The organism is Streptomyces sp. PU-14G, from assembly GCF_041028275.1.
Lineage (GTDB): Bacteria > Actinomycetota > Actinomycetes > Streptomycetales > Streptomycetaceae > Streptomyces.
In genome coordinates, this window is the sequence record NZ_JASKYT010000001.1 from 57672 (window position 1) to 100803 (window position 43132).

38 protein-coding genes and 4 pseudogenes (1 of these 42 running past the window's edge) are annotated in these 43132 nt (G+C 70.4%); 15 read left to right on the forward strand and 27 right to left on the reverse strand.

Translation table 11 applies throughout. The annotated features are described in order from the left end of the window. Nucleotides 1–2585 carry the 5' portion of a tetratricopeptide repeat protein gene (locus AB8Z75_RS00210; protein WP_369199245.1) on the reverse strand. It extends 175 nt beyond the left edge of the window, so 2585 of the gene's 2760 nt are visible here — the first part of the coding sequence; the start codon lies at nucleotides 2583–2585; its stop codon lies beyond the left edge, outside the window. A gap of 246 nt (nucleotides 2586–2831) precedes the next feature. Here AB8Z75_RS00210 and AB8Z75_RS00215 point away from each other — a divergent pair, with 246 nt between their 5' ends. The 3 genes from AB8Z75_RS00215 to AB8Z75_RS00225 all read left to right on the forward strand — a co-directional run bounded on the left by AB8Z75_RS00215 (nucleotide 2832) and on the right by AB8Z75_RS00225 (nucleotide 4333). Then, complete coding sequence (locus AB8Z75_RS00215) at nucleotides 2832–2990, forward strand: hypothetical protein (protein ID WP_369199246.1); 159 nt, start codon at nucleotides 2832–2834, stop codon at nucleotides 2988–2990. 303 nt (nucleotides 2991–3293) lie between these two features. After that, nucleotides 3294–4061 (forward strand): hypothetical protein, encoded by a 768-nt coding sequence (locus tag AB8Z75_RS00220; RefSeq protein ID WP_369199247.1) that lies wholly within the window; start codon nucleotides 3294–3296, stop codon nucleotides 4059–4061. Nucleotides 4062–4096: 35 nt separating this feature from the next. Then, the gene (locus tag AB8Z75_RS00225; protein WP_369199284.1) at nucleotides 4097–4333 is read left to right on the forward strand and encodes a helix-turn-helix domain-containing protein; all 237 of its coding nucleotides are present in this window, start codon (nucleotides 4097–4099) and stop codon (nucleotides 4331–4333) included. Nucleotides 4334–5671: 1338 nt separating this feature from the next. Here the strand turns inward: AB8Z75_RS00225 and AB8Z75_RS00230 are convergent. Both AB8Z75_RS00230 and AB8Z75_RS00235 read right to left on the reverse strand, forming a co-directional pair. Continuing rightward, nucleotides 5672–6064 carry a type II toxin-antitoxin system death-on-curing family toxin gene (locus AB8Z75_RS00230; protein WP_369199248.1) on the reverse strand — a complete coding sequence of 131 codons (393 nt, stop codon included), beginning with the start codon at nucleotides 6062–6064 and terminating at the stop codon, nucleotides 5672–5674. Next, the gene (locus AB8Z75_RS00235) at nucleotides 6061–6255 is read right to left on the reverse strand and encodes a ribbon-helix-helix protein, CopG family (RefSeq protein ID WP_369199249.1); all 195 of its coding nucleotides are present in this window, start codon (nucleotides 6253–6255) and stop codon (nucleotides 6061–6063) included. The genes AB8Z75_RS00230 and AB8Z75_RS00235 overlap by 4 nt, the downstream gene beginning before the upstream one ends. Before the next feature lie 1068 nt (nucleotides 6256–7323). On the opposite strand from AB8Z75_RS00235, the gene AB8Z75_RS00240 reads away from it, so the two are divergent. Further along, on the forward strand, nucleotides 7324–7833 hold the full coding sequence (locus AB8Z75_RS00240; protein ID WP_369199250.1) for a hypothetical protein: 510 nt from the start codon (nucleotides 7324–7326) through the stop codon (nucleotides 7831–7833). 143 nt (nucleotides 7834–7976) lie between these two features. Here the strand turns inward: AB8Z75_RS00240 and AB8Z75_RS00245 are convergent, their stop codons facing one another. The 3 genes and pseudogenes from AB8Z75_RS00245 to AB8Z75_RS00255 all read right to left on the reverse strand — a co-directional run. Continuing rightward, nucleotides 7977–8108 (reverse strand): hypothetical protein, encoded by a 132-nt coding sequence (locus AB8Z75_RS00245; protein ID WP_369199251.1) that lies wholly within the window; start codon nucleotides 8106–8108, stop codon nucleotides 7977–7979. 63 nt (nucleotides 8109–8171) lie between these two features. Then, a pseudogene (locus AB8Z75_RS00250) lies at nucleotides 8172–8293 on the reverse strand (IS5/IS1182 family transposase); the annotation flags it as partial. Nucleotides 8294–8356: 63 nt separating this feature from the next. After that, nucleotides 8357–8559: pseudogene (locus tag AB8Z75_RS00255) on the reverse strand (transposase family protein); the annotation flags it as partial. Between AB8Z75_RS00255 and AB8Z75_RS00260 the strand changes: the two are divergent. After that, entirely contained in the window at nucleotides 8558–9019 is a 462-nt protein-coding gene (locus tag AB8Z75_RS00260) for a hypothetical protein (protein ID WP_369199252.1), read from the forward strand. The pseudogene AB8Z75_RS00255 and the gene AB8Z75_RS00260 sit on opposite strands and share 2 nt — an antisense overlap. 10 nt (nucleotides 9020–9029) lie before the next feature. On the opposite strand, the gene AB8Z75_RS00265 is transcribed toward AB8Z75_RS00260, so the two are convergent. From AB8Z75_RS00265 to AB8Z75_RS00290, 6 genes are read right to left on the reverse strand one after another with little or no spacing between them, the layout of a single operon-like run. Then, entirely contained in the window at nucleotides 9030–10757 is a 1728-nt protein-coding gene (locus tag AB8Z75_RS00265; protein ID WP_369199253.1) for a CocE/NonD family hydrolase, read from the reverse strand. A 19-nt stretch (nucleotides 10758–10776) separates the two neighbouring features. Continuing rightward, on the reverse strand, nucleotides 10777–11718 hold the full coding sequence (locus tag AB8Z75_RS00270) for an MBL fold metallo-hydrolase (RefSeq protein WP_369199254.1): 942 nt from the start codon (nucleotides 11716–11718) through the stop codon (nucleotides 10777–10779). Between the two features lie 20 nt (nucleotides 11719–11738). Continuing rightward, nucleotides 11739–12662, reverse strand: coding sequence for an alpha/beta hydrolase (locus AB8Z75_RS00275; protein ID WP_369199255.1), 924 nt, complete (start codon nucleotides 12660–12662; stop codon nucleotides 11739–11741). Between the two features lie 4 nt (nucleotides 12663–12666). After that, complete coding sequence (locus AB8Z75_RS00280; protein ID WP_369199256.1) at nucleotides 12667–13779, reverse strand: FAD-dependent oxidoreductase; 1113 nt, start codon at nucleotides 13777–13779, stop codon at nucleotides 12667–12669. 12 nt (nucleotides 13780–13791) lie between these two features. Then, complete coding sequence (locus AB8Z75_RS00285) at nucleotides 13792–14748, reverse strand: phosphotriesterase (RefSeq protein ID WP_369199257.1); 957 nt, start codon at nucleotides 14746–14748, stop codon at nucleotides 13792–13794. 50 nt (nucleotides 14749–14798) lie between these two features. Then, nucleotides 14799–15773: a phosphotriesterase gene (locus tag AB8Z75_RS00290; RefSeq protein WP_369199258.1), complete on the reverse strand. Its 975-nt coding sequence runs from the start codon at nucleotides 15771–15773 to the stop codon at nucleotides 14799–14801. A 244-nt stretch (nucleotides 15774–16017) separates the two neighbouring features. Here AB8Z75_RS00290 and AB8Z75_RS00295 point away from each other — a divergent pair, with 244 nt between their 5' ends. Genes AB8Z75_RS00295 through AB8Z75_RS00310 form a run of 4 tightly spaced genes read left to right on the forward strand, consistent with a single transcriptional unit; the run spans nucleotide 16018 to nucleotide 19448 of the window. Beyond that, entirely contained in the window at nucleotides 16018–17190 is a 1173-nt protein-coding gene (locus AB8Z75_RS00295; RefSeq protein WP_369199259.1) for a cytochrome P450, read from the forward strand. Further along, nucleotides 17187–17375, forward strand: coding sequence for a ferredoxin (locus AB8Z75_RS00300; protein WP_369199260.1), 189 nt, complete (start codon nucleotides 17187–17189; stop codon nucleotides 17373–17375). Before AB8Z75_RS00295 ends, AB8Z75_RS00300 begins: the two co-directional genes overlap by 4 nt. Further along, nucleotides 17372–18514: an NAD(P)/FAD-dependent oxidoreductase gene (locus tag AB8Z75_RS00305; RefSeq protein ID WP_369199261.1), complete on the forward strand. Its 1143-nt coding sequence runs from the start codon at nucleotides 17372–17374 to the stop codon at nucleotides 18512–18514. The genes AB8Z75_RS00300 and AB8Z75_RS00305 overlap by 4 nt, the downstream gene beginning before the upstream one ends. Nucleotides 18515–18524: 10 nt before the next feature. Next, complete coding sequence (locus AB8Z75_RS00310) at nucleotides 18525–19448, forward strand: LysR family transcriptional regulator (RefSeq protein ID WP_369199262.1); 924 nt, start codon at nucleotides 18525–18527, stop codon at nucleotides 19446–19448. 7 nt (nucleotides 19449–19455) lie between these two features. Here the strand turns inward: AB8Z75_RS00310 and AB8Z75_RS00315 are convergent, their stop codons facing one another. The 8 genes and pseudogenes from AB8Z75_RS00315 to AB8Z75_RS00350 all read right to left on the reverse strand — a co-directional run bounded on the left by AB8Z75_RS00315 (nucleotide 19456) and on the right by AB8Z75_RS00350 (nucleotide 26599). After that, nucleotides 19456–20064, reverse strand: coding sequence for a TetR/AcrR family transcriptional regulator (locus AB8Z75_RS00315; protein WP_369199263.1), 609 nt, complete (start codon nucleotides 20062–20064; stop codon nucleotides 19456–19458). Nucleotides 20065–20152: 88 nt separating this feature from the next. Continuing rightward, entirely contained in the window at nucleotides 20153–20815 is a 663-nt protein-coding gene (locus AB8Z75_RS00320) for a 3-oxoacid CoA-transferase subunit B (RefSeq protein ID WP_369199264.1), read from the reverse strand. Beyond that, entirely contained in the window at nucleotides 20815–21507 is a 693-nt protein-coding gene (locus AB8Z75_RS00325; RefSeq protein ID WP_369199265.1) for a 3-oxoacid CoA-transferase subunit A, read from the reverse strand. The genes AB8Z75_RS00320 and AB8Z75_RS00325 overlap by 1 nt, the downstream gene beginning before the upstream one ends. Next, a complete protein-coding gene (locus tag AB8Z75_RS00330; protein ID WP_369199266.1) occupies nucleotides 21504–22697 on the reverse strand; it encodes an acetyl-CoA C-acyltransferase in 1194 nt (397 codons plus the stop codon). The genes AB8Z75_RS00325 and AB8Z75_RS00330 overlap by 4 nt, the downstream gene beginning before the upstream one ends. Continuing rightward, nucleotides 22694–23948, reverse strand: a pseudogene (locus AB8Z75_RS00335) (FAD-dependent oxidoreductase). The gene AB8Z75_RS00330 and the pseudogene AB8Z75_RS00335 overlap by 4 nt, the downstream one beginning before the upstream one ends. 28 nt (nucleotides 23949–23976) lie before the next feature. Continuing rightward, nucleotides 23977–24612: a maleylpyruvate isomerase N-terminal domain-containing protein gene (locus AB8Z75_RS00340; protein WP_369199267.1), complete on the reverse strand. Its 636-nt coding sequence runs from the start codon at nucleotides 24610–24612 to the stop codon at nucleotides 23977–23979. Then, nucleotides 24609–25436, reverse strand: a complete 828-nt coding sequence (locus AB8Z75_RS00345) for a fumarylacetoacetate hydrolase family protein (RefSeq protein ID WP_369199268.1) — start codon at nucleotides 25434–25436, stop codon at nucleotides 24609–24611. The genes AB8Z75_RS00340 and AB8Z75_RS00345 overlap by 4 nt, the downstream gene beginning before the upstream one ends. A gap of 2 nt (nucleotides 25437–25438) precedes the next feature. After that, nucleotides 25439–26599 (reverse strand): cupin domain-containing protein, encoded by a 1161-nt coding sequence (locus tag AB8Z75_RS00350; RefSeq protein ID WP_369199269.1) that lies wholly within the window; start codon nucleotides 26597–26599, stop codon nucleotides 25439–25441. A 74-nt stretch (nucleotides 26600–26673) separates the two neighbouring features. Here AB8Z75_RS00350 and AB8Z75_RS00355 point away from each other — a divergent pair, with 74 nt between their 5' ends. The 3 genes and pseudogenes from AB8Z75_RS00355 (at nucleotide 26674) to AB8Z75_RS00365 (ending at nucleotide 29659) form a co-directional block, all read left to right on the forward strand. Then, on the forward strand, nucleotides 26674–27450 hold the full coding sequence (locus AB8Z75_RS00355; RefSeq protein ID WP_369199270.1) for an IclR family transcriptional regulator: 777 nt from the start codon (nucleotides 26674–26676) through the stop codon (nucleotides 27448–27450). A gap of 261 nt (nucleotides 27451–27711) precedes the next feature. After that, nucleotides 27712–28178 (forward strand): annotated as a pseudogene (locus AB8Z75_RS00360) (MFS transporter); the annotation flags it as partial. Between the two features lie 230 nt (nucleotides 28179–28408). Beyond that, the gene (locus AB8Z75_RS00365) at nucleotides 28409–29659 is read left to right on the forward strand and encodes an MFS transporter (RefSeq protein ID WP_369199271.1); all 1251 of its coding nucleotides are present in this window, start codon (nucleotides 28409–28411) and stop codon (nucleotides 29657–29659) included. A 410-nt stretch (nucleotides 29660–30069) separates the two neighbouring features. Here the strand turns inward: AB8Z75_RS00365 and AB8Z75_RS00370 are convergent, their stop codons facing one another. The 3 genes from AB8Z75_RS00370 to AB8Z75_RS00380 all read right to left on the reverse strand — a co-directional run bounded on the left by AB8Z75_RS00370 (nucleotide 30070) and on the right by AB8Z75_RS00380 (nucleotide 32276). Further along, the gene (locus tag AB8Z75_RS00370) at nucleotides 30070–31158 is read right to left on the reverse strand and encodes a tyrosine-type recombinase/integrase (RefSeq protein WP_369199272.1); all 1089 of its coding nucleotides are present in this window, start codon (nucleotides 31156–31158) and stop codon (nucleotides 30070–30072) included. Nucleotides 31159–31224: 66 nt separating this feature from the next. Next, complete coding sequence (locus AB8Z75_RS00375) at nucleotides 31225–31431, reverse strand: helix-turn-helix domain-containing protein (protein WP_369199273.1); 207 nt, start codon at nucleotides 31429–31431, stop codon at nucleotides 31225–31227. 233 nt (nucleotides 31432–31664) lie between these two features. Next, the gene (locus AB8Z75_RS00380) at nucleotides 31665–32276 is read right to left on the reverse strand and encodes a tyrosine-type recombinase/integrase (protein WP_369199274.1); all 612 of its coding nucleotides are present in this window, start codon (nucleotides 32274–32276) and stop codon (nucleotides 31665–31667) included. A gap of 204 nt (nucleotides 32277–32480) precedes the next feature. Here AB8Z75_RS00380 and AB8Z75_RS00385 point away from each other — a divergent pair, with 204 nt between their 5' ends. Next, nucleotides 32481–33506 (forward strand): hypothetical protein, encoded by a 1026-nt coding sequence (locus AB8Z75_RS00385; protein WP_369199275.1) that lies wholly within the window; start codon nucleotides 32481–32483, stop codon nucleotides 33504–33506. Here AB8Z75_RS00385 and AB8Z75_RS00390 read toward each other — a convergent pair. From AB8Z75_RS00390 to AB8Z75_RS00405, 4 genes are all read right to left on the reverse strand, one after another. Next, on the reverse strand, nucleotides 33467–36928 hold the full coding sequence (locus tag AB8Z75_RS00390; protein ID WP_369199276.1) for a hypothetical protein: 3462 nt from the start codon (nucleotides 36926–36928) through the stop codon (nucleotides 33467–33469). The two genes, AB8Z75_RS00385 and AB8Z75_RS00390, sit on opposite strands and share 40 nt — an antisense overlap. Before the next feature lie 11 nt (nucleotides 36929–36939). Further along, nucleotides 36940–37293, reverse strand: a complete 354-nt coding sequence (locus AB8Z75_RS00395) for a hypothetical protein (protein WP_369199277.1) — start codon at nucleotides 37291–37293, stop codon at nucleotides 36940–36942. Between the two features lie 557 nt (nucleotides 37294–37850). Then, the gene (locus AB8Z75_RS00400; RefSeq protein ID WP_369199278.1) at nucleotides 37851–39206 is read right to left on the reverse strand and encodes a class I SAM-dependent RNA methyltransferase; all 1356 of its coding nucleotides are present in this window, start codon (nucleotides 39204–39206) and stop codon (nucleotides 37851–37853) included. 85 nt (nucleotides 39207–39291) lie between these two features. Next, nucleotides 39292–41382, reverse strand: a complete 2091-nt coding sequence (locus AB8Z75_RS00405) for an APC family permease (protein WP_369199279.1) — start codon at nucleotides 41380–41382, stop codon at nucleotides 39292–39294. A 69-nt stretch (nucleotides 41383–41451) separates the two neighbouring features. Here AB8Z75_RS00405 and AB8Z75_RS00410 point away from each other — a divergent pair, with 69 nt between their 5' ends. Together AB8Z75_RS00410 and AB8Z75_RS00415 are read left to right on the forward strand one after the other, a co-directional pair. Continuing rightward, entirely contained in the window at nucleotides 41452–42111 is a 660-nt protein-coding gene (locus AB8Z75_RS00410) for a TrkA family potassium uptake protein (RefSeq protein WP_369199280.1), read from the forward strand. Between the two features lie 25 nt (nucleotides 42112–42136). Further along, nucleotides 42137–42799 carry a TrkA family potassium uptake protein gene (locus tag AB8Z75_RS00415; protein WP_369199281.1) on the forward strand — a complete coding sequence of 221 codons (663 nt, stop codon included), beginning with the start codon at nucleotides 42137–42139 and terminating at the stop codon, nucleotides 42797–42799. The last annotated feature ends 333 nt before the right edge of the window (nucleotides 42800–43132 follow it).

Below are 43132 nucleotides of genomic sequence, written 5' to 3' on the forward strand. Positions count from 1 at the left end.
TCGCGGTAGATGTCGGAGGCCTGCCGGTACAGGGTGATGGCCTCGTCCCGTTCGGAACGGGCCAGGTGCACCTTGGCCAGGGTGAACAGCACATCGGCCAGGCCGCTGCGCTCCGTCGTGCGCTCCACCACGCCCAGGGCGTCGGCGCACCGACGGAGCGCCTGCTCGTGCTCGCCCCGGTCGAGGTCGATCGCGCCGAGGACGTTCAGAACAGCCGCCTCCCCGACCCGGTCGGACACCTCCCGGCACAACTCCAGTGCGCGGCCGAGCGCTTCCTCCGCTCCCGTCCGGTCGCCCTGCTTGCGCAGGGTGAGTCCGAGCCGGTGCAGCGTACGGGCCAGACTCAGCCGGCCTTCCGCGCTGCGGTCCTTCTCGCTGAGCCGGACGGCCCTGCGCAGGGCGCCCACCGCCAAGTCGTACTCACCGAGCCGCCAGTGGGTCCCTGCCAGCGACCGGTAGACCATGGCGCGATCGACCGGGCCGGCGACGGTTTCCGCCGCCTCGGCGGCGTACCGGAGGTTCTGCCGCGCATCATCGAGCAGGCGACGGCGCCACTGGTAGATGACCAGGGTCATCGGAAGCAGCCATACGTACCGGTCGATATGCCGATTGATCGCCAAGTGAATGCCTCGCTGGACGGTGGCGTACTCCTCGTCCAGGAACGCCATCGCCTCCACGAGGTCCGCGGGGTCGGTGACCCCGACCGCTCCGGGCTCGCCGGTGGGCAGGGTGCGTTCGCGGTCGAGCACCCGGTCGCAGGCTCGGACGCTGTGCAGCTGGTGTTCCAACACCTGCCGTACGGTCGCCCGCTCGATCTCCGCGTTCTCTCCGTCCGACACCGGCCGCACGTGCCGAAGGGCGAAGGCCCGCACGAGGTCGTGCAGCCCGAAGCGGTCGCCGTGATGTTCTACGAGGTTCGCCGCCACGAGGTCCACCAGGGCCCGGTCGGTACGCGTCCCTTCGTCCACTGCCCGTCCCAGATCCATCACCGCCTCCCAGGAAGCGCTGGGCCCGGGGTGGACGGCGAGCTGCCACAGCAGCAGCCGGGCTTCCTCATTCAGCACGCGCACGGAGCAGTTGAGCGCGGCGCGGACCGACAGTTCGTGCTCGGGCAGGTCCAGGGTGTCCAGCTTCGCCCGCTCCAGCTCCTTCTCCATCTCCCGCACCAGGGCAGGGAGTGTGTGCAGCGGACGCGGACCGACGTCCAAGAGCCGGGCCACCACCACGAGGGCCAACGGCAGCCGACCGCAGAGGTGGACCAGCTTGCTGAAGGGCACGGCGTGCTTGGCCCGGTCCTCAGCCGACACTTCCTTCTGGAGTACCTCCAATGCGTCCGCCTCGCGCAGCGGCTCCATCTTGCGGAACAGCACCTTTCTCTCGGACTGCAGCCGCAAGAGGTCGTTACGGCTGGTGACGATTACGGCGCAGGTACCGTCTCCGGGAAGCAGCGGCAGCACCTGCTGGGCGCTGAGCGCGTCGTCGAGGACGATGAGCACCGACCGGTGGGCCAGCGCCGACCGCAGCGCGTTGCTCTTGCTCTCCGTTCCGGTCACCGTGGTGTAGGGCGGCAGCGCGGCCAGAAAGCCGTCCAGGACCTCGTCCGGTTCGGCGGGCCGCACGTCTCCGCCGGCGAATCCGTTCAGTTCGCCGCGCAGCACCCCGTCGGGAAACCGCTCCCGCAGCCGACCGGCGAGGTTCTCGGCCACCGTGGTCTTCCCGACGCCCGCCATGCCGCTGATCAGGACCAGCGCCAGACTGCCGGCGTCCTGTTCCTCGCACACGGCCTCGAAGAGGTCGCCAATCAGCTCGTCCTGCCCGATCGGCTTGTGCCTGCCGCCGGGCAACTGGTCGGGAACGGGGGGCAGGAGCGCCCCGCCCGGCCGGCGGCCCTCTCCCCGGACCTGGTCGATGGCGCCCTGTACATCGACGTCCGCTCTTCCGTTGCGCTTCTCCCACTTCTCGATGAGCCGCTCACGTCGGGACTCCGGCAAGTCTGCGTGGGCGAGCAGGTAGAACCGGAAGATCTGGGGCAGTTCCGGCGCACGCTCGAACCATTTCTCCGTCTCCTCGCGCAACCATTTGACCTCCCTGGACTTGTAGGCTGCGTCCAGCCGCGCGTACACGGCGGCCATCAACTCAGCTCGTAGCTCCTCCCGACGCAAGTGGAAGCCGGTCTCGGACAGTCCGTGCAGCGGATCGTCCTCGCCGTCCCACTCCTCCAAGGCCGTGCCGAGCAGTTCGAACTGCGCTTTGCAGGTCAGTCCCTCAGCCTGCTTCACCTTTTCGCGAAAACGGAGCAGGTCGACGTCTCCCACCGGCACGCGGAGCGTGCAGTAACCCGACTTGCCGCTATGGGGCACGGACTCCTGGCCCAGCCGCTTCCGCAGGTCGGCGACGACGCGGTTAACCAGATCGCCGGCGTCCTCGACGCCCTCCCAGAGGACTTCGGCGACGTCCTTCCTCTTACATCGGCTGTCTGGCGAGGTCACCAGGAGCGCGAACAGGGCCGCCACCTTCGACCCTTCGACCACCCTTCTGCCGCCCTCCCCTTCGGCTCGCACCGGGCCCAGCACGTACCCCTCCATCGCCCTCCCCCTCACCGCGCCGCAGTCAGTGATCCGGCCCCCTCGCCGGCGCTCCTTCATCTGTGCGCCGCGCTGTGCCGCTTCACACGCGCTTGCTTCTTCACGCCCCCCGGGGACTCAGTTATCCCTCAGTTTTCGCTCTGCGGCCCCGCTTCACCCCCGGGCACGATGGCACCAGCCGCTCGCAGAAGCACGAAACGGCGGCTCAGTCATCCATCGACCCATCAGAGAGGAACCGCGAACCCGATGAACAATCGTCAGCGCAACCGCCGGGCAGCCCGTCTGCGTCAGTCCCCCGACTGGCCGCCGAGCCTCCGCCGGCGGGCGGCCGCCCGGACCGAGGACACCACCCCGGCAACCCCGCCCACCGAGGCGCCGGACACCTCGTCCTCCGAGACCGCCTGAGCGCAACAGTCCGTGGGTGCCCGTACCGTACGGGCACCCACCCGCCCTGCGAACTCCGTCACCGGCGGGCTCGCGACCTTGCTGCCGCTCTTGTCACACACTCGTGGTCAAAGACGGCGTTACCTGGTCGAGAAGGCCACTACTGCATGGTCACGATCAAGGTGAGGCTGGTGGGACGGGTCCCCGCTTAACGCGGATATGAGGCAAGACGTCCTCACCACAGGACCCACCTCGTCCAGCATCTCGGTACCTCCCGCACCTCCGGACAGGGGTTCCCTCAGTCCGAAGAGAGGACATTTCTTGATGTATCCACCCCACAGCAGCGTGTTCGCCTCGGTGAGGCGGCACTTCGACGATCCCCGGACCAGTGACAGGGTCTTCGTGTTCGTCCCCACGGACGCCGACGAGGCTGGTCCGGTCCCGCTGACCGCCGCCGAGACGCACGAGGCCTTGTACGGCCCCGGCTCCGACCCGCAGTTCGCCGCCGCGGTCTGGAAGGAGGTCATCCGCATGGCGCAGAGCGACGTGGCTCCACACAGCACCGGGAAACTCCTGGCAATCTGGCTGGCCCTGCCCCGACTGACCGGAACGGTCCACCGGATCTGCACACGCCTGCGGGCCGACCGGTCGGACGTGGAGGCCGAGATGGTCCTGGCTCTCCTGGAGAAGCTGGCGGATCGGGACGGCGCGAGCCGTCTCACCGACTCCTCCCTGCTGCACGCGGCGCGCGCCAGGGCGTGGCATCTCGCCCGGGAGGGGCTGCGGGAGCTTCTCTCCACCCAGATCGAACACATCACCGAGGAGCACGCTCTCACTGCGTCCGGCGAGGAGGCGGACGCTCCGGCGGAGGACAGCCTGGACGTACGGGTCGACCGCCCGGACGGCCCGGACGGGCTGTGCGCACCGCTGCGTTTCCGGGTGCGCCCGGAGCATCTGCGTCGACAGGGAATCTTCATCGACACCGACGACGGGTCGCAGGACCGTTCGACGGGCCACAGCCCCGGGAAGAGGCGACGGCCCGGGCGCCGCGCGGACTCCCGGCCGGTCCGCCCTGCGGGGAGGCGAGGGTGAAGGACCCGGCAGAGGGCCGCCTCAGTTTCACGGAGATGTTCGACCTGCCCGTCGCAGTGGACCTGCGCACGGCGGCCCGAGCACTCGGAATCGGCTCGACGACCGCGTACCGGCTGATCCGCGAGCACGAGTTCCCCTGCCCCGTCCTCCGCATCGGACGTAGGTACAGGATTCCGACCAACGAGCTGATGCGCGCCCTGGGGATCGAGGACCGCCCGCTGTACAGCGTGGACCGGGAAGAGGACATGGACGATCCGAGCGTCGGCTTCTGACGGTAACCACCGTGCGGCTCCGTGGCATCGGCCACGGAGCCGCACGGCCCTGCCTCCTACGACGGACCGTTCGCCGCCGACGTGCGGCGCACGGTTCTCCACGGCTGCTCGGCAATCGGAGGGCAAAGGGATGCTCTCCTTCTTCGCCGAGCGGTTCGGCGGCCGACAGCCCGCGCGTGTTGGCCAGTTCGTGAACCCGCCGGCGATCACCGACCCGAGCTACGGCGAGCACGCCCGTCAACCCCGAACCTGCGGGTGAGCCGTCGACGCACGCCTCGGCGCCCGCGACATGATCGCCGCGCCCGGCCGGGGCGCGGATCTGAACGGCCCGGCGGCCCAGCCCTACGCACCGCTCGCCACGACTGCCTTCGAGGGGATGACCCCGAAGGTCCTCGTCGTCGTGGGCACGAAGGACTGGCACCCACCCAATCTTCTCCGACCGGCAGGACTGGGGAAGCGACGCCAACACGGCGTCTCCCGCACCGAAGACCAGGTTGGACAACTTCGACGACGCGGAGCACGGGCTGGGCGGCATCCCGGCCTTCGACGCTGCCGAGGCCACCGACGAGAACCCCGACCGCGTCACCGCCGCACGAGCCCTCGTCCGGGCGCACCTGCGCGCCCGAGTTGTGCCCGCAGGAACCGGACTGGTACCGGGCCACCGCGGTCCGCGCATCAGCTCCCACTGCCCCCGGTCCCGCTTCGTAAAGCCGTCCGTGACGTCGTGCCCTGGCGCCTTCAGTTCCAGGAAGCCGGTGATGCGCCCCGATGTCTCCACCGCGTGGTCCGGACGCAACCGGGCCCCGAGCAAGGGAACTCAGGATAAGGCGAGGACTCAGCTTCCAGCGCGCCCCGAGTGTTTCCACCAGCTTCGCCACCGGCAGGCTGACGGACGCCTCCGTGTCGCTAACCCGCAGACGCTCCCTGCGCTCGGATCCAAAGTCCGCCACGAGAGCCCGTATCCATTCCTCCGGCACCTTGTCCCCCCTCCAAGCTGGGGACGTGGGCGGTGGATGCCGCAGACACAGCTTGTTGGAGGCGAGAGGACCGGCTCAGTGCGCACGGGGCGCGCGAGGGGCACGGACAGCGCGTTCCGTGACCACCGGGAAAGCAGGGGCGGGTGTTGGTTGGGAAGAGACCGCCGTAGCCAATGTGGACCTTTCCTGCCACTCAAACGTGAAGGCGCGTGGGATGCCATTCTCGCGCCGAGCGGACCCGCTGCCCCATCTCGCGAAGGCATACGAATCCACCCGCTGAACGAACGGGTCAGACCCCCGGCGGACTGCCAAAAGCCAGCACGGCTCCCAAAACCTCATTCCGTACCCACGACGTCGAACGTCAGGAAACGGGGAACCAGGCCGACAGGCGCTTGGCGATAGCCGGTAGATCGATGTTGTCCTGCGCGACTTCCTCGACGAACGGGCCGGCAACGGAGACGGGTGGCGGGACAGTACTGGCGCTGACGCCGTTGAACCGCAGGAAGACACGCATGGCGAGCCAGGCGGTGCGCTTGTTGCCGTCGATCAGCGCGTTGTTGCGGGCGACGGAGTGCAGAAGTGCCGCAGCCTTCTCGTGCAGCGTGGGATACAACTCCGCCCCGAACACGTTCGTCCGGGGCCGCTCGATCGCCGACACCAAAAGGCCCATGTCACGCACGCTGTGCTCGGTGCCGTTGACCGTGCGCGCGATGGCCAGGATCTCGTCGATCTGGAGGTAGCGCACGTCGATCACTTCAGGTAGTCCAGGATCTCCGCATCGCTGTCCACGAGCTCGGCCAAGACGTCCTCGACCTGCAGCTCGGCCCGATTCTGAGCGTCACGGATGGCCTCGATGGCAAGCTCCTGCTTGCTGCGGCCCTCACGACGAGCCCGCTCGGTGAGCTTCGCGTCAAGGCTGTCGGGGAGCCGGAGTGTCATAGCCATACAAGGATGATACCAGCCCGGTATCAGAGTGCGCGTCGAGCCACGTTCCCAGCGCCAAGGAGCGTGGGCCGTGATGGTCGCTCGCGCCGCTGCGGAGCCGCAGCAGAGACATCCGCTTCGAGTATCACCCGGGCGTCATCACGGCATCATCCGAGCGTCGAGAATCTCCGGAAGAGCCTTTGAAGGTGTCGCCGATGCACCCGCTTCGCTCGCGAAACAGCAGGTCAGGGGGTGTCAGAGGTCGATCCGTCCGCTCGGACCGCTACACGGATCGGAAAGAGGACGGGCACCCCATCCGAACAACAAAACCCCAAGTCAGGACCCCTTCGCCACCGGCTCCAGGATCGCCACGCACTCCACGTGCTGGGTCATCGGAAAGATGTCCGGATTCCCTCGACCAGAAAACCTGCAGGTCACACCCTCTCTCTCGCGCGTCGGAACGCCCTGGCGGGGGCCGGAGCGTCATGTGAGCGTCACGGCCGCCTCGGCTGACGGCTCTCCTTCTCGTCCCCGCCTCGGCCACCTCAGCCGCGCCATCCGGGACAGACCGACCGCCGAGCAGACAGTCAGCGAAGGGGCGCCGACCAGGTAACCCGGGGCCTCGTCGGCAAGGCGCGGTGTGGGCGCGCGACGCGCGCCTTCGCTACGAGCAGCCCGGAGGGCCGGGGCGCGCGCGAAGATGAGCTGAGGGCGGGCCGAAGCCGCTCTCAAACGGCGGCAGACCATGATCAGAAGCTGGCCGACCACGCCTGCCACGGTGGGCTGGATCAAGTACTCGGTTTGGCGGACGAGGCGGACACTCGCCGTACCGCTGCCACACAGGCGCCAACGGTGACGCCATGCCGCCAAGCAGTTTCACAAGTCTCAAGGCCGAGCCTTGCCATAGGAATGGGCATCGGCCGCACGGCGCCATCCTCACTCGAGACAGAAGCAGCGGGCCTGTACTCTTGGCTGCGAAGTCCGGCGCGTACAAGCATTTCGACACAGCGCCCGTCTCCCGATCTGACTCGGGAGACGGGCGCTGTTTTTTATTGCCGGTCTCCGTATCGAGCGACGAGGAACTGCACTGTGAGCAACAACCCTTTTCAGACCCACCTGCCACGCAACCCGAAGGAATCCGTAGCGTTCATGCTGGTCATCGCCGTGATCTCGGTGAACACCATCCCGGTAGTGATCGGCGGCCTGACTTCCGGCTTCACCCTGGCCATGTGGACCGGCCTGCTGCAGATGATGCCGGCCCTGCTGGTCGCGGTCGTGGCCGTCGTCCTGCTGACGATGAAGCCCGCCCAGCTGCTCACCTCACGACTCGTGCGCCCCGGCGACAGCTTCCGCGCCCACATGATCTTGCACGCCCTGTGCAGCGTGCTGCTGATCTCCCTCGTGATGACGGTGGTCGGCACGTGGATCGGCGCGCGGCAGATCTCCACCGAGCCCCTGGAGCAGTTCGCACACTTGTGGCCGCGGAACTGCACCATCGCGTTCCTCATCGAGGCGCTGCTGGCCCAACCGGTCGCCCGGCAGGTCATGCGCCTCCATCACCAGCGCGTCGACGCCCGCGCCGATCTCGCAGCGGCCTGACGCCCCCGGGCCTGATGCCCGGACGGCCATACGGAAGGCGTCGCCACGACAGCCGGCGCGGCCCCTCGGTAGGGGCCGCGCCGGTCGTTCGCGCAGCGCCGCTCCGCTGTGCCGTCTCTCGCGACCTCTACCGCTCGTACCGGCTACTGCGTCAGGCGAGAGCCACGGCTGCCCGGTCGGGCCTTTCGAACCAACGCCTCGATGTCCTCGGCCAGTTCCGTGGTCGGCCGGTAGCCGACGGACCAGTCCCGCAGCATCTCCTTCACGGGCCACATGCCCGAGGCAGTTCAAGCTGCCCCTGTCCGCATCAGCCAGTTCGGGAACGGCGCGCTCCTCGGGTAGGCGCGGTCCGCGTAGCAGGTGAAGGCGGTGGCGGCCAGGGCGTCAACGATGCCGTAGATGCGAGCGGCGGTCAGGTCGTGCGTCGACCCGGCAACGCGGGCGAGGTGCACAAAAGCCGCCGGATCACCAGGGCCTTGTGCCCGCCCACGTCCACCACTTGGTTCAAGGCCGGCGTGAGCCCCGACAGGAGCTCGATGGCCTCTCGGACTCGCGGTAGGCCATCGCGGCACCAACGCCGAACCCGGCAGCGAGCTGGGCACAAGTGTCGTTACTGCGGAGATGGGCCAGAACCAGCAGGGCCTGACGGCCCGCCGACAGACGGTGCCAGCGAGTGCTTTGACCCCAGTGCCGGGCACGCAGCTGACTGGACACTGCTCCCGACATGAAGCCGTTGGTCGTGATGGAAGACGACCGAGTTCGAGTGAGAGCAGTGCTCGTGCCGCATGGTCCGGCATTCCCCGCCTTCGCTTATCGGTTCGACACCGAGCACGGTTCGGTGACTTTCTCCGGCGACACGACCTACAGCGACAATCTCGAGCGTCTCGCCGACGGTTCCCGCCTGCTGGTGCACGAAGCCGTCAATGTGCGCGGGATGTCGCTCCCACCGGTGGTGCGCGACCACACCCTGCTCTCCCACGTCGAGGTGCAGAAGGTCGGCGCGGTGGCGACCCGCAGCAACGTCGGCACTCTGCTCCTGAGCCACATCGGCAACCTGGACGGTAGTCCGGTGGACCATGCGCAGTGGCGTCGATGGGCTGGTAGCGGTTACAACGGGCAGGTGCACGTAGGTCGTGACCTGGAGAACTACAAGGTGGACCGCACGGGCGTCAGGAAGCGGCCCTGACATCGGAGGCTCACTGCCGAGCCGTGGTCGTGAACGGCAGCATCAGCCGGGAGGGGTGCGCGGCGTCGCGGTAGATCTTGTGGGTGACGGGACGGCCCACAGGCAGGTGGAAGGCGTCCGGCGGCAGCAGCGCGTTGTGCTCGTCGGCCAGCGGCTCGTCGTTGGACAGCTCCACGACCAGCCGGTGCCCCGGCAGGAAGGTGGCCGCGAACGGGTAGACCCGCAGCACGTACTCCTCGATCTTCCCCGGTTCGACCGGCACCGCTCGGGTGTGCGGGTGGTGCGGGTCGCCCTCGGTGGTGCGCTCCTCGTCCAGCTCGCGGTGCGACGCCTTGAGGTAGGCGGTCGTGATGAGCTGCCGCTTGCCGCCGGGGGCCTCGTCCCACATGCGCAGGATGAAGTTGGTGTCGGGCTGGTCGATCTCGGCGAACAGGTGTGCCGCGCCCTGGCCGATCATCTCGGTGGGCTCGGTGAAGGGCTCGGTGGACCAGGTGAGGATCTCCACCTTGTCGGTGACGGTCAGCGGTGCCTGGTAGAAGCCGTCGGGCGCGGCGTGCTCGGCGCCCATAGCCTCGGGTTCGAAGGACAGCTTGTGCCGGGGGCGCAGGTAGAGCGTTCGGTGCTCGACGTCCTTCGGCGGCCATTGGGCGCCGGTGACGTACTGCCGGGAGCCCTCGACGTGCACGGTCACCGCCGGCTCGTCCATGATCCCGTTGTCGACGCCCTTGAGCCAGTACTCGTACCAGCGGAACATCTTGTCGTGCTCTTCGATGAAGGGCCGCGACTGCATGGGCGGGTAGGGGCCGATGTCGAGCTTCTTGGGGCCCTTGAGCGCGTGGAAGAGCTCGATGGTGCCGTCCATCGTCCAGCCGCGGCCCTGGTCGATCTGGAGCCAGACCGGGATGTCGATGTTCGGCGCGAGGGTGATCGGGTTGCGCTCCTCGTACCACTCGCCGTCGAGGTCGTTCATCACGATGTCGAACCACGCCTCGTGGTTCTTCGGGTAGTTGAGGACGTGAACCAGGTTAGGCCAGGCGGCCACGTCCGGGTCTTTCAGGCGTTCGGCGACGCGCTTGTTGATCTCCTCGGGTGAAAACGTCTCCATCATGCGGGACTTGACCCCGTCGGTGAAGGCCCAGCCGGAGTCGCCACCGCGGCCCTCGCGTGCGGCGCGCGGCATGAACCACATGACGCCGCCGTGGTACGTGGTCTCGTAGAAGTCGTAGTGGCCGCCGCTGACGAAGACGGCCTTCAGGCTCGGCGGGCGCTCGGCCGCGGCCAGCACCTGCATCGAACCGAAGTAGGAGATGCCGATCATGCCGACGTTGCCGTCGCACCAGGGCTGAGCCGCGACCCACTCGATGAAGTCGTAGGCGTCCTGGCCCGGCGAGACGCCGCCGGCGTTGTAGTTGCCGATGTGCTCGCCCTCGGACGCTCCGGAGCCCCGCAGGTCGCCGATGACGTGGACGTAGCCCTCCTTGACGACGCGCGCGATGTCGCCGGCCTCGATGCAGCCGTCCCACATGGGGCTGGGCCGGCGCTGCGGCGGGGTGGTCAGCGCGAGGGCCTGGAGCTCCTTGCCGTACGGGCTCAGGGCCACGAGCGCGGGCCGGGGGATGTCGTCGACGCCGCTGTAGGTGTCCGCCGCGAGGGTGACGCCGTCACCCATCGGGACACGGAGGTCCTTGCGGACGGCGATGCTCTGCGCGCCCGCGCGGATCGTCTGGGGGTCGGTCATGAGGGGTGCTGCTCCTGGGTCAAGAATTCTGGTTGCGCAGGCGGTAGCCGTGCATCGAGGTGAAGAACGGCGACGGCTCCAGCGCGGGATCGCCGGTGTAGCCGAGTTCCTCGGCGGCGGGGGCGAACGGCGAGTACGGGGATTCCGTCTGCCGCAGGCCCGCGGCCAGGCAGCCGCAGGCGGCCGTGGCGACCCGCTCCTCGATGTCCAGACTCTGGGTGATGGCCTCCTGAGCCTGCGTCTCGTCGAGTTCGACTCCGTACGGGATGCCGTCGGCGCGGCGGTAAGGATGCCCCAGGTAGAGGTGGCGCGGGCGGACCTCGTCCCGCAGGTGCTCCAGACTCGCCCGATAGGCCGTCGGGTCCGTGTAGCCGGGGAAACCGTTGGCAGCGCCGTGGACCTGGACGGCGTCGCCGGTGAAGACGGAGCGCTGCCCGTCCACGACGTACGCGACGGAGCCCGGGGTGTGTCCGGGGATCGCGTGCACCGACACGGTGATGTCACCGCCGAGGGACAGCGTCTCGCCGCCCTTCACCAGCAGGGAGGGCTCCATCTCGTCGGAGATGACGGCGTTCGCGGCGGCCGTAACCTTGGCCTCGCCGTCGGGGTCGGCCAGGTACCGTCCCCGTCCGACGAGGTACTCCTCGACGTGCGCGCGGCGCGAGCGGAGCATCGGTGCGTCGGCCTCGTGGATCACGACCCGGGCGCGGCGTCCGGTGAGTTCCCACAGGGCGTGCGCACCGCCGACGTGATCGATGTGACCGTGCGTCAGCAGGATCCACCGCACGTCCTCGACACGGCGTCCGATCGCCTCGAGCGCCGGGGCCATGCCCTCGGCGGGCGAGGAGGCGATCCCGGTGTCGACGATCGCCGGTTCGGGCGCGTCGATGAAGAAGCTGTACAGCCCGAACCGGCCCCAGGGCGAGACCAGGGGGTGGACGGCGATCGGGTCGTGCGTCATGGTGTTCCCTCCCTGCGGGTTCAGCGCCGGCCGAGGAAGGCGGCGGTCTCCTCGAAGGCCCGGTGGTATTCCGGGATCCACGAGAAGTGCTGGACGAAGCCGTGGCCCGCGCCCTCGTACCGGCTGACCGTCGCCGGGACGCCGGCGTCGCGCAGCCGGGCGCCGTAGAGTTCACCCTCGTCGCGCATCGGGTCGTGCTCGGCGGTGACGACCAGGGCCGGCGGCAGGCCGGTGAGGTCGGTGCGCTTGACGGGCGACACGAGCGGGTCGGCGGGGTCGGCGCCGCTGTCGAGGTAGAACGCGTTGAACGGCTTCAGGCCCGCGGTCTCCAGGCCGTAGCCCACGGCGTTCTCCCGCAGCGACGGGTAGCGGTCGACGTCGAAGTCCAGGTCGAGCGACGGGTAGTACAGGATCTGGTGGGTGATCCGGTCGAAGCCGTCGTCGTGGGCCCGGGCGGCGACGGCCGCGGCGAAGGTGCCGCCGGAGCTGTCGCCGGCGACGGCCAGGGCCGTGCCGTCCCAGTCCAGGCCGTTGCCGTGCTGTGCGGCCCAGCGCACGACCGCGTAGCAGTCGTCGAGGCCGGCCGGGAAGGCCGCCTCGGGTGCCAGGCGGTAGCCGACGGAGACGATCTTGAGGCCGGTCTCCTTCGCCAGCGAGCGGGCGACGTGGTCGTGGGTGTTCAGGCTGCCGAGGAAGAACGCTCCGCCGTGGAAGTACACGAGGACGCCGTGGCGTTCGGCCTCGACGGGGGTGTAGACGCGGACCGGTACCTGGCCGGCGGGTGTCGTCGCCGTCCTGTCCTCGACGGCGTGCAGCGGCAGGCGCTCCTCGGGCGGGGCGACGTGGGCCTCGTCGGCGGCGCGCATGGCGACGGGGTCCAGCGGACCCTTGGGCGGGGCCGGGAGGGTGGCGAGGAACTTGGCGATCTCGGTGTGCAGTGTCACGGGGTCACTCCTGTCCTGCGGTGGCGGGCTTCTGGCCGGGGAAGACGTTGTCGATCTCTTCCTCGGTCCAGCCCTGGCGCGAGATGCGCTGCAGTTCGTCGGTCACCGGCTTGCGGGTGGCCTGGTAGAGGGCGAGGGCCTCCTTCAGGGAGTCGGCCTGCTTCAGGGCGTCGGCGAGCGCGCCGCCGTCCTCGATGGCCGAGTTGGCGCCCTGGCCCTGGTGGTGGAGCATCGAGTGGGCGGCGTCGCCGACGAGGACGACGGAGTCCGTGTGCCAGGTGTCGACGGGGTCGATGTCGTACACCGCGCGGATGTTCACGGTGTCCATGTCGAGGTCGCGGGTGATGGACACCAGGCGCTCGTCGAAGCCCTCGACCGTCTTGAGCAGGTCCTCCTTGGTGACCCGCGGCGCCCAGGTGCCGTCCGGGTTCAGGGCGGTGATGTCGAAGGACACCTGGCCGCGGTGGCGCAGCGGCAGCAGGTAGACCTTGGTGCCGCGGCCGATGTACATGCGCAGGTTGTCGTCGACGACCATGCCCTGGGCGGCGTCGGTGGAGATCACCGTGCGGTAGGCGTGCTCGCCGGAGAACGCCGGGGGCTGCTGGCTGAACAGCTGGTGGCGGACGACCGACTTGATGCCGTCGGCGCCGACGACCAGGTCCGCCTCGGCCGTGGTGCCGTTCGCGAAGGTGAGGAGTGCGCCCTCACCCTTTTCCTCGACGGTCTCCAGCTTGTGGCCGAGGTGCACCATGCCCTCGGGGAGCACGCCGAGGAGGGCGTCGATGAAGTCGCCGCGGTGGATCAGGTGGGTGTGGACCTGCTCGCCGTCGGCGGGCCACGCCTCCTTCATGATGGGGTCGCCGGTGGCGGTGAGGATCTCGAAGTAGTCGCTCGGCGAGGTGACTTCGGCGATCGCGTCGAGGATGCCCCACTCGCGGAAGCGGTTCATGGTGGAGGGGCGCAGACCGATTCCGGCGCCGACCTCGCGCATGCGACTGGCCTGCTCGTAGACGTCCACCTGGGCGCCCAAGAGGCTGAGCGCCTTGGCGGTGGCGGCACCGCCGTACCCGGCTCCGACGACGGCGATCTTGAGGTTCTTGAGGTCCGAGAGCTGCATCGTTGGTTCTCTCTACTTCTGGAGGGTCAGGAAGGCGGCGGGGTTGTCGACGAAGATCGTCTTGATCGCCGTGTCGTCGAGGCCGGCGGAGCGCAGGTCCGGAATGAGGTCTTCGAAGATGTAGTTGACGGTGTGCCCCTTGACGCCGGGCCAGCCGAGCGGGGAGCAGTTGGCGTCGGCGGAGGCGAGGACCTGGTGGGTCCGGCGGCCGCCGTCGATGAAGCGCAGGAAGTGGTCGAGGCGTTCCTTGCGGGGGCGGGCCCAGAACGGCGGGTCGGGCAGCTCGGTCTCGTAGCCGAAGGTGTCGAAGCCGATGCGGCCGCCCTGCTCGGCGATCCACACGTCGCGGGTCTTGTCGGCGTTGACACCGTCGTCGACGTGCCCGAACAGGACGCGGTGCAGGGGCAGTCCCTCCTCCTCGAAGATCGCGATGGCGTTCTCGGCGTCGATCGCGAGGTGCGTGAGGATGGGGACGCCCGTGGCGAGGGCGGCGCGGGCGCCGGCCCGGTAGATCCGCTTGTCCAGGTCGGTCATCCGGCCGCCCCGGCTCACGCCGACCTTGATGACGCCGGCGCGGCTGCCGGTGTCGCCGATGCCGACGGTGATCTCGTGGACGAACTGCCGCATCAGGTAGTCGACGTCGGCGTTCGCGAAGTGCGGCAGGGCGGTGTCGCCGCCGACGAAGCCGGTGCAGGCGACGATGTGCACGCCGGTCTTCGCTGACAGGGACTTGTAGTAGTCGACGTCACGGCCGTTGCAGATGCCGGTGGCGTCGACGAACGTGCCGCCGCCCAGGCCGTGGAACCGTCGCAGCTTGGGGATGGTCTCCTCGTACCGCTGCTCGGGCGTCTTCCACCACTTGGTGTCCAGTTCGGAGCCGGGCATGCCGTACCCGATATGCTCGTGGACCGCGACGATGCCCAGTTCCTCGGCCGGGACGGGACCCAGGACCGTGTTCACTCTCGACACAACACTCACCTTTGAGAAAGAGACTTGGTGGCCGTAGCCGCCGGGGGCGCTCAGCGCACCGACAGCAGGTCCCGCGGGTTGTTCACGACAATTCGCCGTACGTCGTCCTCGCCGAGGCCCTTGTCCTTGAGGAGCGGGACGAAGTCGCTCAGGACGTGGCTGTACGGCAGGTCGTTGCCCGGGTGGCCCTTGGCGACTCCGGTGGCGCCGGCCGACAGCAGGACCCGGCCGGTCAGGCCGGCCTCGTCCAGCTTTAGGACCAGGGCGATGCGTTCGGCGTCCGTCACATGGTCCTCGTCCTGCGTGCCGACGTGGTCGAGCGCGACGTACGCACCGCGGCGGGCGACCTCCAGGGGCGCGCCGGCGGCGACGGCGTCCTTGCGGTCCAGTCCGCCGACGACGACCCGGTCGGCGGGCAGCTTCTCGTCCAGGACCACGTCGAGATCGTGAAGGGCGTCCTTGCCGTAGCGGATGGAGACGGGGACGCCGGTGGCGAGCGCGGTCCGGGCCGCACCCCGGAACAGGCTCTCGTCGGTCGCGGTCATGCCGGTGCGGGTGGCGGCGGTGGCGACCAGGCCGGCGGCGCCGCGCCGCTCGACGCGCGGGACGACCATGCCCTCGGTGACCTCCTTGGTGAAGAGGTCGGCGAACTTCTCGGCCGGCCACGGGGTCGGCGGGTTGGTCTGCGGCGTGAGGAAGTAGCCGCCCAGCATGGCCTCGGGTCCCTGGCCGGTCGAGGCGACGATGTGCACGCCCGTCGCGCGGGCGAGCGTCTCGTAGAGCCGCACGTCGCGGCCGTGGAACATGCCGGTGCTGTCGACGATCGTGCCGCCGCCGTGCGCCTTGAAGTCGTTCAGCTTGGCGGCGAGGGTCTCGAAGATCCCGGCGCGGTCGAAGGTGATGTCGTAGGCGTGCTCGGCGCCCGGCACCACCGACAGCAGCGCCTCGTGGACCGAGACGACGCCCAGCTCCGCGGCCGGCACTGGGCCCAGGACGGTGTTGACGGTGTTGCTCTCGACGCTCATGCGCATGCCTCACATCTCCGGTGCGGGGTGCCCACGCACCCTGTGGTTGCCGTCACGGTAGCCATTCGCTTTACACGCCGTCAATGAAACGAACACCACGAAAACACAATGCGCCACGGGTTGCGCGAGCATTGCGGATCCCCTTGTGCAGCCCCGGAAGGGGATACGACATGCACACGGTGCATGTCGAGGCATGCCAAACATTCATTTGTTCGATGCGAGGCCGGACATTTCACTGTGGGGCATGAGCACCCCGCCCACCTCCGACGTGGACCTCTTCGCCGACGAAGTGGTCCTCGACCCGTACCCCGTCTACACCGAGCTGCGGGAACGCGGCCCGGTCGTGCACCTGCCGCACAACGACGTCCACGCGCTGACGCGGTACGACGTCATCCGCCGCGCACTCGCCGACTGGGAGTCGTTCTCCTCGACGTCGATCGCGTTCAATCCGATGGCCAACGCGGCGCTGACCGGCACGTCGCTGGCGTCCGACCCGCCCGTGCACACCCCTTTGGGCGCCACGCTCACCGAGAACCTCTCCCCCCGCGCGCTGCGCGGCCTGAAGGGCTCGATCACGGCGAAGGCCGACGCCCTGGTCGCCGAACTGGTGGAGACGGGCTCCTTCGAGGCCATCGACGCCCTGGCCCGCGCCTTCCCGCTGGAGGTCGTCGCCGACCTCATCGGCTTCACCGGCGAGGTGCGCGCCAACATGCTGCACTGGGGGCAGGCCGCAATGCAGGTCCTCGGCCCCATGAACCAGCGCACCGCCGAGAACTTCCCCGTCGCCGGCGAGCTGTACGCCTGGTGCTCCCAGGTCACCGCCGATGACCTCGCCGTGGGCTCCGTGGGACGCGGCATCTTCGACGCCGAGGCCCGCGGCGCCATCCCGCCGGACACGGCCGGCCACATCATCCACCAGTACCTCGGCGCCGGCGTCGACACGACCATCGCCGCCATCGGCAACCTCGTCGCCCTCTTCGCCCGCCACCCCGACCAGCTCGCCCTCGTCCGCGAGGACCCCTCGCTGGTCCCCGCGACCTTCAACGAGGTGCTGCGCTTCTGGGCGCCCGTCCACGCCTGGGGCCGCCGCGTCACACGGGACGTCACGATCGAGGGGACCGAGATCCCGGCGGGCGCGCAGATCGCGATCCTGTTCGGCGCCGGCAACCGCGACCCTCGCCATGACGAGAACCCGGACGCGTTCCTCGTCGAGCGCAACCCCGTCGACCACCTGTCGTTCGGTTACGGCCCGCACGGCTGCGCGGGCCAGGGGCTCGCACGGCTGGAGGCGCACGCCGTGATCGAGGCACTGTCCCGCCGGGCCGAACGCCTCGTCGCCGGACCCGAGGTCCGCGTCCCCAGCAACACCACCCGGAGCATCGAGCAGCTCCCCGTCCTGGAGGTGATCCCCGCATGAAGATCGTTCTCGACCGTCCGCGCTGCGAGGGCCACGGCCTGTGCGAGGAGGCCGCCCCGCAGCTGATGCACCTCGACGACGAGGGTGAACTCGTGCTGGGCCGGGAGGAGTTCGACGCGGCCGACACCGCACTCGCCCACGCCGCCGTGCGGGTGTGTCCCGTCGCGGCCCTGAGGATCACATGAGCACCGCCACCCTCGGGAGCGTGGTCGTGGTGGGCAACGGCATCGCTGGGCTCACCGCGGCCGACACGCTGCGCGAGGCCGGGTTCGACGGCGAGCTGACCATCGTCGGCGACGAACGGCACCCCGCGTACAGCCGCCCCGCCCTGTCCAAGGCGCTGCTGCTCGACGGCGACGACCTCACCTCGCACGAGCTTGCGCCGGCCGGCCACGGGGCGACCGAACTGCTCGGCGTGCGGGCGACCGGCCTCGACCTGGACCGCCGACTCGTCTCCCTCGACGACGGCACGACCCTGCCGTACGACCGGCTGGTGCTGGCCACCGGGTCCCGGGCCCGGCGGCTGTCGCCCCTGCCCGGCGAGCTCACCCTTCGCGGGCTCGACGACGCGCTGGCCCTGCGCCGGCGGGTGGCGGCCGGACCGTCGGTCGTTGTGGTGGGCGGCGGCCCGCTCGGTATGGAGATCGCCTCCGGCTGCCTGGCCTCCGGTTGCGAGGTCACCCTCGTCTCGCAGGGCACGCCCCTGCGGCAGCAGCTCGGCCCGTACCTGGCCGGCGTCTTCGCGCGGGCCGCGTGGGAGCGAGGGCTCACGGTGGTGGAGAGCGCCGGGGCACGGCTGGAGGACGGCGGCGGGATACCGAGGGTCGTGCTCGCCGAGGGACGAGTCCTGGAGGCCGAGGTGGTGCTCACCGCCGCGGGCGACATCCCCAACACGGAGTGGCTCGCCGGCTCCGGGCTCACCGCGCGGGGCGCCATCGAGGTCGACGCGCGCGGGCTCGTGCGGCCCGACGTGGCGGCCGTCGGGGACCTCGCCGCCTTCCCCACCCCGCGGGGGCGGCGCCGCGTGCCCCTGTGGAGCAGCGCGATCGAGCAGGCGAAGGTCGCGGCGCGGGCCCTCGTTCACGGGGACGCGACGCCGCCGCTGCGGTTCCAGCCGTACTTTTGGACAGAACAGTTCGGGCTGAGCCTGAAGGCGGTCGGCATCCTGCCCGTGGACGGCGAGCCGGAGTACGTCGACGGGGAGCCCGACAACGGGCCCGCTCTGATGCGCTGGCCGCACGCCGACGGCACCGCCGACGTCGTCGCCCTGGACTACCGCGTACCGATCCCCCGGCTGCGCCGGATGACCCAGGCGGCCGCGTAGGCTGCGCACCATGAGCGCGGAGGAACGGGGCACCACGGCCTCGGGCCTGGACCGGCTGGCGTCGGTCGACCTGAATCTCCTGGTGCCCCTTCTCGCGCTCCTGGAGGAGCGGTCGGTGACGAAGGCCGCGGAGCGCGTCGGCCTCTCCCAGCCCGCGATGAGCCACGCCCTGACCCGGATGCGGCGCCTCCTTGGGGACGACCTGGTCGTCCGGCAGGGCAGCGGGGTCACGCTGACGCCGCGCGCGCTGGAACTGGTGGGGCCGCTGCACAGCGCCCTGCAGCAGACGGCGCGCATCGTGAACTTCCCGGCCTTCGACCCGGCGACGGACGGCCGGATCATCACGGTCGCCACGACGACGAGCACGGCGTTCGTCGTCGGCCCCCGGCTGACCCGGCTCGTCCGGGAGCGCGCCCCGCACGCCACACTGCGGCTGCGCACGATCACGGTGCCGACCGAGACGACCTTCACCGATCAGGGCGTCGACGTGGTACTGATCTCCGAGGGGCACTTCTCGCGGTATCCGCGGGAGCGGCTGTACGACGACCGGGTCGTGGTGGTGGCCGCGCCGGACACGCCCGCGCAGGCCGACGCCCTGGAGCTGCTGACGACCCAGCCGCACGTCGTGGTCGACACCGACCGACGGGTCTTCCCTTACTCGGTGCTGGAGGACAAGGGCATCCCCTACCGTGTCGGGCAGCTGAGCTCCGACTTCCTGCTGGTGCCCTTCCTGGTGGCCCGAGCCGGCGGAGTCGCGCTGCTGCGGCACCAGGTCGCCGTCGCCATGCGGCGGCTGTCCGACCTGCGGATCGAGGAGTTCCCCTTCCCGCTGCCCGGGCTCGGGATCGACATGGTGTGGAACCCGAGGCTGACCGACCAGCACTTCGTCGCGTGGCTGCGGGCGCTGCTCCAGGAGGTCGCGGGGGGACTCTGAGCGCCGGTCAGTTCAACAGGCGCACCCAGCTGTCGGCAAGCTCCTCCAGCATCTGGTCGCGGGTCAGCTTCCAGCCGGAGCCGTCCCAGTGCTGGGCCACGTAGTCGAGCTGGGACATGGCGAGCACGCCCCGGAAGTGCCGCTGGTGGGGTGCCAACCGGCCGGCCGCGGTGAGGCCGTCCTCGATGTCGCTGATGGCCTCCTCCAGCCAGCGCTCCACCAGGTCGGGCAGGTCCGGGTCGATCACCGCGGCGTCCCGGCCGATGCGGATGATCGGCCGGATCACCGGCCAGCTCTCGGCGGTCCGGCGCAGCCACGCCATGATCGCCTCGGGTGTCCCTTCGGCGACGGTGGCCACCAGGCCCTGTGCGGTGGAGCCGTGCTCGGGCGAGCGGACGCGCTGGAGCGCCTCGTTGAGCTGCTCGTCGATGAGCGCCCGCATCAGCTCGCTGCGGGAGGGGAAGTACGCGTAGAAGGTGACGCGTGTGGTGCCCGCGGCGGTGGCGATGTCGTCCACCGTGGTGGCGGCGTACCCCTTCGCCTTGAAGAGCCGCAGTCCCGACTCCAGCAGCAGACGTCGGGTCATCTGCTTCTGGGCCTCACGAAGGTTCGCCATGCCGGAGATCCTAACTCTGCCCCGGCACGGCGAACGCTCAGCTTACGCACAGCACGTGGTGACGACGTCGTGTAAAGCCCTCGCCCTCTCAGTCGGCCGGCTCGACGTCCAGGCGCTCCCGCAGTGCGGCCACGGAGATGCCGTACGTCTCCAGCACCCGGACGCCTTCCGGGCCGACAGCGAAGACGCCGTGGTCGGTGTAGACGCGGTGGACGCAGCCGGGCCCGGTGAGCGGGTACGTGCACGCGGGCACCAGCTTGGCCGCGCCGTCCCGGGTGAACAGCTTCATCATCACCAGCACCTGCCGGGCCCCCACGGCGAGGTCCATGGCGCCGCCGACGGCGGGGATCGCGTCGGGGTCGCCGGTGTGCCAGTTGGCCAGGTCGCCATGCTGGGAGACCTGGAAGGCGCCGAGGACGCACACGTCCAGGTGCCCGCCGCGCATCATGGCGAAGGAGTCGGCGTGGTGGAAGTACGCCGCCCCGGGCAGCTCGGTGACGGGCACCTTGCCGGCGTTGGTGAGGTCGGGGTCGATCTCGGCGTCGGTCGCGGCCGGGCCCATGCCGAGCATGCCGTTCTCGGTGTGCAGCACGATGCCCGCGTCGGCCGGCAGATGCTCGGCGATCCGGATCGGCTGCCCGATGCCGAGGTTGACGTAGGAGCCGGCCGGGATGTCGCGGGCGATGCGCGCGGCGAGTTCATCGGTGGTGAGCGGGGCGCGGTCGGCCTGCTCCAGCACGGAGGACGTCATCAGCGGGCCCCTTCCACGGTGAGCCGACGGGCCTCGGCCCGTACGAGCCGGTCGACGAAGATGCCGGGCGTCACCACGGTCTCCGGGTCGATCCCCCCGGCCGGCACGATCTCGGTGACCTGGGCGATCACCGTGGTGGCGGCCGTGGCCATCACCGGCCCGAAGTTCCGGGCGGTCTTGCGGTACGCGAGGTTCCCCATGGTGTCCGCGCGGTGGGCGGAGATCAGCGCCACGTCGCCCTTGATGGGGAACTCCAGGACATGCACGCGTCCGTCGATCTCCCGGGTCTCCTTGCCTTCGGCCAGCGGCGTGCCGACGCCGACGGGGCTGTAGAAGGCGCCGATGCCGGCCCCGGCGGCCCGCATCCGCTCGGCGAGCGTGCCCTGCGGCACGACCTCCAACTCGACCCGGCCGGCCCGGTACAGGTCGTCGAAGACGTAGGAGTCGCTCTGCCGGGGGAAGGAGCAGATCACCTTGCGCACCCGGCCGGCCTTGAGCAGCGCGGCCAGGCCCACGTCGCCGTTGCCGGCGTTGTTGGAGACGATCGTCAGGTCCCCGGCTCCCTGCCGGATGAGGGCGTCGATCAGGTCGAACGGCATCCCGGCCAGGCCGAATCCGCCGACCAGGACGGTGGAGCCGTCCTCGACGCCGGCGACGGCCTCGTCGGTGGCGGCGGCGATGGTCGTGGTCATCCCTGGCTCACCTCACCTGTCACGTTCTCCAGGACGACGGCGAGGGCCTGGCCCACGCCGATGCAGAGGGCCGCGACGCCCCAGCGCTCGCGCCGCTCCCGCAGCACCTCGGCGAGGGTGCCGACGAGGCGGCCGCCGGAGGCGCCCAGCGGGTGCCCGAGGGCGATGGCCCCACCACGGGTGTTGACGATCCCCGGGTCCACGTCCCAGGCGTCCACGCAAGCCAGCGACTGCACGGCGAACGCCTCGTTCAGCTCGACGGCGCCGACGTCGCCCCAGGCGATGCCGGCCCGGCGCAGCGCCTGCTCAGCGGCCGCTACGGGGGCGTGGCCGAACATCTGCGGTTCGACCGCGTGCACACCGCGCCCGGCGATCCGGGCCACGGGGTCCCGGCCGATCCGGCCGGCCGCGGCGGAGGTGCCGAGCAGGAGGGCCGAGGCGCCGTCGCTCAGCGGGGAGGCGTTGCCCGCGGTGATCGTGCCGTCCGGGCGAAACGACGGCTTCAGGGTCGCCAGCTTCTCCGGGGAGGTGTCCGGGCGCATGCCCTCGTCACGGGCGAGTCCGTCCACCGGCACGACCAGGCCGTCGTAGAAGCCCTCGTCCCAGGCGGCGGCCGCGAGGCGGTGCGAGCGGGCCGCGAACGCGTCCTGGCGTTCCCGGGAGATGCCGAACTTCTCCTGGAGCAGTTCGTTGCACTCGCCCAGCGAGACCGTCCACTCCTTCGGCATCGCGGGGTTGACCAGCCGCCAGCCGAGGGTGGTGGAGACGGCCGTGACGTCGCGGGCGGGGAAGGCCCGGTCCGGTTTGGGCAGCACCCAAGGGGCGCGGGTCATGGATTCCACGCCGCCCGCGACGACGACGTCGGCGTCGCCCGACTCCAGGGTGCGGGAGGCGATGATCGCCGCGTCGAGGCTGGAGCCGCACAGCCGGTTGACGGTGGTGGCGGGCACGCTCACCGGCAGTCCGGCCAGCAGCGCCGCCATCCGGCCGACGTTGCGGTTGTCCTCGCCGGCGCCGTTGGCGTTGCCCCACACCACGTCGCCGACGGCGGCGGGGTCCAGGTCCGGGGTCTTGTCGAGCAGGCCGGTCAGCGCGGTCGCGGCGAGGTCGTCGGGGCGCACCCCGGCGAGTGCGCCGCCGAACCGGCCGAATGGGGTGCGGGCCGCCGCATACAGATGGGCGTCGCTCATGCCGCGCCCCCCGCGAGGGCCGCCTCGCCGACCGGCGCCGAGGACAGCGGGACCGGCGTGAACATCTCCGGCTCCTCGTCCGGCGTCAGGGCGGTCGGACCGTACAGCCAGTCGGTGAAGGCGTAGTCGTAGGTGTCGCGGGCGCGCAACAGGGCGTTGCGCTGCTCGCGGGCGACACCGTCGAGGTGCCACAGCTCGCCCCACTTGCGGGAGGTGGTGAGCACGCGTCGGCAGTGCTCCGGGCGGACACCCTCGTAAGCGGCGAGCGCGGCGCTCCAGTCGACCGTGCCGTCCGCGACGCGGTGGCGGGCGACGTGCTCGCCCAGCACCCAGCCGTCCTCGACGGCCATGATCGCGCCCTGTGCGATGTATTGCAGCGGCGGGTGTGCGGAGTCGCCGAGCAGCGCGATCCGGCCGTGCACCCACTGCGTGATCGGGTTGCGGTCGTACATCCGCCACCACTTGTCCCGCCACATGAAGGGGAGGCCGTCCTTGACGAAGTCGCAGGTGTCGGCGAAGGCGGCGTCGAGTTCGTCGGGGGAGCCCCAGTCGTCCCGGCCGGCGAGCGCCTTGGGCGACTCGAAGACGGCGACCTGGTTCAGCAGTTCGCCACCGCGCAGGCCGTAGTGGACGAAGTGGCAGCGGGGGCCGACATACACAGCGACCTCGCCGAGGTCGACCGACGCCACTCGCGGCTGCTCGGCGGGGACGGTGCCGCGGTAGGCGACGTACGCCGAGGAGACGGGCTCGTCGTCGACGAGCAAGCCTGCGGGCGACGGAGTGCAGGCCGTCCGCCGCGATCACGACGCCGGCCTCGTGGGTCTCGCCGGAGGCGAGGCTCACGCGGGCACCGGCCCCGGTGTTCTCGTACGAGGTCACCTGCGCGTCGTTGATCAGCTCGACACCGGCGCGTTCGCACGCGCGCAGCAGCAGGCCGTGCAGGTCGCTGCGATGGATGACCAAGTACGGGTAGCCGTAGCGCTGCTCCAGGTGGCGCAGGTCGAGCCGGGTCAGCTCGTCGCCGTCGACGGCGTCGCGCATGACCATCGCGTCCGGGACGATGCCGAGGCTCTTGGCCTCCTCCAGGAGGCCGTAGTCGTCGAGGATGCGGGTGCAGTTGGGGGCGAGCTGGATGCCGGCGCCGACCTCGCAGAAGGCGGGGGCGCTCTCCAGCAGGCGGACACCCAGACCCTGGCGGGTGAGCGAGAAGGCGGCGCCGAGGCCGCCGATGCCGCCGCCGACGACGATCACATCAGGGTGGGACATGGGAGGCACTCCTCTACAGCCACGGGCCGAGCTCGGGAGCGTCGGCGAGCGAGTGGGGGCGGCCGGCCAGCCAGGCGGCGGCCTCCGGCAGCGGGCCGTCGGGCAGCTCGGCCAGTCCGCGCTTCGCCCGGATCTCGGCGACGAGCGCGGTCAGGAAGCCCTTCGGGAGATCGGCGAAGGTGACGACGCCGGTGCCGAGGTCGACGGCGTGGACACACACCTCGCGGGCGCGCATCCACGGCAGCTCGGTGGCGGGGACGGTGCGGCCCTGGGCGGTGACGACCTCGCGCCCCCACTGCTCGTCGGTGAGCCCGTCCAGTCCCGCCGCCAGCCTGTGCGCGGAGGCCGCCAGCCAGGAGCGGAGCTCGTCTGCGGAGAGAGTGGGGCCCTTGGCGATGCCCGCGGCGCGTTCCTCGGGGGAGGCGTACATCGGCCGTTCCTCGCCGGTGGCAGCCCAGTGCACCAGGTTTCCCAAGGCATCGGCGTTGGCGGCGACGTGCGCCACCAGGTGCTTGCGCGTCCAGTCCGGGAGCACGCTGGGGGCGGAGAGCGCGTCCTCGTCCAGGCCCGCGACGGCGTCGAGCAGCAGCTCGGTGCCGGTACGGGCCCAGGCGCGCGCGTCGTTGAGGGTGCGCGGGCCGCCGGTCATCCCTCGACCACCTTGTTGGTGCAGGCGCCCAGGCCGGCGATCTCGGTGACCACGGTCTGACCGGGCAGCAGGAAGACCTTGGGGGCGCGGGCGTTGCCCACGCCGGCCGGGGTGCCGGTGGCGATGATGTCGCCCGGGCGCAGGGTGATGACGGTGGAGGTGTACCGCACCAGGAAGACCGGGTCGAACAGCAGCGTGCCGGTGTCGTCCTGCTGCATGACCTCGCCGTCGACGGCCGTCTTCACCTCAAGCGCGGGGCGTACGCCGCCGACCTCGTCGGGGGTGACGACGTAGGGGCCGACCGGGGTGGTGGCCTCCCAGATCTTGCCCTGTGTCCACTCGATGGTGCGGAACTGCCAGTCGCGCAGCGAGATGTCGTTCATGACGGTGAAGCCGGCGATGGCGTCGGCGGCCTGCCGCTCGTCGGCGCGCCGGACCTGCTTGCCGATGACGACGGCCAGTTCGACCTCCCAGTCGAGGGTGTCGGTCTCGGCCGGCTTGGCGATGTCGTCGTTCGCGCCGAGCAGGGTCTCGGCGAACTTCGGGAACAGGGTGGGGTAGCTGGGCAGCTCCCGGCCCATCTCCTTGATGTGGTTGGTGTAGTTGTGGCCGACGCAGACGACCTTGGAAGGGTTTGGGACGACCGGCGCGAAGTCGGCGTCCTCGACCGGGTAGGCCGTGCCGGACGCGGCGGCGGCCTTGCCCTGCCAGTCGTCCTCGGCGAACAGCTCGCCCAGGTCGGCGTACCCGAGGTCGACGAGCATGTCGCCGTCGAGGCGGACCGCCCGGGTGCCGTCGGCGGTGCGGAGGGTGGCGAGCTTCATGATCAGGCGTCCTTCTGGGTGCGGTCGAGCTTGAGCGCCTCGAAGACGGGCGCGTCGGAGAAACGGAACAGGTCGAGGGAGCCGGAGTCGGAGTCGGACGCCCCGGCCTCGGACTTCGCGGAGAACGGCTCCCAGGACGGGACGACGAACAGGTCACCGCGGGTGACCGTCCAGGCGCTGTCGCCGACGGTGACGACGCCGGATCCGTCGAAGACCTGGTAGACCGAGGAACCGGTCTCGCGCACCGGCGCGGTCCCGGCGCCCCGGGCGACGCGGTGGAACTCGGCGCGGATCGTCGGCAGCACGTCGGAGCCGTCGTGCGGGTTGGAGTACCGCACCGCGGCGTGACCGGGCTCGACGGTGCCGCCGAAGCCCTCTTTCTCCAGCAGTAGCTGGTCGCGCAGGGCGCCGTCGGTGTGCTCCCACTTGTAGGACAGCAGCGGGCTGCCCGGCGCGGCGGGCACGGCGGACAGCGGGCGCAGGCCGGGGTGTCCCCACAGGCGCTCGGAGCGGGACCGTTCGGGGGTGGTCCGCTCGGCGTCGCTGATCTCGTCCCGGCCGAACTCGAAGAACTGCGCCTCGGTGACGTACTGGAAGGGGATGTCCAGGCCGTCGATCCAGGCCATCGGCTCGGCGGTGGCGTTGTGGTGGGCGTGCCAGTTCCAGCCCGCCTGCGGGAGGAAGTCGCCGCGGTTCATCGGCACCGGGTCGCCGCCGACGACCGTCCACACGCCCGAGCCCTCGACGACGAAGCGGAAGGCGTGCTGGGTGTGGCGGTGCTCGGGGGCGTCCTCGCCGGGCATCAGGTACTGGATGGCGGCCCACAGGGTCGGCGTGGCGAAGGGCCGGCCGCCGAGGGAGGGGTTGGCCAGCGCGATGGCGCGGCGCTCGCCGCCGCGGCCGACCGGGACCAGGTCGCCGGCCTGCGCGGCGAGCGCGCGGAGCGTCTGCCAGCGCCACACGTGCGGCACGGCGCGCGAGCGCGGGTGCGCCGGCATGAGGTCGCCGATCTCGGTCCACAGCGGGACGAGGAGTTCCTGCTCGAAGCCCCGGTACAGCTCTTCGAGCGCCGGGGTGACCTCGGGTTGCCCCTCTGCGGAGACGGCCTGGAGCCGGACCGGGGAACCCGTCGCGTCGTCTGGTGCGATGGAGGAGTGCGTCACGGCCTCAGCCTGCAACTTGTCTCTCTGGAGAACAGATAAATTCTGGAGAGAAGAACAATGCGAGGAGTGTCGGCATGGACAAGCCGCTCAAGACACCGCCGCCCTATCCGATCGCCAGCGTGGACCACGCGCTGCGGGCGGCGACCATCCTGCAGATGGAGGGTGGCGCCACGGTCTCCCAGATCGCCGCACGGCTGGGTGTGGCCCGGTCGACCGCGCACCGACTGCTCGCGATGCTCGTGTACCGGGATTTCGCCGTGCAGGACGAGGACCGGATCTACCGCGCGGGGCCCGTCCTGGAGCTCGCCGCGCACTCCCAGTCCCTGGTCTCCCGGCTGCGCGCGGCGGCCCTGCCGCATCTGCGGTGGGTCGCCGATCTGCTGGGCGAGACCACGAACTTGATCGTGCGCACCGGGGACACGGCCCGCTTCATCGCGAGCGTCGAGTGCCGCCAGGCCCTGCGGGTCGGCTCCCGCGAGGGCATGGTGTTCCCGGCGCACCGCACGACGGCGGGACTGCTGCTGCTCGCCGGCCTTTCCGACGAGGAGCTGGACGCGGTGTACGCCGCCGAGCGCTACCGGGACCGGCCGGGCGAGCGCCCCGACCTCGCCAAGCTGCGCGGCGAGCTGGCGCGGCTGCGCCACAACGGGTTCGCGGTGAACCAGGCGCGGTCCGAGCGCGGACTGGTCGCGGTCGGGGTGCCGGTCCGCGACGGGGACGGCACGGCGCTGGCCGGTCTGTCGGTGTCCCTCCCCAGCGTGCGGTACGACCCGCACCGCCTCCAGCCGCTGGTGGCAACCCTGGAGGCCGCGGCCCGGGCGCTGGAGGCGGACCTGACGGAAGGGCTCTGATCTCGCCGTTCTCCCGCCGTTCTTTCTGCACCGAGTTCTGCAAACCGTTGACGCGCCGTAAAGCGAAGTGTCGTTCTCCCGGCATCGCCGGTCTCGCGACGTACCCTCTCCCCCACCGCGTGCGCCGAGCCGAGCGTTTCCACGCTCTCTCAGCGGTCCCCCGCCGGGGACGCCCCGCCTTCCCCAGCCAGGGAAAAAACAGCAATGACGCTCAACAACGGGACAGCCACGTCCCACGGCCCAACCGCGGGGGCTGCCCGGATGCCGAGCTACGCGGGAACGCTGGCTGCCACCTGCGGCGCGGCCTTCGTGGCCCAGGACGCGAACGCGCTGCCGACCTCGCTGAACGGACTGTTCCAGCAGGACCTGCACACCCACGGCTCGCAACTCACCAGGATCACCGCCGCGTTCATGATGGCGGTGGTGTGCTTCAAGTCCACCTTCGGTGCCCTGGGCGACCTGTTCGGACGCCGAAGGCTCGTCCTCGCGGGCACCGCTCTAGTTGCCGTCGACAGCACCGTCGCCACGCTCGCCACGACCGTCCAGGTCCTCTGGCTCGGCGCCGCCCTGAACAGCCAGGGCGCCGGAGCCATGTTCCCGGTTCGCTCACCGCACTCACCGCGGTCACCCGCGACGTACGGCAGCGGGCACACGCCGTCGCCGTCTGGAGCGGGTTCCTGTCCGCCGGCGCCGCCGTTTCCCCCCTGCTCGGCGGCATGTTCGCCAAGATCGGGACGTGGCGCGGCTCCTTCTGGGTGCTCGTCGGACTCGCCTTGATCAGCATGGTGCTCACCGTGGCGCTGGCGACGGAGTCGAAAGCGCCCGAGGGCCGTAAGTTCGACGTAGCCAGTCAGGTCACCTTCGCGCTCGGCCTCATCCTGGTGTTGTACGGCGCCGTCGAGGCCCCGAGTCAGGCTGGACAACCCTGTCCGTCATTCTCTCGTTCGCCTTTGGCGCGATGGTCCTCGCGGCATTCGTCGTGGTGGAGATGGGGGCGGAATCCCCCATCTTCGACCTGCGACTGTTCCGCAATCGAGCCTTCAGCGTGTCGTCCGCCGCCGCCGTCATCGGCATGCTCGCCTTCGTCGGCGCCTGCTTCGCGACGAGCATGTGGTTGGGTCCGGTGCAGCACCAGGACCCGATTCGGGTGGCACTTCCCTTCCTGCTCCTGCAGGGACCGGCCTTCCTACTCATCCCCGTCGTCTCACGGCTGCTGCACCGAGTCGCCCCGTCCTGGCTACTGTCCTCGAGGTTCGCGCTGATGGCGGTCGGCTGCCTGCTGTGCGCCCGGCTGGACGTCACCGACCCGCAGATCGGCGCGTTCGTAGCGCCCGCCCTGCTGATCGGCGTCGGATTCGCCCTGATCATCAGCTCCGTCACGACCGTGGCACTGGGCAGCGTGCCCCCGCACCTGGCAGGCATGACCAGCGCCGCCACCAACATGCTGCGCGACCTCGGGTTCGCCCTCGGTCCGGTCGTCGTCGGCGCGGTCGCCCTCAGCGGCGCGGGGTCGGCGTTCGCACCGAACCTCTCCGACACCGTCCTGTCGGCCGCCGAGACCGCGACAGCACGGGAGATCCCCGCGGCAGGCGGCCCCATCGCCGTGAACAGCGTGCCGCAGGGCGCCCTCGGGATCCGGGGCCAACAGCCTGGCCCTGGACGCCCAGGGCAGCGGCTTCAGCACCGCGTTCCTGGTGTGCGCCGCGACAGCCGCCGTCGCCGCGGCACTCACCGCTTCGGCATGATCGGCCTGCGCACCGGCGATCCTGCCGGAGACGGAGTGCTCTCGCCCGTGTCGCCCGGCCGCAGCGACCGGGGGGGGGAGCTGCTGCCGGCGCCGCGCGTCCCTGACCCCCGCGCCCGCCGGACAACCGGCGGGCGAAACTTCGCGTCCTTCACTGCCGCTGGGAAACCCGGCCTGCGGTCCGCTCAGCCACTTCTGTCGGTATCCGCAACCGCAGCCGCGCCGGCACAGCGTCGGGCCAGCCAGCGTTCGTCCTGGAGCGTCCGACCTGCAGTGCCGACTCGTCAGAACGAGCGCCGAAACGGCAGCCAGCCATCCGTGGCGACGACATCGGAACTCCCCCACCATTCCGGCACCGTCCGACGTAACGCCAGGTCAGGCGACGTCCGCGCGGGATACGACACACTCGACGTCATGCTGTGCGGGCGAAGAACTCGACCCGCCGCAGTATCTCTCCCTCGGTGACATCCTCACCTGCGGCGGAAATGGTCTGGGCAGCCAGCACCAGACCATCACAGCCGCTCCCTGACCGGACCGGTCAGGGAGCGAGACTGCGAGTCCCAGCGCGATGACCACCGAGCCAACGCCACACCATTTGCGCCGGACGAGGCGGACTGGCTGGAATGGGCTGATGCGTACGCGATGCAGCTCGACCCGCTACGGGAACCCTTGCGCGCTCCTGTGGATCCGCCGGCCGGGCGTGAGGTGCTGCGTGAGCTGGCGAAGATCGATGCCTACGCCTACCCGTGGCCGTTCGACGCCGACGGCCACTGGACGCTTCCCGACGACCGGCCGACCGACCGCGAACGTGACCCGGCCCTATCCGACCGGGAAACGACTTCGCCCTGTCCGTGGAGGACAGGGCGAAGGCACGCTCATGCGACGATGGTGAGCGGGGTTTCCATGCGTTCCCAGGCTCCCAGCACGGCCTTATGGGCGTCCGGCTGGAGGTGGGCGTAGCGCTGGGTGGTCTGGAAGCTCTCGTGTCCGAGAAGGTGCTGGACCTCGTAGAGCGAGACCCCCCTTTGGACCAGCCACGAAGCGCAGGTGTGGCGCATGGAGTGCGGCGGGTAGTGCGGGACGAGCTGCAACTCGCCGTCGTCGCCGAAGTGGTAGGCGGCCTCGACAGCAGGCCACCAGGTCTGCCGGCGCCAGTTGCTGTCGGTGAGGAGGCGTCCGGAGCGGCCCTTGGTGATGGTCGTGAAGACCACTGCGTCGCGGTCGAGGCGGTGAATGTGGCGTTCGAGGGCTTCCAGGACGTGGGGCGGGAGCGGGACTTCCCGGCGGCTCTTGGAGCTCTTGGGGTACTCCTTGATGCCGCTCTTGGTGTTGACCTCCACGACGAACAGGCGGGAGCGGCGCGTGTCGATGCGGTGGCGGTGCAGGCCGGAGAGCTCTCCCCAGCGCAGTCCGGTGTAGAAGCCGAGCAGGCACATCGTCCGCCAGGCGGGGGCGAGTCCGTCGAGGATGCTCTGCGCCTGGTCGGGCGTGAACCACTGCGGCGGTTTGACCGCGATGGGCGGCAGATCGATGCTGCGGCACGGGCTCACCGCGATCACATCGTCATCGACCGCCGCACGCATGATGGACGACGTCAGGTTGTAGGCCCGCTTGATCGCGGCAGGGTCTGCGCCCTTCTCGACCAAGGAGCGGATCCAGCTCTGGACGTCCATGCGGGTGATGGCCCGCATTTCCCAGTCCGCCCAGTAGGGCATGACGTGGTTTTTGATGCTGGACGCGCCGCCCCGGAGGGTGTGGGGCTCGACGATGCGGGCGTTCCACCACCGGTCGTGCCACTCGCGGAACGCGGTTTCGCCGACTCGCGGGTCGCGCATGCCTCCGCGGGCGAACTGGGTCTCCAGCTCGATACCCCAGGCCCGCGCCTGAGCCTTGAGAGGGAAGGACTCGCTGAACCGGTCTCCGGCCCGGTTGCGAACGGTCGCCTGCCACTTGCCGGACTTCAATTTGCGCAGGTACGCGGTACTACTCCTTTGTTCGGAAGCGGTGAGGGCCGGACTGGAGGCGAGAGATCACCGACGGGAGCGCGGTGAACCAACCAGCCTGCTGGCGATGAACTCCTCCAGCCCGGCAGCAGTGACACGGACGCGGGAGCGGTCCGTCCCGGTGCGCAGGTCGACGATGGGAAGGTCTCCGGCGGCGATGAAGCGGTAGACGGTGCGGCGGTCAACATCCAGGGCGGCGGCCACAGCGGGAATGGACAGCAGATGGGCAGGCATGCGCGGGTCCTCGGAAACAGGAGGGAAAGGCCAAGCAGGCGAATGGATTCAGTCGGGCTGTCGGCGGTCCACGGCGCAGGTCAACCGGCCCTGTCAGGGCAGTGGGACACAGATCGCTGTGGGGCCGAGCGATGTGACACGGCCGCGTGAGGTGTGGACCGCCGACCTTCGCGTTGTACTCGGCGGGTGGTCTCGCGCTCGGATCGTGAGTCGGAGCGCGGGACGACGGGAAACTACCGCTCGAGAATGTCCGGAAGGCGCAGGATCTCTTCCAGGTGGTCCGAGTCGATCCCGACGTCTTCCAGCCGGAAGCGGTGCGGGTACCGCAGCGCAATCCAGCTCGCACTCACGCCGGCCCACTCGGCGACACCCCATGCCGGAACGCCCGCCTCGAGCCAGCGGTCCAGACAGAAGTCACGCAGGCTGGAGATCTGCTCCCCCAAGCCCGTTTGCAGCTCGTCCGGGCTCAACACCGCTTGGCGAGCGTGCCGCCACGCCTTCTTGTACTCGGAGGACGCCAACGGCCCACCCCGCTCGGCCGGGAACAGCAGATCTTCAGCTTCCAAATCCGCCTCGTCGATCCAACGCCTCAGCACACCCACGATGTCCGGGGAGACAGGAACCCTCCGACCCTCGCCGGCATGCCCCCCCCCGAACTCCCCGTCCGGAAGGGTTACGTCGTGCACCCGAAGCGAGGCTGCTTCGCCCGGCGAAAGCGCAGTGCCCGCCATAGAGGCGAGGAAAGGGAAAACGGCCCCCGAAAGTTCCTCCTGGATCCAATTCAGGAGGGCGCGGACATGGTCCGCAGAGAGCAAGGACGATTCGCGTATTGCCAGCTTCGACAAGCTACATGACTCCTCACACGAGACATTGGGACGCGTCGGCGCCCCCTGGTCATTCAATGGTCTGCAGAAGCGCCGGTTTGGCCAACCGGCGATCGTCGGCTATGTTGCGCCCGCGACGCACCTCTCGCGGACCCGGTTGATGCACAGAGAGCAGGTTCTACTTTTCGAAGACTGCTCTGGGTATCCAGGCGACTGCAACTCGCGGTGGACGAAGTCCTCGCGCTCGAACAACTCGCCAGCGAACACGCCTACTCCGCCCAGACGGTCACCTCCGAGGTAACCCGCATGGAACGCCTCATCGCCTCCGTGGAGATCTTCGACGCCCTCCCCGTACAGCTCTGCCCGGCGTGCGAGCAACGGGTCGACCCACACCGAGAACACGACGAGAGCGCCTGCTACCTGTGCTTCCAACCGGTCAGCGACGACCAGCGTCGCCGTCGGGCACAAGTGGAGATCCGGTCGCTCAAGTCGGAGCTCGCCGACCTCGAAGACGTCACCGCCCGCACCGCCGTCGATCTGCACACGGCCCGCACCCGCCGAACGGAGCTTCAAGACGAACAGACGACGCGGCTCGCGCACCGCATCAATGAACAACGCGCCGCGCAGCTGGCTCCTTTCATGGCCACTCTCGAGAACCTGGCCGGCCAGATCGCCCAGCTCGAACAGAAAATGACAGCCTTTCCCGCTATCGAAGAAATCCTCCAACGCCGCTTGGTAGCCAGTCAGGCCGTTGCTGCTGCACAACAGACCGTCGACGCGCTCGGCCAAGAGCCAGCCGCCGTTGCCGCGGCTTCGCTCGCCTCTGTCGAACGATGCGCCGTGTTCGCCGAGCGCATGAACGAATTCCTTCACCGCTACCGTGAACGTGGCTGGGTCAAGGGCGCCAGCACCATCAATGACAGTGACCTCACCTTTTACGTCGGCACCCGCCCCTGGGATCAAGCCCTTGGGGCAGAGACAAAGGTGCTCTTCTTCTTGGCCTACAGCTACGCCACTCTCTTCCTGGCATCTGACCTCGACGAAGAAGCCGCTTTCCCCGGCTTGCTGCTCCTGGACAACCCATACCAGCAGGGCATCGGCAACACCGTGGTCGACGACGTCCTGCGAGATCTGGCAAACGCAGCTCAGGCCACGGGCACCCAGGTCATCAGCACCCAGGCCGTTCCGGTACCGCGGGACCCGGCGACCATTCAGGTAATCCGCATGCCCACGGAGTATGAAGCGCCGTAGGCAGACTTGCCCGATGATCTTTGAAGGACTCTAGCTTTCCCCGGCGCGAGGTCTGCCAGAAGGGGCAGGTGTCCCGGCACCACATCGGCGATCTCTTCGGTCACCTGCTCCCACGGGCTCCAGTACAGCGCCTCGATCAGCACGATGCGCCCCTGCGGGCAGGGGCCGAGCGACTGGGCGATCGCTGCGAGGGCTTTGCCACGGTGCTCGGGTACGGCGAGGGCGTCGGCCAGGGCGCGGGCCGCCGTGCGGGCACCCACCCGGCAGAGCGCCTTGACTACGGTCGGCGTGGCCGCCTCGCGCAGGGCAGGGGTGCTGATCTCCTCCAGCAGCGCGGCGGCATGGGTGACGCCCCCCGTGGCTGCAGCGCCCGTGGCAAGGTGGCCGAGGGCGCGCTCGTCTCCTTGCCTGTCGACGATCAGCTCCGCTGCGGCCAGATCACCGGCGTCTACAAGCTTCTTCACGACACCGGTGAGGATCTCGTCGACCGCGTCCTCCGGCAGGCCACCCTCCAGCCCGAGTACCGCGTCGATATCGCCCGCCGCGAGGAGCGCATCGGCGGCGGCGTACGTGTCCCAGCACCGACGGGAGGGGCTGTCAGCAGTGGCTGCCAGTCCGAGGATCTCCTGAGCGAGCTCTGCCGCTCCGTCTGGTTTCCCGGTGCGGCCGAATGCCTGGGCCACCCGTCGCAGGCCCTCGGTGCGCTCGGCGGGATCTGCCAGGGTCCGGCTCTCGTGGAGTACGCGGCGCAGGAGTTCGTACCCCTCAGCAGGGCGACCCGTCTGGTGCAGGCCCTCGGCCAGCTCCGCGAGATCGAGGACGCGTGCGTAACCGGCGGACGCGTCGGCGGCCTGTTCGGCGTGGTGGATGAGGCGGACCGCGTCGCCCGGCCGCCCGGACCGGCCAGCTACGACGGCCAGCTTGATGAGGGTGTGCACCCCGAGCCCACGAGCCCTCCGCGCCACGTTCGTCGCCCGCTTGACCACGGCGTGGGCGCGTTCCTCCTGGCCCGCTCGCAGCAGGAAGTCGGCGGTGTCAGTCGACAGCGTCATCCGCCAGTGGAGGTAGGGCACCTTGTCGGTGGCGTCGCGGGCTTGTCGGGCCAGGCGCAGCGTCTGCGCCGGGTCACGGGACTCTGCCGTCGTCCTGCCAGCGGCGTTGAGGACGCGCGCCCGGTAGATGGGTTCGGTGATCCGCTCGGCCAGGTCCAGGGCCCGATCGAGGTCACCGGTTTCCGCGGCCGCGATGCCGATCTCGAGCAGGCCGTCCTCCGGATCGTTCAGGAAACGGCTGACCAGGTCGGTCGCCTGCTGGTGGTGCCCGGTCGCCTCCAGGCCCGCGGCGACGTGGGGGTAGACCCAGTCCACGCCGTCGGGGTCGTCGATGTCCGCTGCCAGCTGCGCCGACGTCAGGGCAAACTCGGCAGCCTGTTCGGCGAGCCCCGGTGCCGTGGACATCCCCCGGGCGAACAGGGCGAGGTACTGCGCACGCCGGACGGGGACACCGGAGCCGGCCGAACTGAACACGAGACGCTCCGCCAGCGCCAGGGCCGGGCGCTGCTCGCCGAGCCGGGAGAGCGCGGCGGTCAGCGAGGCGCCCAAGGCGCTCCGGGAGACGGTGTTGGGCACCGCCATGACCGCGTCGACGGCTTCCAACGCCCAGGGAACCGCATCGGGGCCCGGGGCCCCGGCCTCCTCCTTAGCTTCCGTGACGTTCCTCGCCACCCCGGCCAGGGCACCGACGGCGGCGACGAGAGCGTCCGCCCTGCGCTCCGGGTCGCTGATGCGGCGGGCCGGCTGTAGGGCTTCGGCGGGTCGGCCGGCGTCCGCCAAACCCTTGGCGATCGCTTCCAGGAAGCGGTCCCGGTCCTCGGTGCTGTCCGCTCCGTCGAGCAGGGTGGCCGCCTGATCTGGGCGCCCGGCGGCGGCCAGGGCGCCGGCGATGGCGCTCAGAGCGGCCACCCGATCCCACGCGTCGCGCCGCGACTCGGCCAGATGAACGGCGCGCGCCGGGTGCCCTAGCCGGGCCCACAGGGCGATCAGGCCGGAGGGGAGAGATGCCGTCCGATCGTGCAGCCCGTCCCGCGCGGCGGCGAGCCGCAGGGCCACGGACACGTCCTGATCTCCGCGGCGCCGGCCGTCCGCGAGCACCAGGTCGAACGCTGACGACACCGTACTGAGCGCCTCCAGGTCCGCCCCGGACGCCCGCCACAACCGCTCTTGCCACTTGGTGTCACAGGCCAGCGCCACCAGCCTGGCAGTGTCCCCCTGGTCATGCAGCAATTGGGTGTAGCCGCGCAGCAGGTACTCGGGGGTCTCCTCCAGCCACCCGGCGCTCCGGTAGGAGTCCGCCCACCGGTGCAGACGGCTGCGGTGGGCCGCCAGCTCCTGGTCCGTGACCAGTTCCGTCGCGCCGCGCCGGATCTCCTCGTGCGCGAAGAGGAAAACGGGCGGATCGGCGGACGCCCAGTGCCTGGAGCGCCGGCGGAAGCTGCGGCCGTTCACCGCGGACAGCTCGCGCTCGACCAGCCGCGCCGGGCTCCCGGTCAGCTCCGCGAAGTCGTGCGCGCTCAGCCCGCCTCCGGCCGCGAGGGTCAGAGCGGCCAGGTCCCAGCCCAGTCCGCCGCCGTCTCGCAGTCGCAGCAGATCCCGCTCTGCGTCCCAGCGCGCCGCGCGGGCGTGCGGGGACGGCTCCAGACGGTGGTCGATCCGCGTGGTGCGGAGGGGATGGTCTGCGGGCACGTCCCCCGGTATCGGCGGATGCGGACGGGCGGCGACGAGGATCCGCATGCCGTGCGGGGGAACGCGTGGCAGCAGCGCCGCGATGCTGTGGCCGTCGGAACCGGCGGTCACGCCGCGGTCCTCGTCCAGCCCGTCCACCACGAGCACGAGTCGTCGGCCGCGCGCCGCGCACCCATGTGCGGCGCGGTGCAGGGCGAGCAGCATCTGCTCGTCGCGCGTGGCGGGGGTGCTCAGCGGCTCCTCCTCACCCAGCAAGGCGTACACCTGCCGCTGGACAACCGCGCAAAACGCCGCCGCGTCGTTCTGCGCGGCCATGCGGGAGGTGACGAAGAACGATACGACATCGACGCCGGGTGGAGGGTGCAGGACGAAGTGCGCCAGCAGGGCGGACTTTCCCGCCCATGCTGGGGCCACCCAGCGCCAGTAACTGCCGTCGGGACCGTCCGCGGGGACTTCGTGCGCGCAGAAGGCGGCCAGCTGGGCGAGTTCCCTCTCACGCCCCTGGAAATCGGCGGCGGCGAGGGCCTGTTCCACCTGCAGTAGATAGCCGGAGACGGCGGCGCGCCCCGCGAACACCTGCACGAAGCTGTCAATCATCACGCCGCTGTTGGCGAAGGCCCCGGCTCCCTCGGCGGAGGATCCACCCGACTTACGCACCGCGGCGCGGCTGCGGAAGAACATCGGATGCGCCGCTAACCCTGCCCCCGGTAACCGGTATTCGCGCTGCCGCCGTCCGCCCGCGCGTCACCGGTCTCCCCGACGGAGACCACACCGTCGGACGGGGAGGCGACGGCACCCGTGTTGGCGTCCCCGCCGCCGGCGGCCGTGGCGCTCCCGGTCCTGGATACCTGTATCGACGTGCTCCCGGACGGGGCCAGTAACGCGCAGCCGCCGACCCCCAAGGCGGCCACGCCGGCCACCGCGGAGATCACGCCAGCCACCTGGTTCGCTCGGCCCCAGCTCAGCAGCGACAGCGCACCGGCGACGACCGCCAGGACCAGAACCGTCGTCACCAAGACGGCGCGCCGGTCACCCCGCACAGCCACCCTCTCTGCCCCCTTACGCCCCGTCGAGGCGGAACCGCACCGAGCCCGGTATGGCCCACGCCGCATGCCGAACCCCACCATACGGCCAGGCCAACATCGCCATGCGGGAAAGCTCTGGAGGAGAGCCCTGGAGGGCAATGGCACCCCGGACAACGTGTCCGCACGGCCCCACCACAAGGCCGAGAGTGTCGGTCGGCACTGGGAGCCCTCTGGGACTTTCCTGGGACTTCCAGCTGCATTAAGGGGCACCAACGTGAAACGAGCGAAAGACCATTAACGCACGTCATCGACTCGCACCGGCCATTGCTGCAGGGCGAAACGCTGGCCGGTCTCTTCCGCGACATCCGATCTGCAGGATCGGCGTCTCCGTTTTGAGCGTCATCAGCCCTCGGCGTTGCATCGTCACTCGCAGCCTTGACGCCGCCTGGCCTGCCCATCATGTGCCTGACACCCCATCAGGACGAGCGTCAAATGAGCGTCACGAGCGTCACTTGAGCGTCAAGATATCGCCCGTAACGCCCATAGCGCACCTCATGCGCATCGGCTAAAGCCGCAGGTCAGCGGCCCTTCTCGGCAGGCTCCAGGATCGCCACGCACTCCACGTGCTGGGTCATCGGAAAGAGGTCGAAGGCCCTGAGGAAGCGGGGGCGGTAGCCGGCGGCGGTGAAGTAGGAGAGGTCGCGGGCCAGGGCCGCGGGGTCGCAGGCGACGTAGGCGATGCGGCGGGGGGTGAGGGAGGCGATGCGTTCGACGAGGGATTTGCCGGCGCCGGCGCGGGGTGGGTCGAGGACGACCAGGTCGGCCTCGGTGATGCCCGTGCGGGGCAGCACCTTCTCGACCTTGCCGTGCTCGACGCGGACGCGCGGGAAGTCGGCGAGGTTCTTGCGGGCGTCGGCGACCGCGCGTTTGCCGGACTCGATGCCGAGGACGGCCCCGCTCTCGCCGACGCGGTCGGCGAGCGCGCCGGCGAACAGGCCGACGCCGCAGTACAGGTCGAGGGCCATCTCGCCCTTGCGGGGGGTGAGGCCGCGCATCACGGCGTCGACGAGGAGGTCGGCGGCCTGCGGGTGGACCTGCCAGAAGCCGCCCTCACCGACGCGCCAGGTGCGGTCGTCGGCGCGTTCTCGGACGAAGTCGCGGCCGTGCACGCGGTGGACGGCGCGGTCCTTCTCGCCGACGCGGAGGACGGAGACGTCGCGGTCGAGTTCGACCAGCGGGAGGCGCTCGCCGGGGCGCGGGGTGAGGATGACCTGGCGGTCGGCGGAGCCGGTGGCGGCGATGGCGTCGACGGAGGCGAGGGAGGGCCACTCGCGGGCCTCGATACCCAGTTCGTCGACTCCGGGGGCGGCGATCAGGCAGTGGTCGATGCGCTGCACGTCGTGTGAGCGGTGCTTGAGCAGTCCTGGGTGGCCCTCGGCGTCGATGGTGTAGTGGACGCGGGTGCGCCAGGCGGGGACCTCACCGGGGGCGACCTTGTCACCGGGGGCCGGTTCGACGGTGCCGTCCCAGGAGACGTCCTCGGGTGTCATGCCGGCCAGCCGCTGGAGTTGTTCGGTCAGCACGTCGGCCTTCAGGCGTCGCTGCGCGCCCGGCTTGACGTGCTGCCAGTCGCAGCCGCCGCAGCGCCCGGGGCCCGAGAAGGGGCAGGGGGCCTCGATGCGGTCCTTGGCCGGTTCGAGGATCCGTACCGCGTCGGCCCGCAGGAAGCGGGAGTCCGCGCGGCCCTCGGTCACCTGTGCGACGACCCGCTCGCCCGGCAGCGTGTGCCGCACGAAGAGCACCTGGCCGCTCTCGGTGCGGGCGACGCAGTGGCCGCCGTGCGCCACCGGGCCGACCTCGACCTCGTACTCCTCCCCCACCAGGGAGGGGACGGCGTGCTCGGACGCGCTGTCGGACGCGCTGGTTTCGGGCATGAGGGGGTGACTCCACAGACGTCGGGTTCGCCCCTGGCGGGCGAGGTGAGCGGGAGGCACGCCGCCTGCACCGCAACCGCCGAGTCTACTTGCCACGCTGCCGGGTCAGGCTCCCCGCACTGCCTCCGGGTCCGCCGCCGTCCCGGCCGGCCTTCCTCGGCGGGATCACCGGGCCGCGCCGCACGGAGCCCGGCGCGTTCCACTGCTCGCGCCTGCGGGCCCGCTTCTTCGCGACCTCGGAGGACTCCAGCTGGTAGGGGACGGAGGTCACCATCACACCGGGGGTGAACAGCAGCCGGCCCTTGAGGCGCAGTGCGCTCTGGTTGTGCAGCAGGTGCTCGTACCAGTGGCCGACCACGTACTCGGGGATGAAGACGCTGACGACGTCGCGGGGCTGCTCTTGGCGGAGCCGCTTGACGTAGTCGATGACGGGGCGCGAGATCTCGCGGTAGGGCGAGTCGAGGATGGTGAGCGGGATGTCGATGTCGCTGTCTTCCCACTCGCGGCGCAGCAGTTCCGTCTCGTCGTGGTCGACGTTGACGGTGACGGCCTCGAGGGTGTCGGAGCGCATCAGCTTCGCGTAGCGCAGGGCGCGCAACGTGGGCCGGTGGATCTTGGAGACGAGCACGAACGAGTGAACCCGCGCGGGGCGCAGCTGCGGTTCGGCCGTCTCGTCGGCCGCCAGTTCCTCGGAGACCCGGTCGTAGTGGCGGCGGATGGCGGTCATCACGGCGAAGAAGAGGGCCATGCCCACGAGGGAGACCCAGGCACCGTGGGTGAACTTGGTCACCAGTACCACCACGAGTACCAGTCCGGTCAGGAACGCGCCGAAGGCGTTGATGGCGCGGGAGCGGTGCATGTGGCGGCGGCGGGCCGGGTCGCTCTCGGTGGTCAGCAGCCGGTTCCAGTGCCGGACCATGCCGGTCTGGCTGAGGGTGAAGGAGACGAAGACGCCCACGATGTAGAGCTGGATCAGCCGTGTGGAGTCGGCCTCGTAGACCACGACGAGTATCGCGGCGGCTCCGGCCAGCAGCACGATGCCGTTGGAGAAGGCGAGCCGGTCGCCCCGGGTGTGCAACTGGCGGGGCAGGTAGCGGTCCTGGGCGAGGATCGAGCCCAGCAGCGGGAAACCGTTGTAGGCGGTGTTGGCCGCCAGGAACAGCACGAGCGCGGTGGCGGCGGCGAGGAAGACGAAGGGGGCCGTCCCGTCACCGAACACCGCGGCGGCGACCTGGGAGATCACCGGGTTCTGGGTGTAGCCCTCCCCGGCTGGATGCCCGTTGATCAGCAGGTCCTTCGCGGGGTTCTCCGCCATTTTGACGTGGGTGACCATGGCGAACGCGATGATGCCGCAGAACATGGTGACGGCGAGCCCGCCCATCAGGGCGAGGGTGGTCGCCGCGTTCCGCGACTTGGGCTTGCGGAAGGCCGGGACGCCGTTGCTGATGGCCTCGACGCCGGTGAGCGCCGCGCAGCCGGAGGAGAAGGCGCGCAGCAGCAGGAACGCCAGCGCGAACCCGGCGATGCCGTGCTGCTCGGTGTGGATCTCGTAGTCCGCGGTGGGGGCGCGCATCTCGTCGCCGAGCAGGACGCCGCGCACCAGGCCCCAGATGATCAGGGCGAACACGCCGACGACGAAGCAGTAGGTGGGGATGGAGAAGAGCTTGCCGGACTCGCGTACGCCGCGCAGGTTCATCAGCGTCAGCAGCACGATGACCGCGACCGCGCAGAAGGTCTTGTGTTCGACGACGAAGGGGATGGCCGAGCCGAGGTTCTCCACTCCGGAGGAGATGGAGACGGCCACGGTCAGCACGTAGTCCACCAGCAGGGCGCTGGCGACGGTCAGACCCGCTCTGCGTCCGAGGTTGGTGGTCGCCACCTCGTAGTCGCCGCCGCCGCTCGGGTAGGCGCGCACGTTCTGCCGGTAGGAGGCGACCACGGTGAACATCAGGACGACGACCGCCACGGCGATCCACGGGCTGAAGTTGTAGGCGGAGACCCCCGCGACCGAGAGGACCAGCAGTACCTCGCCCGGGGCATAGGCGACCGAGGAGAGCGGGTCCGAGGCGAAGACGGGGAGGGCGACACGCTTGGGAAGGAGCGTCTCGCCGAGCCTGTCGCTGCGGAGCGCCCTCCCGAGGAGAAGTCGTTTCGGTACGTCGGTCATCCTGGACACGCAGAGGATCGTATGCGGTCAGTCGTGCGATGCTGAGACGGCCCGCTGTACGGGACGAAGGGACGGGCGTTGCACATTGTGATCATGGGCTGCGGACGAGTAGGAGCGGAGCTCGCGCAGACCCTGGAGCAACAGGGCCACACGGTGGCGGTCATCGACCGGGACCCCACCGCTTTCCGGCGCCTCGGCTCGGGCTTCGGCGGCCGTCGGGTCACCGGCATCGGCTTCGACCAGGACACCCTGCGCGAAGCGGGGATAGAGGAGGCCGGAGCCTTCGCCGCGGTCAGCAGCGGTGACAACTCCAACATCATCGCCGCACGCGTCGCACGTGAGATGTTCGGCACAGCCCATGTGGCCGCCCGCATCTACGACCCCCGGCGCGCGGAGGTCTACCAGCGGTTGGGCATCCCCACGGTGGCGACCGTGCGGTGGACGGCCGACCAGATGCTGCGCCGGCTGCTGCCCTCGGGGGCCGAGCCGCTGTGGCGGGACCCCAGCGGTGCCGTGCAGCTCGCGGAGGTGCACACCTCGTCGGCATGGGTCGGCCAGCGGGTGAGCAAGCTCCAAGACGAGGCCGGGGTGCGTATCGCCTTCCTCACCCGTCTGGGTGAGGCCATACTGCCCACCTCCCAGACGGTGCTGCAGGAGGGCGACCTCGTGCATGTGATGATGCGCTGCGGGGACGTCGCCCGGGTCGAAGAAGTTTTTGCCGTAGGACCGGAATCGTGAGCGAAGCGAACAAGGGGAAAGCGGCATGAGGGTCGCTATTGCGGGGGCGGGCGCCGTCGGCCGGTCCATCGCGGGTGAGCTGCTGGAGAACGGGCACGAGGTCCTGCTGATCGACAAGGCGCCGACGGCGATCTCGGTCGAGCGGGTGCCCCAGGCCGAGTGGCTGCTGGCGGACGCGTGCGAGATCACCTCGCTCGACGAGGCCGCACTGGAGCGCTGCCACACGGTGATCGCCGCGACCGGCGACGACAAGGTCAACCTGGTCGTCTCCCTGCTGGCCAAGACGGAGTACGGCGTGCCGCGCGTCGTGGCCCGCGTCAACAACCCGAAGAACGAGTGGCTGTTCAACGAGTCGTGGGGCGTGGACGTCGCCGTCTCCACGCCGCGCCTGATGTCGGCGCTGGTGGAGGAGGCCGTCAGCGTCGGCGATCTGGTGCGGCTGATGCGCTTCTCGCAGGGCGACGCCAACCTGGTCGAGCTGACGCTGCCGCCGGAGTCGACGCTGGCCGGCATCCGGGTCGGGGACGTCGACTGGCCGGAGGACACCTCGCTGGTCACCATCATCAGGGGCACCCGGGTGCTCACTCCCGACCGGGACGACGCGCTGGAGGTGGGCGACGAGCTCCTCTTCGTGGCCGCGCCCGCGCGCGAGGAGCAACTGGAGGAACTGCTCTCGGCCCGCGTGTAGCGCCCGCGCCCGGTACGGCGGGAGAGCGCGCCCGCCGTGCGAGCGGTGCGGGCCTGCGCCCGCGTCAGCTCCCCCGCCCGCTCTCGGGCACCAGCGCGCTCCACACCTGGCCGCAGGCGAAGGGCAACCGCCGCGGGGCGCGGGACGCCCGGTCGGCGGCAGCGCGGCGCGGCGGCCCTTCAGGTACGGGTTGTGCGGGGCGCTGTGGCCCCGCCCCGCTCGTAGCCGTCGCCGGCCCGCACGGCCCCGGGCAGGCCCCGCGGAGGTCCGGCGGAGCCGCTCGGGGCAGGCCCCGCGGAGGTCCGGCGGAGCCGCTCGGGGCAGGCCCCGCGG

Bases quoted from the DNA above. Each gene is read 5' to 3' on its own strand.
- AB8Z75_RS00215 (WP_369199246.1), top strand. From the start codon at position 2,832: ATGAACAATCGTCAGCGCAACCGCCGGGCAGCCCGTCTGCGTCAGTCC.
- AB8Z75_RS00220 (WP_369199247.1), top strand. From the start codon at position 3,294: ATGTATCCACCCCACAGCAGCGTGTTCGCCTCGGTGAGGCGGCACTTC.
- AB8Z75_RS00225 (WP_369199284.1), top strand. From the start codon at position 4,097: ATGTTCGACCTGCCCGTCGCAGTGGACCTGCGCACGGCGGCCCGAGCA.
- AB8Z75_RS00235 (WP_369199249.1), bottom strand. From the start codon at position 6,255: ATGGCTATGACACTCCGGCTCCCCGACAGCCTTGACGCGAAGCTCACC.
- AB8Z75_RS00245 (WP_369199251.1), bottom strand. From the start codon at position 8,108: ATGTGGCCCGTGAAGGAGATGCTGCGGGACTGGTCCGTCGGCTACCGG.
- AB8Z75_RS00260 (WP_369199252.1), top strand. From the start codon at position 8,558: ATGAAGCCGTTGGTCGTGATGGAAGACGACCGAGTTCGAGTGAGAGCA.
- AB8Z75_RS00265 (WP_369199253.1), bottom strand. From the start codon at position 10,757: ATGACCGACCCCCAGACGATCCGCGCGGGCGCGCAGAGCATCGCCGTC.
- AB8Z75_RS00270 (WP_369199254.1), bottom strand. From the start codon at position 11,718: ATGACGCACGACCCGATCGCCGTCCACCCCCTGGTCTCGCCCTGGGGC.
- AB8Z75_RS00280 (WP_369199256.1), bottom strand. From the start codon at position 13,779: ATGCAGCTCTCGGACCTCAAGAACCTCAAGATCGCCGTCGTCGGAGCC.
- AB8Z75_RS00290 (WP_369199258.1), bottom strand. From the start codon at position 15,773: ATGAGCGTCGAGAGCAACACCGTCAACACCGTCCTGGGCCCAGTGCCG.
- AB8Z75_RS00295 (WP_369199259.1), top strand. From the start codon at position 16,018: ATGAGCACCCCGCCCACCTCCGACGTGGACCTCTTCGCCGACGAAGTG.
- AB8Z75_RS00300 (WP_369199260.1), top strand. From the start codon at position 17,187: ATGAAGATCGTTCTCGACCGTCCGCGCTGCGAGGGCCACGGCCTGTGC.
- AB8Z75_RS00305 (WP_369199261.1), top strand. From the start codon at position 17,372: ATGAGCACCGCCACCCTCGGGAGCGTGGTCGTGGTGGGCAACGGCATC.
- AB8Z75_RS00310 (WP_369199262.1), top strand. From the start codon at position 18,525: ATGAGCGCGGAGGAACGGGGCACCACGGCCTCGGGCCTGGACCGGCTG.
- AB8Z75_RS00315 (WP_369199263.1), bottom strand. From the start codon at position 20,064: ATGGCGAACCTTCGTGAGGCCCAGAAGCAGATGACCCGACGTCTGCTG.
- AB8Z75_RS00320 (WP_369199264.1), bottom strand. From the start codon at position 20,815: ATGACGTCCTCCGTGCTGGAGCAGGCCGACCGCGCCCCGCTCACCACC.
- AB8Z75_RS00325 (WP_369199265.1), bottom strand. From the start codon at position 21,507: ATGACCACGACCATCGCCGCCGCCACCGACGAGGCCGTCGCCGGCGTC.
- AB8Z75_RS00330 (WP_369199266.1), bottom strand. From the start codon at position 22,697: ATGAGCGACGCCCATCTGTATGCGGCGGCCCGCACCCCATTCGGCCGG.
- AB8Z75_RS00340 (WP_369199267.1), bottom strand. From the start codon at position 24,612: ATGACCGGCGGCCCGCGCACCCTCAACGACGCGCGCGCCTGGGCCCGT.
- AB8Z75_RS00345 (WP_369199268.1), bottom strand. From the start codon at position 25,436: ATGAAGCTCGCCACCCTCCGCACCGCCGACGGCACCCGGGCGGTCCGC.
- AB8Z75_RS00355 (WP_369199270.1), top strand. From the start codon at position 26,674: ATGGACAAGCCGCTCAAGACACCGCCGCCCTATCCGATCGCCAGCGTG.
- AB8Z75_RS00365 (WP_369199271.1), top strand. From the start codon at position 28,409: ATGGTCCTCGCGGCATTCGTCGTGGTGGAGATGGGGGCGGAATCCCCC.
- AB8Z75_RS00375 (WP_369199273.1), bottom strand. From the start codon at position 31,431: ATGCCTGCCCATCTGCTGTCCATTCCCGCTGTGGCCGCCGCCCTGGAT.
- AB8Z75_RS00390 (WP_369199276.1), bottom strand. From the start codon at position 36,928: ATGTTCTTCCGCAGCCGCGCCGCGGTGCGTAAGTCGGGTGGATCCTCC.
- AB8Z75_RS00400 (WP_369199278.1), bottom strand. From the start codon at position 39,206: ATGCCCGAAACCAGCGCGTCCGACAGCGCGTCCGAGCACGCCGTCCCC.
- AB8Z75_RS00415 (WP_369199281.1), top strand. From the start codon at position 42,137: ATGAGGGTCGCTATTGCGGGGGCGGGCGCCGTCGGCCGGTCCATCGCG.